Source organism: Ruegeria sp. CDSC081, assembly GCF_059610485.1.
Genome location: NZ_JBXWNS010000001.1, coordinates 450,685 through 505,125, shown reverse-complemented (window position 1 = coordinate 505,125; position 54,441 = coordinate 450,685). Strand labels below are relative to the sequence as shown.

Sequence of the window (54,441 nt, the reverse complement as noted above, 5' to 3'; positions counted from 1 at the left end):
TGTAAGTTTCGGCCTGCAATTCATCGGGCATGGTGAACATGATGACATCACACCAGGCTGCCGCTTCTGCAATGCCCATGACCGCCAGGCCTTCGGCTTCGGCTTTCCTAGCCGAAGGCGAGCCTTCGCGCAGGGCAACGACCAGATTCTTCGCGCCCGAGTCGCGCAGGTTCAGCGCGTGTGCATGACCCTGGCTGCCATAACCCAGGATGGCCACTTTTTTGTCTTTGATCAGGTTGATGTCGCAATCGCGATCGTAATAGACGCGCATGATGCTGGTCCTTTCTGTTTCGATTGCTGTGGGTTTTAAGGCGATTTTCCAAGGATAGCGATACTGTTATCCTTGAATTATCAAGGATAACTCGAGTATCTATTCTTGAAGTATAGCAATAAAGAAAAAATCATGCTTGATGATGTTGACCGCAGGCTTCTGCGTCATTTCCAGGCCGACCCGACGCTGACAACCGCTGAGCTGGCCGAGCTTTGTCGCATCAGCACAAGTGTCTGCTGGCGGCGTATCGAAAAAATGCAAGAGGCCGGGATTATTCAAGCCCAAGAGGCGATCATTGACTGGGCCGCATTGGGATATGCAGTCGAGGTTTCATTGCGGGTGACGCTGGATAAGACCCAACCGCGTGCATTCGACGAGTTCATGGGTGTCGCGCGTGAGGTTCCCGAGGTGATCGAGATTCAGACCTTTTTGGGCCGTGTGGATGTGCGCTTATCTGTGCTTGCCAAGGATATGGCACATTACCAGCAGCTGTATCGTGACCGTATCCTGACTTTACCGCATATCGCAGATATCGAGGCATTGATGCATATCGCGCGGGTCAAAAGCGACGAGGTGCTGCCGCTATGACCGAATTGGATGAGCTCGACCGCAAAATTCTGCACGCTCTGATCCAGGATGCAACGCAAAGCGCGGGTGCCTTGGGGCGTAGATTTGACCTGTCTCAGCCCGCGATGTGGCGCCGTATCCGGAGGCTTGAAACGACGGGGATCATAAAGGGGCGCCACCTGCGTTTGAATGCAGAAGCGTTGGGGTTTGGGGTGACAGTTTTTCTGGGGGTCAAGTTAGCGCGGAAAGGTCAGGTCAGCCTTGAAGATTTCGAACGTGCCGTCAGTGCGATCCCCGAGGTTCAAACCGTTGAACATGTGTTGGGCCTCTATGATTACCGTTTGCGCGTCGTGGCACGGGATCTCTCGGACTTTGAACGTGTTCTGCGCCGCCGGATAATGACTTTGCCCGGGGCCGGAGATGTCGAAGCCAATGTATTGCTGAGCGAAGAGAGGCTACCCGGGCCTATCGGCTAGGCCCGTTTCAGTACCTAGTGCGGATGTAATATCCGGGATGATGTGTCATGCGCGCAAAGGTAATTGGCTGCCCGTCTTTCCATGTCGTGCGCTCTAATTGGATCATGGACGTCCCCGAGGTTGTCCCCATGAATTCAGCCAGCCGTCCATCTGCCGAAATCGCGCAAAAGGCGACTTCAGCATCGGTGAAGGGGGCGGCGTGCAACAGCCACTCATGCGGGCCTTTGGTGTCGAGGTCAGCATGTTCCACTTCAGGAACTGCGTCGATATTGATCCAGCGCTCTTCCAGTTGAAACGGCCGGTTGTCTGCATAGTGCATGCAGACAATATGCAAAACACGCGCTTCTTGCGAGACGCTTAACTGAGAGGCAAGCCATCCGGGGCTGGAGACGATATTACGCTCGACCAGCGCATAACGATAGGTGGAGTTCTGCCCCTCGACATCCAGTCGGGTCAGGGAAAACTCCAGTTTTGCGTGTTTGCTGGGTTCTTTTTTGACCCGCGTTCCGCTTTTACGTTTTCTTTCAACGAAGCCCTGATCTGCCAGTTCCCGCAAAGCACGATTTACCGTGGCACGGGCACAATTAAATTCTTCTGCCAACTGGGTTTCTGTCGGCAGCACCGACCCCTGTGGCCAAACTCTGGTTTCTATTCGTCGTTTTACTTCGTCACGTACAAACTGAAAACTGATCCGCTTATGCGCAGTCACGAGTGAAAATACCTTTCTTCTCCAAAGTGTATGTATCTGGTCAGAAACACGTAGGGGTGTAAAGGGTTGCTGACACTGTTTGGCGTCATTAGTTGTCGATAAGGCCTTTGAGGCGTTAAAATTTTCTTAGGAAACCGGGTTCCGTTGGGTCAATTTTCAGTAGTAACTGAGAGGCAGTGAGCGAAGTTGCGAACACCCGCTCGTTTCGTGGAATTTGAAAGGAATACCAATGCCCCCGCTTTTGGACAATATTGACCCCAATGGGTTAGAGGAGTTTTCGGTCGTCTTCACCGATCGCTCGCTTAATCACATGTCGGTTCAGTTTCAGCATGTGATGCGCGACATCTCTGAGATGCTGAAAGGCGTTTACAACGCTGACGGTGTGGTCGTTATCCCGGGCGGTGGTACCTACGCTATGGAAGCAGTCGCGCGCCAGTTTGCCCGCAATGCCAATGTTCTGGTGGTCAGGAATGGCTGGTTTTCCTATCGGTGGAGCCAGATCATCGAGTCCGGTGGGTTGACGGCGTCGGCAACAGTTCTGAAGGCGCGCCAGACCGGCAACTCGGCAACGTCCCCATTTGCGCCTGCTCCGATCGAGGAAGTCATCGAAACGATCCGCGATGGGCGCCCGGATGTGGTCTTTGCGCCGCATGTCGAAACGGCGGCCGGGGTCATTCTGCCCGACGACTATATTTCGGCGATGGCAGCCGCAGCCCACGAGGTTGGGGCGCTGATGGTTCTGGATTGCATAGCTTCGGGCTGCGCCTGGGTGGATATGAAGGCGACGGGTGTGGATGTCCTGATCTCGGCCCCTCAGAAAGGGTGGAGCGCATCGCCTTGCGCGGGTCTTGTCATGCTATCCGAACAGGCTGAGGCAAGGCTGGAGGAGACGACTTCGGACAGTTTTGCCGTCGACCTGAAGAAATGGCGTCAGATCATGCAAGCCTATGAAAATGGCGGTCACGCCTATCACGCCACGATGCCAACAGATGCGCTGAAAGCCTTCCGCGACACGATGGCTGAGACTCGAGACTATGGCTTTGACAAACTGCGTGACGCCCAGTGGGCATTGGGGGACGGTGTACGGGCAATGCTGAAGGAGAAGGGCATTGTTTCTGTCGCCGCCGATGGGTTTGGTGCGCCGGGTGTGGTGGTCAGTTATACCTCGGACCCCAATATCCAGAACGGCAGCAAATTCGCCGCCTTGGGCATGCAGATCGCTGCTGGTGTACCCTTGCAATGTGATGAGCCAGACGGGTTCAGCACCTTCCGTCTGGGCCTGTTCGGTCTGGACAAGCTGTACGATGTTGACGGCACAATCGCGCGTCTAAAGCGCGTGCTGGACCAAGTTTTGTGACGATCGGGCTTTAGCGGACGCCGAGGCCCATCTGCATCAGCGTCTTGCGCACGGTCGGCAGCGAATACAGCGCGTTCAACCCCATTGCACGTATGTCCCGTAAAGGCCGCGCTTCGATCATCGAGGCGCGGTTCAGCAGGTCGATACCCTTGACCCGGGCCTCGATCTCGGTATGACGCGCTTTGTGATAGGCATCCAACATCTGCGCGTCACCCAGGCCCTCGGGACGGGCCTGTGCCAAATCCAGCAGGCATCGCAGATCACCCAAGGACATGTTCAGCCCCTGCGCACCGATGGGGGGCACGACATGGGCGGCTTCGGCCATCAGGGCCACGCGTTCGCCCGAAAGGCGCTCTGCCGATTGGCTGATGATCGGCCAGATTGTTCGGCGTGAAGCCAGTTTCAACGGACCGAACAACCCGCAGGACCGTTCGGTCATCAGCGCTTCAAAGCTTTCCGGATTGGTGTTCAACAGCTCTACCGCGCGCGGGCCACGCTCCATCCATACAATCGCGGACGAGGGCTGACCCTGCCAGTCGGGCAGGGGAACTAGCGTGAACGGGCCGCCGGACCTGTGAATCTCGGTCGAGACGTTCTGATGCGGGATCGAGTGTGTAACCGCGAAGGCCAACGCCTTTTGCCCATAGCGCGTGGTGTGCACGTTGATCCCGGCGGCCTCTCGCATGGGCGAGTTGCGACCATCTGCGGCGATCACCAGTTTACAGCGGATGCGCGTCCCGTCGCTCAGGCCAACGCGGGCTTCGGCTGTACGGGTGAACAAGCTGACCGTGCCCGTTCCGGGGCGAAAATCGACATTGGGCAGTTCAGCGAGACGGGCCACCATTTCGCGCCGCAAGAGCCAGTTTGGCAGGTTCCAACCAAAGGGCTGGTCCGAGATATCCGCGGCATTGAAGTCGCGCACCACGCGCGGCTCGGGCACATCTCCGCCTGCATCCACAATCCGCATGATCTGAAGAGGGGCGGCATGCGCGTCGAGTTTTTCCCACAGCCCGCATTGTTCCAAAAGACCGTGGGCTGGTTGCAAAAACGCGGTGGTCCGTAAATCCGATCCGTCCACGTCTCGCTGGGTCACAGGTGGGGTAGGATCAACACAGACCACATTGAATCCAGCCGCGCCAAGGGCCGCCGCTGCGGTCAAACCGGCAATTCCGCCGCCGGAAATCAGGATGTCACACTGGTCGTTCATGGAGCCCTCTTTGGTTCTGAGCCGACCCTAGAGCGGTTCCGCTGCCTGCGCCAAGTGACATCCTGTCTCGCAGGTCAGCCGCGCGAGATCAGGATGAGGATCAGGAATATCACGGGCACCATCACGACGGCGGGGATATACAAGCCCGGCAAGCCAAACAGCATCACTGAACAGCCCCACATGCTGAAGATGGCGGCAGCGGTGTAATACCAGTCGTCCCCATCTGCATCGGCCGCATCGCGCGCCATCCAACCAAACAGGGGAACAGCAAATAGCAGGCGCTGCCAGATGGGTGAGCGCGGGGGCATTTCGATTGCGGACATCTGGGTCTCCGTTCTGTTCGTCGCAGTTGGGATATAGGGGCGGTGCCCGGGTCGCAGTACGTGCAGATCGTCGCAGTGTGACAGCCTATCGCAGGCGGGCCAGAAAGGCGGTCAGGTCGTCTGTATGATGGTGGATGTGATCGGCCATGTGCGGTTCGGGTGCGACATGAACTGTGCGCATTCCCATCTCATGCGGGGCCGCCAGATTGCGCGGATCGTCTTCGAACATGGCCGCTTTTTCTGCCTCGATTCCGTCTTGCGCAAAGATGGCCTGGAATGCGGCCTTTTCGGGTTTAGGACGGTATCCCGCATGCTCGACCCCATAGATGGCATCGAACAAACCGCTGAGGCCACGCGCCGCAAGGACGCGTTCGGCATAGGGCGCGCTGCCATTGGTATAGACAATGCGGCGACCGGGCAGAGCACGAATATGTGCCGCCAGATCCACGTCCGGGTCCATATGGCTCATATCCACCTGATGCACGGCATGCAGGTAAGGGTCGGGATCCAGATCATGTTCGGCCATCAGCCCGGCCAGCGTGGTGCCATATTTGCGCCAGTAATGGGATCGCAGCCGGTCGGCTTCGGCCCGGTCGACGCCGATGGCCTGGACCACATAATCCGTCATCAGCACCTCGATCTGATCGAACAGGCGCATATGCGGCGGGTACAGGGTGTTGTCCAGATCGAACACCCATTGGGAGACATGGCTGAAGGCAGGTTTGACCATGCCTGCCGTTTAAGCCGCGCGGCGCAGGTTTTCAATGCAGTACTTGATTGTGCGCACTGCAGACGGATAGACATGTCCGAACGAGGAGAAAAACAAAAGATGCCCCAATCCAAGCAGTCCAACAGCGACGCCTACAGCCTTATTCTCGAAGCGATTGATGTGGGCATCTACAAGCCCGGTGACAGGCTGGTCGAAAGCGAGCTGGCCGAAAGGTTCGGTGTTTCGCGCACGCCAATCCGCGAGGCATTGCAGCGGTTAGAGACCCAATCCTTGCTTGAACGCGACGGGCGTTCGCTGATTGTGGCCTCATTGGACCACAATCAGATGGCAGAGCTATATGTCGTTCGCCGTGAACTTGAAGGTCTCGCTGCAAGTTTGGCCGCCAAGCACGCGACCGAGGAAGAGATCAAGGTGCTGCAGGAAATGGTTGCCGAAGATGATGCGCTGGTGGACAATCCAAACGCCCTGTCTCGGGCGAACCGGCGGTTTCACGAACAGATCCATCTGGCCTCGCACAACCGCTATTTGGTGCAACAGCTGAACCTTGTGCACCGTACAATGGCCTTGATGGCAACGACATCGCTTGCGGTTTCCGGGCGCGGTGAGATCGCGCAAAGTGAACACAAAGGCATCGTCGAGGCGATTGCCGCCCGTGACGAGCAAGCCGCGGAACGTGCGTTGAAAGAGCATATCTCGGTCGCTTTCATGACGCGTCTCAAGCAGGATGCGGTTCGTCGCGAAAGCTGACGGTCACATGTCGAAGGTTTCTTCACTGGCTTGACCGTGTTGGGTTTTGTCCCAGAAGAACGGGTTGATAGCCAATTCCCAAAGGGCTTTGTAAGCTGCCAGCACACCCAAGGGGAAATACAACGGCATTGTCGGCACCCACGGCATCAGAAACCGTCTTTCACGGGCGGCGACAGCCAGTATCCCGATGGTCACATTCGTGATCTCTGCAAATACGAACAGAGCTATCAGTATGGTCATGACCTTGCCCGGAATGACGGGATCCAGCGGGCTGGCCAATCCGAATGTGGTAAGCCAGAACAGCCACAAAACCGGGGCCAGCAGGAATTGTCCGACGGTGCCCAGAAAAAACGCCTGAAGCCCAAGGAAGCGCAGCACACCCAGCTCTTTCAGCAGATGGATCGGCGAGCGCATGTGGACAAGATATGTGACCATAAAGCCCTTGAGCCATCGTGAACGCTGTTTGACCCAAGGCCAGGCCCGAAAGTTTGCTTCTTCGAAAGTGGCGGTATCAACCATCTCGGTCCGATAACCCGCGCGGCTGAGGCGGACGCCCAGATCCGCGTCTTCGGTCACATTATGGGCATCCCAACCGCCCAGTTCCAACAGCTTTTCGCGACGAAAGAAAAATGTTGTACCACCAAGTGGAACCACCAGTCCCAACCGGGCAATGCCAGGCAGAATGACCCGAAACCAACTGTTATACTCGATGGTAAAGCAGCGAGACCGCCAGTTGGTGCGCGGGTTGTAATAGTCCAGAACGCCTTGCAAGCAGACGACGTCTTCACTGGCTTGGGTGAAATGTCCGACGATGCGTTCGATTTGATCGGGAAGAGGGGCGTCCTCGGCATCCCAAACGCCTAGAATGTCACCACGACAGAAATCCAGCGCATAGTTCATCGCGCGCGGTTTTGTCGTCAGCCCGCTTAATGCCGGTACTTCGATCGTGCGGATCCAACAGGGCAGCTCGATTTTGGCCAGGGTTGCACGGGTTACCATATCCGTTTCTTCCAAAACCAGAATGACGTCCAAAAGAGCTTTGGGATATGTCAGACGTCGCAATCGGCGGATCAGAGCGCCAGCAATCTCTCGCTCTTTGTACAAAGGGACCATGATGGAAACGCGAGGCAGTCGAAGAGGAAGCGTGGTGGCGGTCTGACTGTGGCGTTTTCCTTTGTAACACAGAAACGAGAGCAATCCCGCGAGTCGCAATGTCAGGAATAATACAAGCGACGTAACGGCCAAAACGACCAGAGCCAGCAGCCCCGGAATGGGTTGCGCCAGGAACAGTGTGGCGAGGCCAAGCACTATGGCAATCGGCCCAATACGCGAGCGCCGAGTCCAGGATCGGCAACTCTGAGCTATTGCCACACGGGTTTCAGCCTTTTCAGCAAGGCTTTCCGAGAAAATTCTAGCGATCGCGTCGTCGATCCGGTCCGCATCGGCAAGCACGGGTATGATCGTTTGCTTTTCCTTTGCCAACTGCTTGCGAACTGCGTCGAACTGATCGGGATTGGCGGTAGCGACCAGCAGAATGGGACCGATGCGCATCCAGGGAATGATGTTGTGATCCAGCCAAAAGCTGGCGGGGCGGGTTTTGCAAAGGTCCGGATTTGGTGGATGCAGATCCAGGTCCGCGATCTGCAATCCTGTTTGTTCAGACAGCGCCGTCAGAACCTCGGACCGATCTACCCAGCCTTCGCCGACCAGGATTTCGCCCAGTGCAACATTTTGTCTGGATTGCAGGTGCAGGGCTTTTTGCAACTGATGGTTCGAAAGCAGCCCGCGGTCGATCAGGCAAGCCCCCAAAGGCTTGCGCACCGTTGCAGAAATCGGCGCGGCCGATGCGAAATGCTGCAGGTTCAGTTCAACCATTCAATCAACCCAGACGTGGTAATCTGCGTCAGGGTGGAGCGATTAAGGTTAACAGGCCGTTAAGGCTGTATGATTATGCCTGTGCCTTCCGGGCGGCCATCGCATGCGAGAACCGCTCGAACAGGTAGAAGCTGTCTTGTGGACCTGGAGATGCCTCTGGGTGGTACTGTACCGAATAGACCGGTCGATCCGTCATGCGAATTCCGCAGTTTGAACCATCAAACAACGAACGATGAGTCTCAACGACACCGTCGGGAAGGGTTTGAGCGTCTACCGCAAACCCATGGTTCATCGACGTTATTTCCACCTTCCCAGTCTCGAGATCTTTTACCGGGTGGTTCGCCCCGTGGTGGCCGTGATTCATCTTGACAGTCTGACCGCCAAGGGCCAGCGCAAGCATCTGATGACCAAGGCAAATCCCGAATACGGGTAGGTCGGTGGTGTCCAATACCTCTTTGATCATCGGTACTGCGTATTCACCCGTAGCCGCTGGATCACCGGGGCCATTGGACAGGAATACGCCGTCGGGATTATGGGCCAGAACCTCAGCCGCGGTGGCCGTTGCGGGCAGCACAGTGACATCGCACCCGGTCGAGGCAAGGCATCTCAGGATATTGCGCTTTGCCCCGAAATCCAGTGCCACAACCTTGTGTACTGGGGCCTCTTGCCGTTTATAGCCATCTGGCCAGGCCCAACGCATCTCATCCCAGCGATAGCTTTGCGCACAAGTCACTTCCTTGGCCAAATCCATACCTTCAAGCCCGGCAAAGCCACGCGCAGCCGAAACCAGAGCTTGGATGTCGAAATTGCCCTCAGGATCATGGGCCAATGCCACATGAGGTGCGCCTTGCTGGCGAATTGCGCGGGTTAACCGGCGGGTATCGACACCGCCAATGGCAATACGCCCACGCTGGGCAAGCCATGATTTCAGCTCTTCAGCAGACCGCCAGCTGGACGGTTCGGTTGGGTCCCATTTGACGACCATTCCGGCCGCGACAGGATCACCGGTTTCGTCATCCTCGGGGTTCACGCCAACATTTCCGATATGAGGGAAAGTGAAGGTCACGATCTGCCCGGCATAAGAAGGATCGGTCATGATCTCTTGATAGCCAGTCATTGCGGTGTTGAAACACAGCTCGGCCACGGTCTGGCCTGTGGCGCCGAAACCGACCCCGTAGAACAGTGTTCCATCGGCCAAAGCCAGACATGCGGTGGGCTTGGACGGGGCGTTCTGGGCCATAGCGCGACTCTCCTGCAGGGTAAATCGGCGCATACCTAAGGGGGTTATGCGCTTGGGTCAAGTGTGTTCAATTTTTGGGCTATTGAGCAATATCAATGACTTAGATGTTGAGGCCCCCGGTTGTATCACGCTTTTTGTTTCGATATGGTCGGGGTTCCTTTTGTCATGGGGATGGACAAACTAAATGGATATGCGATCACGGGTGAATTCCGCCCTGAAGCAAGCAATGAAAGACAAGAACGCCGAGCGTCTGTCGACCCTACGTCTGATCAATGCAGCAATCAAGGACCGGGATATCGCGTCTCGTGCTGCGGTCAACGAGGAAGCCAAGGGTTGCGGTGATGCCGAAGTTCTTGAAATTCTAGGGAAAATGTCCAAGCAGCGTAAGGAAAGTGCGCGTGCTTACGAAGAGGGTGGACGCCTCGATCTGGCGGAGCGTGAACTGCGCGAGATAGAAGTCATAGAAGAATTCCTGCCCGAGCAACTGGACGACGATGAGGTGACGAAAGCCATCCAATCAGCGATTACGGCTACTGGTGCCGGGTCGATCCGGGATATGGGCAAGGTCATGGGCGAGCTCAAGACACGCTATACTGGCCAGATGGATTTTGGGAAAGTTGGGCCCATGGTCAAAGATCAGCTTTGTGCGGCTGCCAGCGGCTGACTGCCGTGACATGCTGAGAGTTTACTGCGCGACTGGTTCGGGCAGTTTTTCTTTGAGGTCATCGTAAAGCGCAATCCGCTCTTCCTCGGACAGGAATGCGCCGATTTCGACTTCGCGACCTTCCCCCTTGAGGGTGACGTAGTTCGGAACCGGGCCGCCGCTCTGATGGATCTCAGGGCGGGCCCAATAGCGATTACAGGCCCATTCCTGCTGCCCCCGTCGCGGGTCATGATGTATCAGATGCGCCTGTGTTCCGGTCAGCGTCAGGACTTCGAATATGCTACGGGCCCGATAGTTCGACCGTATCGCCAGCCAAAGACCCGTTACCGTCAGCAGCAGGAAGGGCAGCAACCCCCAAAGCAAGGCCGAGCCGAGCACGGCCAAAAGCGGGAGCAGCCCGAATAGAAAGACCCCAAACACAACTCGCACCGCCCAATGGCGCGGCAGTGAGTTATGCGGCCACAGGTGCAATTCAAGTTCTGAAGTGGTGGTTTGATTCCATCTGTAGGGCATGGCCGGAAGATAGCCCAAAGCGCGTCCGAGTCGACGCTGAAAATTCAGATGACGTGCCCGACGCGGGCCCACGATAGGGCATCGTCCAGCCGATCATCCCCCCAAAAGACTTCGTTCCCCACAACCAGGCTTGGGGCGCCAAAAATGCCCAGCTTGATTGCGCGTAGTGTTTCAGCCTCAAGTGCGGCGACAATGTCGGGGCTGCGCGCGCGGGACAGGATCAGTCGGGGATCCTGCTGACTGCGGTGTAGCGCTTCGGACAGGGCGGTTTCGCTACCGGCCTCTACACCTTCTTCGAACCAGATCCGATATAGAATTTGCGTAAAGTTCTTGCCCCAGCCTTCTTCCATTCCCAACAGCGCTACTTGATTTGCCAAGGCAAGGTCAGAAATGGGGTAGGGCGCAGGAAGCTGGGCGTGCATATGGTACTTAGCCGCCCGACGCTCAATGTCGCGCCACATATAGGCGGATTTGACGGGTTTCCCTGCAAAGGGGATGTTCTTCTGCTGCGACATCACTGTGCGTACATTGAACGGCCGCCATGTGACGGACGCATCGTGTTCAGAACACCAATCGTCCAGGCGCATGATCGTTAGAAAGCTGTAGGTGCTTCCGATAGAGTACCAGAAATCAAGATCGGGCATATGAACCCTCGGGGTTGCCGATTGTTTTGCCTTTACCAGAGTACCCTATTTTGACCGATCTGGCGAATTTCCGGTGGCACGCCACTTAGAAATGAAAAACCCCGCCAAGTTGGCGGGGTTTTCTGTTGGTTCAGAGGGATCAGTGCGCGTGGCCCTTGTCCCAGTCTTCTTGCTTGGGCAGCTGCTCGAACGTGTGTTCGGGCGGCGGCGAGGGCAGGGTCCATTCCAGCGTATCCGCGTATTCGTTCCACGGGTTGTTTCGGGTCTCACGTGCGCCACGGAACAAGGCGTAGAACACGATACCAAAGAACAGCAGGAACGAGGCGAAGGATACAAAGGCGCCAATCGACGAGACATAGTTCCACTGCGCGAACGCTTCGGGATAATCGATGTAGCGACGTGGCATGCCCTGACGGCCCAGGAAGTGCTGCGGGAAGAAGGTCAGGTTGGCGCCGATGAAGAACAGCCAGAAGTGAACCTTGCCCCAGAACTCTGAATACTGACGGCCTGTCATCTTGGAGAAGTAGAAGTAGATTCCGGCAAAGATCGCAAACACAGCGCCCAGCGACATCACATAGTGGAAGTGTGCAACCACATAATATGTGTCGTGATAGGCGCGGTCGATACCAGCCTGCGACAGAACCACACCAGTCACACCGCCAACGGTGAACAGGAACAGGAAGCCGAAGGCAAACAGCATCGGTGTCTTGAACTCGATCGAGCCGCCCCACATGGTTGCGATCCACGAGAAGACCTTAACGCCGGTAGGAACCGCGATGACCATCGTTGCCAGCATGAAGTAGGCTTGCTGCTGGACCGACATGCCAACTGTGTACATGTGGTGTGCCCACACGACAAAGCCCAATACACCGATCGCAATAAGTGCCCAAACCATCGGCAGGTAACCGAAGACTGGCTTGCGCGAGAAGGTCGCAATGATGTGGCTGATAAGGCCAAATCCAGGTAGGATCACGATGTACACTTCTGGGTGGCCAAAGAACCACAGGATGTGCTGATACAGGATCGGATCACCACCACCGGCCGGATCAAAGAAGGTGAAACCAAAGTTGCGGTCCATTAGCAACATGGTGATCGCGCCCGCCAAAACCGGCAGCGACAGAAGAATCAGCCACGAGGTGATGAAGATCGACCAGCTGAACAGCGGCACCTTGAACAGGGTCATGCCCGGGGCACGCATGTTCAGGAAGGTGGTGATCATGTTGATCGCGCCGAGGATCGAGGAGGCGCCCGATACGTGCACGGCAAAGATCGCAAGGTCCATGGACATGCCGCCCTCGCTCGTCGACAGCGGCGGGTACAAAACCCAGCCGACGCCCGAACCAAGCTGGTCATTACCACCGGGGCTCAGCAGCGAGGCCACGCCCAGCGAAGTACCGGCGACATAGAGCCAGAAGGACAAGTTGTTCATCCGCGGGAACGCCATGTCCGGTGCGCCAATCTGCAACGGCATGAAATAGTTGCCAAATCCGCCGAATAGGGCAGGGATGACCACGAAGAACATCATCAGAACACCGTGATAGGTGATCATCACGTTCCACAAATGCCCGTTCGGAGTACAGAGCTCGGCACCGCTGCCGAACAAGCGGAACCCTTCCATGCACATGTGCTGTACCCCGGGCTCCATCAATTCGATCCGCATGATAACAGTCATCAGAACCGAGATTAGACCGGCCAGGGCCGAGACGATCAGGTACAGAATCCCGATGTCCTTGTGGTTGGTCGACATGAACCAGCGGGTAAAGAACCCGCGCTGGTCTTCATGGTCGTGACCATGAATGGCTGCGTCTGCCATTAGGTGCCTCCTGTTGCAACTACACCGCGCTGTCGGACCTCTCCAACGCGCGGGATTCCTGCTGGTTTTAGATTGCGTGGGGGCGACCTTCAATGGTCGAGTTTGATCTGGATCAAGATTAATTGTCGCGGGTGCCGGTTGCAGGGCTTCGAAAAAGAGCACAACTTTCGGCAAATGGAGGAGACCGGATGGTTCTGAACTACGTGACGACCGAAAAGGCTCAGGCGGCCACCGGGCTACGCATGATCGTTGTCGGAGGTGTGCCAAGCCCTTGGAGCGAAGCCGCAAAGAGTATTCTTCACGTAAAACGTCTGCCTTGGCTGCCAGTTTATCTGGACCATCAGGACCGGACGCAGACCATCTGGGCGCAAACGGACAGCGCACCGGTTGTGTTCTGGAAAGATGAGGCACCGCTTTCCGAAACGGCCGATATTGTCGCCTTGGCACAACGAATCGCGCCTGAACCAGATTTGTTGCCAGCATCAATGGCGCCCGACATTCTCGCCTTCATTGACTTACTGGCGGCCCCCAATGGATTGGGCTGGCAAAGGCGGCTTCAGAAAATCCATGCTGGTATGCGAGGCCAAGAAGGTGGGTTCCATCCCAAGATTGCCGACTATCTTGGCAAGAAATACGGTTATGATACAGAAGCAGGTGAAATGGCTGCCGGTCGCGCTGATGGAATATTGAAACGCGTCAGTAGCAAGCTCGCAGAAAGTGGTGATTTTCTGTTTGGCAACACGCTCACTGCAGCAGATATCTATTGCGCTGCCTTCATGGCTTTGTTCGCACCGTTGCCGGAAGAGTTGTGTGCTATGCGGCTGAGTACCCGAAGGGTTTTCGAGCATATATCCGATCCTGTACGGGATACTCTTTCGGCAGGTTTGCTGTTGCATCGGGACAGGGTATACCGCGATTTTCTGGAAACACCTTTGTCGCTCTGATCGCATGTGCATTGCGTCTTGACCGCCAAGGTGCGGCACCGCACAAACACCTCATGAAAAACGTCCAAACGGAGGCCGAGTATGTCTGCCTATGATCCCGATAACATTTTCGCCAAGATCCTGCGTGGTGAAATCCCTGCAAACCGGGTCTATGAAGACGACGACACACTGGCCTTCATGGACATCATGCCGCGCACGGACGGGCATCTGCTGGTGATCCCGAAAACGCCTTGTCGCAACGTGCTGGATGCCAGCCCAGAACAGCTTGCTTCTGTGATCTCAACGGTTCAGAAGATGGCGCAGGCGGTGAAAGCGGCGTTTGGTGCGGATGGTGTCACCATCCAACAGTTCAACGAGGCTGCAGGTGGGCAAGAAGTGTTTCATCTGCATTTCCACGTTCTGCCGCGGCACGAAGGCGTTTCGATGCGACCGCCGGGCAATATGGGTGATTTTGACCTGATCGCTAAAAACGCCGGTAAAATCAAAGACGCGCTGGCCTGATCACCCGCTACAGGATCAGTGCGATCCAAGGCATTTGCTACGGTCGCCAAACGCGTTCAGCACTTCACATACATGGTCGTGGGTGCCGTCACAGGCGGCTGTGATGCGTTCCAGTTCGGCCTCAAGGCTGCGCAGCAATGTTATCCGGTTGCGCAGTTCAGTCAGCTGACGATCCGCGATTTCATGAACATGGTCCAGATCCGCCCCCTGCGCCCCTTCCAAAGAAAGCAACGCCTCGACATCCGGCAAAGGCAGGCCCAGATCACGCGAGTGGCGGATAAATTGGAGGCGTTTCAGAGCAGTCTCGTCATATCTGCGCTGATTGCCCGCCGTCCGATACGGTTTGGCCAACAAGCCTTTTTCCTCATAGAAACGGATCGTGGGCACCTTGACCCCGGTTTGCCGCGACAAATCTCCGATTGAGTACATTTTGTGCTTTTTGCCTCTTGAACCTCTAGTGACTAGAGGAATTACATAAGATGGCAGTTCAAAACAAGGATCTGATCTGCCATGTCACATAACCACACCCACTCTCACATTGATCCGAATGCCGGTGACCGGAGGGTGGTCGGAGCGATCGGCGTCAATATGGTATTGACGCTTGCACAAATAGTGGGGGGCATTTTGTCTGGCTCACTGGCCTTGATCGCAGATGCCTTGCATAATTTTTCAGATGCCATCGCGCTGATCATCGCGTTTTTCGCTCGTAAGATTGCGCGACGCCCGGCAGATCCACGGATGAGCTTTGGTTATGGTCGGGCAGAGGTTGTGGCCGCTCTTGTTAACTACACCACTCTTGTCGTTCTTGCCGTTTATCTGATGTACGAAGGTGTCATGCGGTTTATCGAGCCCGAACCGGTGAATGGCTGGATTGTCGTCTGGATCGCAGCGCTGGCCCTGATCGTCGATCTGATCACGGCTGCACTGACCTATTCGATGGCAAAGGACAGTATGAATATCAGGGCGGCCTTTCTGCACAATGTGGCAGATGCATTGGGCTCGTTGGCAGTGATCGTCGCCGGGACCATGGTCATCGTGTTCAACTGGACATGGGTGGATCCCGCCGTAACCATTCTGATCTCGGTCTACATCCTTTGGCATGTGAAATCTGAAATTGGCGAAACCATTCACGTCTTGATGTTGGGTGCACCATCCGACCTTGACCCAGAAGAGGTCGCTTCGATGATCGAGGCCACCGAGGGCGTTGTTTCGGTCCATCACGTTCATCTGTGGAGTATGCAGGAGCATGAACCTGCCCTGACTGCACATGTGGTTGCGACCAGCCACGCAGACGAAGATGCCAGGTGGCTTTCCACAACCATCAAGAATGCGCTGCAGGATCAGTTCGGGATCGGCCATGCAACGCTTGAAATTGAAAGTGGGGAAGAGGTTTGTGGCCATCTGGCCCGGTTTGGACATGACAAACACGAGCACTAAAAAAGAAATTGCCGTTCCGATTTGGGGTCGGAACGGCAGACTCGTAACCAAAACACTTACCTGTTTTCCCAGGGGATACCTGCGATCACCGGCTTAACACACCACTCACTCTAGAACGGTAAATCCATACTAGGCGTTAATGGGACCCAAGTATTCATATTTGTGAAATTTAACTAGATTCCGTCGGAAACCAGACGGACCAATCGGGAATTGTTTCCAAATTTTGAAACAGAGCGGATCTGACGGCAGGATTGTAGTCGGTGCCGGGCTGTTTTTCGATTCGTGATCCGAGTTATTCCGCCCCCGCGGGCCCAAAAACCTCAGCGAAGGTTTTTCTAAGCGCGTTGTCCACATCATCCATCGCGACCGGAAGACCCAGATCGACCAGAGAAGTCACGCCATGGTTCGAGATGCCGCAGGGTACGATCCCAGAGAAATGGCTCAAATCCGGTTCGACATTGATCGAGATGCCGTGAAAGCTGACCCATTTACGCAATCGCAGGCCGATCGCCGCGACTTTGTCCTCGGCTTTTTCGCCTGCTGGCGTCAGCGGCTTGTCATCCCGTTGCACCCAGACACCAACACGGCCGTCGCGGATTTGCCCGGTCACGTTGAACTCGGCCAAAGCTGCGATCACCCAATTCTCAAGCTGCTTTACAAACTTGCGCACATCCCTGCCGCGTTTGTTCAGGTCCAGCATGACATAAGCAATGCGCTGCCCCGGACCATGATAGGTGTATTCACCACCGCGTTTTGACGTATAGACTGGAAATCTGTCCGGGTCTTTCAGGTCTTCGACCTTGGCTGAAGTGCCCGCTGTGTACAGGGCAGGGTGCTCAAGTAGCCAGATACACTCATCCGCCTCACCCGCCGCGATATCGGCCACGCGCGCCTCCATAAAGGCGATGGCCTCATCATAGTCGGTCAATCCGTCAGTAATCTTCCATTCCATGTCGGCTCCTTAGCGGCTGGTTGCATGGATGGAAAGGGCCTAGGCCGCTTCGGTCAAACAGCGCTGCAGGACCTGCGCATAGGTGTCCGCCCCCTGCGCTCCGGTCAGCAGATACTTTCCGCCAAACACCATTGAGGGCACGCCGGAAATGCCACGGCTGGTCCAGTATTGCTGCTTCTCTCGAACCGGCGCGGCATGAGCACCCGATTCAAGCACCCTGCGCGCAGCATTCCGATCCAGACCGGCAGTTTCCGCGGCCTCAAGCAGAACTTCAATATTCGAAACGTCCATTTGCTTGGTGAAATAGGCCTCGAACAAGGCCAGTTTCAGTGGATGCTGGCGACCCTGAGCCTCGGCCCAGTCAAGAAGCTGATGTGCAGCAAATGTGTTTACGATGCGACTTTCTTCATCAAAGGCGAAGGTAAAGCCCAAGTCAGCCCCGATTTGCGTCAATCGATCTCGCATCGCTTGGCTTTGTTCCGTCGAGGAGCCGTATTTCTCGGCAATGTGCTCACGCAGGTTCTGACCCTCGGGCGCCATGTTTGGGTTCAATTCGAACGGATGCCAGCGCAGCTTTGCCAGGATATTTTGCTGTTTGAGCGCCAGATCCAACTGCCGGAATCCAACAATGCACCAGGGGCAAACCACATCCGAGACTATGTCGATCTGAACGATGGGGCGAGGGTCGGGCGAGGTCATGGCGGGGCTCCTGACGGGGTCATTTGGACGACAACCTGTTAAAGATAAGAGCGCCGAATGGGAATTCAAACCAACGTGATTTTTGCCTCTTCACATCTTGATCATCAAGGTCTATACGCCCCACTACCAAGTCACTAACAGTGCGGTCGTGGCGGAATTGGTAGACGCGCAGCGTTGAGGTCGCTGTGGGGTAACACCCGTGGAAGTTCGAGTCTTCTCGACCGCACCAAGTCATTGGATTTCATTCTTTTTAGGCCGAAATTCGCGACGCCTTCGGTGCGTTCTGTCGACGTGTCAAAGCCGGTCGCCAGCCGCCCGCTGTTAAGCAAGGTAAAGGCGCTGGCAGCCAGGATTCTGACCAGGTGTCAGGTTTCTTAGGTGTCCGGCGTTGCGTTACCGGGCAGGGACCTGCAGCTCAATACGGCGGAAGATCAGTGTGATAATGCCTGCAATGATCAGATAGATCAGTGCCAACAGCAGCAGCGGCTCATAGACAACAAAGGTGTCCGCCCGAATTCTTGACGACACAGCGTAGATCTCAACCACTGTTATCGTCGCCACCAGCGGGGTTGCTTTCAGCTGTAGGATCGTCTCACCGCCTAGTGTCGGCAGCACGCTGCGAATGGCCTGAGGCAGCCAGATCCTGCGGAACATGGTAAACCGAGGCATGCCAAAGGATTGCGCCGCTTCGAGTTGACCCTTCTTAACGCTGGCAAAGGCACCGCGCATGATTTCGCCCTCGTAGCCTGCGTACGACAAGGTCAGGGCCAGAACCGCATAGGGCCAAGCCTGTCGCAGATAGGGCCACAGCTCGCTGCCGCGTATCCATGGAATCTGAGGGAAAAGCGATCCAAGCCCATAGTATAGCAGCCAGATCTGCAAAAGGATGGGCGTGCCACGAATGATCGTGCAGAACACCCGCGCCGGTGCCGACAGATACCAGGGCCCAATCGCCTGAGCGAGGCCCAGCGGAACAGCCAGCAAGAACCCAAGCACACAGGTGACGGCCAACAGCCAGATGGTTCTCCACAGACCTTCAAGTGCCAGGGGCGCATAGGTTGGAATCCAATCCCAGCGCAGTGAGACGGCGCACCAGATAACGAAAGCAGCAAAAAGTGCCATCAGCACGATCCGATGCGGCTGCATGAGTGCTCGCCAGTCCATTATCGGCTTCCTCCCTTCAACGAAGGCTGCCCACGACGGGCCCATTTCTCGATACGCGCGAACACGACACCGGAACAAAGCGTGACGATCAAGTACAAGGCACCTGCAGCAAGGAAGAAGGTGAAATAGGCGCGGGTGCTGGCCGCGGCCTGACGGGTCTCCAGCGTCAATTCGCTAAAGCCGACAATGGCCAGCAGGGCCGTATCTTTAGTTGCAATGAGCCACAGATTGGCCAATCCAGGCGTGGCAAAAGACATCATCGCGGGAATTGTCACCCGCCGCATCAGCAGCAGCGAGGGCATGCCATAGGCGCGGGCGGCTTCGATCTGTCCGGTGGGAACCGCTTTGATTGCGCCCCTGAGAACCTCGGTCGCATAGGCGCCCTGAACGATGCCCAAAACCCAGATGCCGGCAACGACGCCGCTGATTTCGACGCGGTCATACCCCATTGCCTGCGCGGCCTGATTGATCAGGTCGGTCCCGACGTAATACAGGATCAGGATCAGCACCAGTTCAGGCACGGCGCGCATTACAGTCGTATATATGCCGAGCAGGTCACGTGTGACCGGCCCGCCATATAGTTTTCCATAGGCCCCGAAAAGCCCGATGATCAACCCGAAACCGAACGCTCCAAAAGCGATCTGCAACGAGTTAGAGAGGCCACGCAGAAGGTTGCCGCCCCATCCCGGAGGACTAAGGGCAAGCAACTCCATGCTTTGGGCCAAACCCAGGCTTTCGAGGATAGCTTCCACGGCGAACCTTACTCGCTATAGATGCTGGCTGTGAAATAGCGCGAGGTGATTTCGTCATGCGTGCCGTCGGCAAGAATTGCCGCGATACCTGCATTCAGCTTTTCACGCAGCGCGTCATCGCCCTTGCGGACACCCGCGCCGACGCCGCGACCTAGGATCGAGACGTCATTTTCGACCGCGCCTTTGATTTCACAGCAGGCACCGGTGTCAGATGAGACGAAATCCGCCATGGCGATGCTGTCGGCTTGGGTCGCGTCGATACGGCCGGCGAACAGATCCTGATTTGCCTCGTCCTGAGTCTGATACACCCGGATTTCTGCCGCATCCTTGAAATGCTCGTTGGCATAGGCCTGATGGATCGTGGACGCCTGAATACCGATGATCTTACCGGCCAGAGATTCTGGTGTCGGTTCAATGTCCATCGACTTGTCGGCGACGATAACGGCCGGAGTGTTGTAGTAAGGGTCGCTGAAGTCGATCGTTTTCATGCGCTCTTCGGTGATCGACATCGACGCCATCAGGGCATCAATCTGCTGACCGGTCAGCGAGGGGATGATACCGTCCCACGCAACCGGAGTGATCACACACTCAAGCTCGGCGGCGGCACAGACCGCATCAATAACCTCGATCTCCCAACCGACCCATTTGCCAGAGGCATCCAGCGATGCGAACGGCGGATAAGGCTCGGCGGCGATCCCGATCTTGACTTCATCTGCGCCAGCCGTTCCAGCCGAAAGCACAGCAGCAGCCAAAGCGGCCACGATTAGCTTTTTGTTTTTCATTGATATTCTCCCTGTTTGATATTTTGTTTGTTCAGCCGACTGATTTTAGGAATTGTTGCAGCCTTGCGGATTTTGGATTGTCGAAAAGTTCGTCGGGTGGCCCCTGTTCCTCGATCTTTCCTTCGAAAAGATACACAACATGGGTCGCAACCTCGCGCGCAAACTTCATCTCATGCGTGACCAGCAACATGGTTCGGCCCTCGGCCGCCAGATCGCGAATTACGGTCAGTACTTCACCAACAAGTTCTGGATCTAACGCGCTGGTTGGCTCGTCAAACAACATTACGCTGGGATCAACGGCAAGAGCACGCGCAATCGCAGCGCGCTGTTGCTGACCGCCTGACAGAAAGGAAGGGAAGGTATCCGCCTTGTCGCCAAGCCCGACGCGCTCCAGCAACTGGTGTGCGCGCTTGATCGCCTCGTCCCGCGGCACTTTCAGCACGTGAACGGGCACCTCGATGACATTTTCCAGCAACGTGCGGTGGGTCCAAAGGTTGAAGGCCTGAAACACCATTGCCAGTCGGGTGCGGATGCGTTCCAGCTGACGCCGGTCCTTAGGCGTGCCATCCGGGCGCATCTCAATCGGCTCGCCGTTTACGACGATTTCTCCGGAACTGGGCGTTTCAAGGAAATTGATACAGCGAAGGAACGTGGATTTCCCCGAACCACTGCCTCCGATGATGGCGACGACATCACCCTGATGGGCAGTAAGTGAAACGCCTTTGAGAACTTCGAGCGAGCCAAAAGACTTGTGCAAGTCTGTGACCCGAATGGCTTCATCCGGCGTGGTTTCTGGGTCAGCGTTCATTTTGCAGTTTCATCCCTCTCAACCGTTTTTTTACTTGCAGCTTTAGCAAATCCCTACAATTATGCAACTGTATAATTATAATTTCTGGAAAGATAGATGTCGGATCACGCAACAAAATTCAAGCGAGAACCCGCGGAGCAGCGCAAAGAGGCGTTGATCCAGGCCACGCTGTCTTTGATCGCCGAGCAAGGTTTGCAAGGTGCGACTGTTCGGGCGATTGCCGAGCGGGCCAGTGTAACTCAGGGTCTGATCCGGCACTATTTTTCTTCGAAAGAAGATTTAATTACAGCAGCTTATGACTTTCATATGCGGCGGCTGACGGATATGACGTCGGCCCCTGCAGACGGAGATTATAGCACAGCCAGATTGCGGCTGGCGACGTTTGTAACGACCGGGCTGACCCATCCGGTGGTCGATCCGGGGTCAGTGTCCCTATGGGCGGGCTTTTTGAACAAAGTTCTGGCGGACGACAAAATGCAAGCGATCCACGAACAGACATATCGGGATTTTCGTGACCGCTTGGAATCACTCATTGCAGATGCGCTGAACGAGGTAGGCATACCAGCCAGCCCGACGGAACTGCGCAGGTTGGCTATCGCATGCAACGCCGTGGTCGACGGCTTGTGGATGGAGGGCGGCGCCCTGCCATACGCCTTTGAGCCGGATGAGCTGCCCGAGATTGGGCTTGCTTCGGTTGGGGCAATTATCGGTGTTGAATTGACGGATCTTGAGCAGAGGCAGACATGAAGAAAACAGCGATTACCGAACGCCTTGCCGGCCTGGGTGGCGCCAAATGGGAAGTTTATCTCAAGGCCAAGGAACTTGTCGAGCAGGGGCAGGATATCATCGAATTGACCATTGGCGAGCCGGATGTGCCAACGCCTACCGAACTGGTGGAAAGCGCTGTGGACGCTTTGCGCGCCGGGCGTACCAACTACTCCAATGGGCGTGGTGAGGCTGGACTGCGCTCTGCACTGGCCGACCGTTATTCGGCCAGATCCGGGCGCACGATCACGGATAATCAAGTGTTGTGTTTTCCAGGCACCCAGACCTCGCTTTTTACCGTCCTGATGGGCGTGGCCGAGGCGGGTTGCGAGGTGCTGGTGGGCGATCCGATGTATGCAACCTATCAAGGTGTGGTACGCGCAAGCGGTGCGGATATTGTGCCGGTTCCATTGCGGCCGGAAAACGGTTTTCGTATTTCTGCGGATGATATCGCGGACAGGATTACCGCGAAGACCACTGCGCTTTTGTTAACCACACCGCATAATCCTACCGGGTCGATCCTGACACGCGAAGACATAGACGCAATCGGCAAGCTGGCTATCGAGCATGATCTATGGATCATTTCTGATGAGGTTTATGAAGAACTGATCTTTGACGGATCTGTGTTTACCTCACCCCTGTCGCGGTCCGAGTTGGCGGATCGGGTAATCGTCGTCTCGTCGATATCAAAATCCCATGCCGCCCCCGGATTCCGCAGCGGTTGGTGCATTGGCCCCGAGGAGTTTACCGCGCGCCTTTTGTCGCTGTCGGAAACCATGCTGTTTGGAAATCAGCCCTTCATCGCCGACATGACCGAGACGGCTATTCGCAACGGATCATCCGTGGCCGAAGGCATGGCACAACGGTACGCCCGCCGCGCCCGGATGCTGAACGACAGGCTGCCGAACGAGACACATCTGCGTGTGCATCTTCCACAGGCAGGTATGTTTGCGATGATTGATGTCTCGGCCACCGGGATGAATGGAAACGAGTACGCCTTTCATCTGCTCGAACATGGCAAAGTCGCGGTGATGCCGGGGCCGTCTTTCGGTGACACGGTTGATAACTGGGTCCGTATCGCGCTGACGGTGGACGACGCGATCTTTACCGAAGCCTGTGACCGGATCGTTGCCCACGCGACCCAACTGCAACTGGAAAACGCATGACAAGCATTGGTGAGGCGCTGGTTGATCAACTGGTCAGGCGCGATGTGGATACCGTGTTTGGCATCCCCGGCGTGCATACGGTCGAACTGTACCGCGGGCTGGCCGCATCGGGCATTCGCCATGTCACCCCACGACACGAGCAGGGGGCAGGATTCATGGCTGATGGTTATGCCAGAGTATCCGGCAAGCCCGGCGTGGCCTTTGTGATTACCGGCCCCGGTCTGACCAATACACTCACGGCGATGGGGCAGGCTCGGGCAGACAGCGTTCCGATGCTGGTTGTGTCTGGGGTCAACACGTTGTCCAGTCTTGGCAAAGGGCTTGGTCACTTGCATGAGTTACCGGATCAACGAGCGATGGCGCGAACAGTCGCTCTGTCATCGGACCGAGTTGAAAAGTCAGTTGAACTAGCAGCCGCGTTGGACCGCGCCTTCGCCCCGTTTCAATCCGGTCGCCCAGGGCCAACACATATCGAAATCCCGCTAGACGTTGCGGGGGACGAGTTTGCTGGTCCGACCGATGCTGCGAAAGGTCCCGTCGATAAGTCTCTTGATCCGGCGCTTCTTGACCGTGCTGCCAAGCTACTGGGGTTGGCAAAAGCGCCGGTCATTCTGGTCGGCGGCGGTGCGCGCAGCGCGGGCAGGTCGATCCGGCAGCTGGCCGAAGCGCTGGACGCGCCGGTTGTTCAAACCGTGAATGCGCGCGGGTTGATGTATGATCACCCGTTGAGCGTGCCTGCAAGCCCAAGCCTGAATTCAGTGCGTGCTTTGATCGAACAGTCCGACGTGGTTCTGGCTTTGGGGACTGAGCTGGGCCAGACAGACTACGATATGTACGCCACCGGCACGATGGCTGAAATGCCATCCCTGATCTGTGTGGACCTATGCCCCGATCAGCTGAAGCGCCACGCAGCGGACATCGCCATTGTTGGTGATGCGGCAATGGCAGCGGCCGAACTTGTGGATCGGTTTGCCGCATCGCCCAAGTCGGCAAACGGTGCCGCGCGCGCGGCTACTTCGCGGCAGAACGCGGTCGAAGAAATCGGGCCAGAAATGCAGGCGTTACTGGATGTGCTGAATGCCATGCGCGATGCAGTCCCTAACGCGATCATGGTGGGCGATTCTGCTTATCCGATCTATGCAGGAAACCTGTACTACGATCATGATCGGCCCGGCGGGTGGTTTAACGCCGCGACCGGGTTTGGAGCGCTTGGATATGGCATACCCGCCGCGATCGGCGCTGCATTGGCGGACCCTGACGCTCCGGTCATTTGTATCGCAGGCGACGGCGGGGCGCAGTTCAGCCTTCCTGAGCTGATGTGCGCCGTTGATGAAAAACTGCCGATCACCTTCGTGATCTGGAACAACCACGGTTATCAGGAAATCGCAACATCAATGCAGGCGGTCGGCGTGACCGTGCTGGGATGTGATCCGACCCCGCCGGATTTTGAAAGCGTCGCCCGATCTTGCGGCATGCCGTTCTGGCGCACTGGCCCCGACCGTTTGGACGTGGCCCAAGCTTTGTCGTCTGCGCAATCCCAAGATGGCCCGCGGCTTGTTGAAATCCGCGCGCCCAATCAATCACACTCTTGATGAAAAGTGAGACCGAAAATGACTGACCCGACCTATGAATTCTCTCGTGCGATCACTCGTCGCCCAGCAGCGACCATCACCGATGGTCTGCGTGCCGAAGATATCGGTACACCGGACCTAGACCGAATGCTTGCATCTCATGCGCATTATGTCGAAACCCTCAAGAAAACCGGAGCAGAGGTTATCGAACTGGCTCCCCTTGAGACGTATCCGGATGCCGTCTTTGTCGAAGATACCACACTGTGTCTTCCTCAGGGTGCGGTGATGATGCGCCCCGGTGCACCCAGCCGCATGGGTGAGGTGGCCGAGATGGAGCCGACAATCCGCGGCGTTTATGACGAGGTTCGGCAGATCGCTGGGCCCGGCCATATTGAAGGCGGGGACATTCTGGTAACGGGTCGCGAAATTTTGGTTGGCCGGTCAGATCGGACTGATGCGGCCGGTGTCGCAGAGCTGACCGAAATCGTTTCCGACTGGGGCCACACCGTACGCGAGGTTTTTACACCACCGGGCGTGCTGCACTTCAAAACGGATTGTTCGTTGCTGGATGGGGAAACCATCCTGTCCACGAAGCGGCTGGACGCATCCGGCTGCTTCGAAGGATATCGGGTTCTGCATGTGGCAGAAGGCGAAGAAGCCGCTGCAAACTCGATCCGGTTCAACCAATTTGTCCTGGCTCCGGCCGGCTTCCCGCGTACCACCGAGATGTTGCGCCAGAACGGTTATGATGTGGTCGAAATCGACAATGTGGAATGCGCCAAACTGGATGGCGGAATGTCATGTCTGTCGCTGAGATTCTGACCTGATTCACGACGATTCAGAACCGACTAACCTTGAACCAGCCAAATGCGTCCTGCTGCAACCAAAGAAAGAGTGGGCGCATTTTGGCGTGATTAAGGTTAGCCGCTTCAACCACTTGGATATTCATTCGAAATAGTATGATCCCTACCCAGTGGGTGTAGCTTTGCACCAGTTTCGCGCAGTATTTCTTTTGCACCCAAATCCCATCTCGCCCGTGCTTGCCGGGTTGTGTATGACTTGGGCAAAGAAGTTATGGCAGGAAATACATGTCTCAGGCGCTCACCGTATTCACGACGATGAAGAACGAAGGCCCCTATATGCTGGAATGGGTCGCATTCCACAAAACACTGGGAGTCGATCACTTTGTGATCTTCACCAATAGCTGTGAAGACGGCACGGATGCCATTGCCCGCAGGCTGCAGGAATTGGGTCTTGCCACACATGTCCCGAACGAGGTCAAAGAAGGGGGAAACCCGCAGCATCAGATGCTACGGCGCGCGCGGCGTCAGCCCAAAGTGAAAGAGGCCGACTGGCTGATGTGTCTGGATGTTGATGAATTCTGGAACATCCGCTGCGGTGACAACAGCTTTGCGGCGCTGATCGCAGAAACCGAACAGCGGGCCGGAAAGCCGGTGGATGCGATCTCATTCGCGTGGAAATTGTTTGGTAGTTCGGGGAATATCAGCTTTGAAGACAAACCTGTGACCGAGTCCTTTTCGATGGGGGATCAGGAATTCCCGTATCATTCCGGCCGGGCCTATGGTCTGAAAACCCTGTTTCGTAACAACGGAAAATTTACGCGGTTCGGCCCGCATCGCCCGAAAGGGGTCGAAGAAGGGAAAGAAAGCGAAATCGCTTGGTCCGATGCCGGTGGCAGGCTGTTTCCGTCCGAGAAGGTTGGGTGGCGCGCATGGCGGAAATTTGATCATTCGCTGGGGCGGATTCATCACTATTCCGTCCGGTCTTTGGATGGGTTTCTGGTAAAAAGGGATCGGGGCCGGACCAATCATATCCGCGTAGACCAAGGGCAAGCCTATTGGCAGGACATGAATGCCAACAAAGAAACAGATCACTCGATACTGCCAGCAGCGCATCGCGCGGCCCCATTGCTGGCCGAACTGAAAGCCGATGAAGAACTCGGCCGCCTGCACGCGAAGGCATGTGACTGGCATCGCGCCAAGATATCAGAGATCAAGTTGCGGCCTGACTGGGTGGATTTCCGCCTCTGGCTTGCGGAAAATCTGGTCTGATCACCATGGCAGAAGACCTTTCAAAAGAGCAGCTCAAGCCTGATCACCCCGATCGTAAGACGGGGTATGAACGGATTCTGACAGACCCTGCGCCCCCTTGGTTTGTCGAGCTGTATCCAGGTGGGGACGGGACCGGGTTTCTGCAAAAGCTGAACAGACACTCGGTTTTGTTTCACCAAAGGTCTGCGTCCCGGCTTGTGGTCAGCTTTGACAACATTGCCAATGCCAACGACCTGTCTTTTTCCCGCGAACCCTGGGGCTGGAAGTTCTTCCGTGACGAAGGCTGGTCCCATATGGGGATATTTGCGCGGACCAAAGCCTGGTACCGCGATCCCGAGATCATCTCGTATTTTCAGACCCAAGCGGATCAGGGTTTTTTTGCACAGTTTGATCAGGTTGTGTTTGCGGGCGCTTCGATGGGCGGATTTGGAGCGCTGACATTCTCGGCCCTTGTTCCCGGCGCCAATGTCATCGCTTTCAATCCGCAGACAACGCTGGATGAACGGCTGGTCCCGTGGGAAACCCGGTATCGGTTCGGGCAGGTGCAAGACTGGGATCTTCCCTTTAGCGATGCCGCGCAAACCATTGAGAATGTGGGGAAAGCCTACGTTTTCTATGATCCATTTTTTGATCTTGATCGCCAGCAGGTGACGCGATTGAAAGGCGATAATGTCGTGCTGCTGAAGACATGGTTTTCAAACCATTTCGCGGCCCCGATGCTGCGCAAATTGGATATACTGAAGCCGGTTATGCTCGAGGCGATGGACGGCACACTGGAACCCCAGGCCTATTACCGAATGATGCGGGCACGGCGGCGACTGCCTTTGTATATGCGCGGGATCGAGGCGATTGGCGGCGAACGTCACCCACAGCTTGTTACGCAAGCAAGGCAGAGGTTCCGACGGCTGCGGCGCGCAGCCTTGGCCGAAGCAGCCTCATGAAGCCCGAAAAGGGAGTCTTTATCGGACAGCGCAAAGACCGGATGGGTGCCCGGTTGCTGATGATGCTGACCTGCATCCGGTTGGCCGAGGATTTTGACACCAGCTATCGGGTCAACTGGTTTCCCAAAGGTGCGGATGCGCCAGAGCTGGACCAGCCGCAAGAATTGTTCTCACAAGAGTGGATGGATGAGCATTTCCTGAGCACCGAATCCTTTGATGCTCTAGGCGAGGATGCCTTGCCGATATGGTCGTTTCAGGGCGATGCAACTCCGGATCGGCTGTTATCCCATTTGAATTCCGGCCGCTCTGTTGTCGTCGAGGAAGGCTTTGAGGTTCTGGCCTTTCAATGGGAAGATGTCGAGCAGATCCGTCCCCGGTACCGAGAGTTCATCCATAGGATCGGGTTCACGGATGAAATCCGGAACATTATGGAAAAGGCAGATGCCAAACTAAGTGGCAAGGGGGTGTCGGCCTATCACATTCGCCGTGGCGACATCCTGAATGGCCTGCCGTGGAAGCATACGACCTGGCCGGCAAAGATCGAACCGGAAGAACTGTATGCGGCACATCTTGAAAAAAACGCAGGGTGTGCCGCGATCATGTTTTCAGATCAGCCCGAGCTTGTGGCCCGATTCCAAGTGCAGTTTCCGCACCTTATGCAAATGTCAGATATCGCGGATCTTTCCAGTCTGACCCGTGCACAACGAGACTTTCTGGAGCTCTATACCATGTCGCGCGCGGATCAGTTGATAGCGCCGTACGTTTCCGCCTTTTCCATGGCAGCGGCGCGAATTTCAGGGCAGCAGGGAAAAGTTTTTCGCGATGTTTTGAACGAAGATGAAGTCAAACGCGCCAACGAACAAGTGATCGCACGCCTGCACCGCGGTCCAGAAGAATTTCTGAATCTCTCAGAAGCCGCTCATATCTATGCCAAGGCTTCGTTTTATCTTCATGGTTTGGGCGCGGGAGATCGGGCCGAAGAGGCATTGGAACTGGTGCAGCCGTTGATGGATGCAGGTTCGGATAATGCATTCCTTCCACTTCTTCAGGCGTTGAATTACTTTTATCTGAATCGTTGGGCCGAAGCGTTAGAGATGACTGAAGCAGCCTTCGAAAACCCGCATATCTGGCCCGAAGATTTTGCTGTCGTAACTGCACTTCAAGCCGCGATATTTGGAGGGCAGAAGAAACGCTGGAAGGCTGCGCAGGTGTTCAGCAGGGCGTTTTGGACAAAACCAATGCGCCCGGATGTCATCATATTTGGCTCTCGCCTTTTGTATCGTGAACAGATTGCGCAGCGCGCAATGCCGCCAATGGATTGGGTGATGCAGAAGGCTGTTCGGAGGCCTTGGTTCAACTACAATGCGCACGTTGCGCAGAGGAAGGTACTGGGTCGCCCGCCCTGTAATTTCGACCTGATCCTATTGGATTGGGCTAGTCTGTCCGTAGATCAAAGGGCGCGCCGTCTAACCTCCAACCGATCCCGCTTGCAGACTTTGGCTGACGGGCTAGAAAGCTCAACTCAGTTGCCCGAGGATGTTCGCATTTCCCGCGAAGACCCGCGCTTTGAAGGGGTGCAATCTTTGCTGCGTTTGCATTTGGGAGATACATCTTTGGCGCAGTCTTTGGATATTGCGCGGAAAGTGGCCAAGCGCCTTCCGGATAACCCGTTATACTTAAAGCGACTGGCCGAACTGTATGAGAAAGATGGAGATTTTGTAAACGGAAGGCTGGCCATGGCAGATGCGTTGGCCTGTGATCCGGGCAACCCATTTCTGGTCTTTGCGATGGGGCAATACCTTGAAAGGAACGGGGCCGAAGAACAGGGGCAAAACCAAATTATTCAGGCTGCGGAACTGGATGACAATACAGCGGCGATTCAAGGAGAGGCCGGCAGGATATTTCTGCAACGAGGTGAAAAGCAGAATGCGCGCGTTCATCTTTCCAAGGCCCACGCGCTGTGCCCAACCCTAAAACGATATTCCAATCAGCTGAAACGTGCGGGTGGAAAATAGACGGATTTCTCTTGGTGACCGGCTTGAATACCGGTAGTTTGCGGACAAAATCTTAAACAAATCTCCGATACCACCGGGGCAATGAAAACAAGCAGGGCAGTCAGGTATGGCCGAACAGGATCCTCGATATATCAGCGTTACCCCTATGAAGAACGAAGGACCATTCGTTCTTGAATGGATCGCCCATAATCGTGCCATTGGTGTGGACCAGATTGTGGTCATGACCAATGACTGTACCGATGGTACAGATGCCTTGCTGCAGCGATTGCATGACCTTGGCATTGTCACGCATGTCGACAACAACTCGAGACGTCAGACCAGCCCGCAAAAACGCGCCTATAACGCCTTTCTGAAAATGGAAGTGGCCCGTCCACAGGATTGGGTGATCGTTATCGACGCGGATGAACATATTAACGTCAGAACCGGCGACCATACATTGCGTGCGCTGACAGGTGCCATGCCGGATGCAAAAACGATTTCAATGACTTGGCGTTTATTCGGAAACGCCGGCATTGTTCGGTACGAGGACCGTTTCCTGTCGGATCAGTTTCGCCAAGCTGCACCTGAGCGTATTTTTCGACCGCCGCAAGCTTGGGGCTTTAAGACCATGTTCCAACGCGGCCTGTGGGATGCGCTCGGTGTCCATCGACCGAAAAGACCGACCGTTGAAACGATGGAAGAATGCCATTGGTACAACGGATCCGGTCAACCGATGCCCGAAAGGTATTTTACTGCCAGTTGGCGATCGGCGCGGGATTCCGTTGGGTACGAGCATGTTCAGATCAATCACTATGCTCTGAAATCCTGTGAAAGTTATCTGGTCAAGAAAATGCGTGGTCGGGCCCATCATCTGGGGGAAAGCCTTGGGATGGAATATTGGAACATGATGAACCAAAACGCCGAAACTGAGACCTCGATCGACTCAATCCTCGATCGGAAACGGGCTTTGTATTACGAAATGCTCTCAGACGCTGAGACGGCACGCCTGCACCATATGACCTGCGATTTGCATCGCCAGCAGGTTGCCCAGTTGCGCGAACAACCTGAGATGCAAGACCTCATGCGTCAGATGACCGCCGGGTTCTCAGCCAAGGCCGAGACCTGAGGTCGCTTGGCGAATAGGAACGTTTCATGCTTTGGCTACACATAGGAATGCCCAAGACTGGGTCGACCGCGTTACAGGGGTTTGTTCGCAAAAACGGTCAAGTGATGGCTGGGGCCGGATTACACTATATGGAAACGGGCCGCAGGCGAACCGAGGGGCAGGGGCGTCTGGCCAGCAGTCATAACCTGATTGCCTTCCACATGAACCAAACCGATCAGCCGGTCACCGCCCAGCGCGAAGCGATGGCAAGGGAATATGCTGAGCATGAGGATAAGGCATGCTTGGTATCTTCTGAGATGTTGTACTCAGTCGATCTGCACAAACTGGCCGAGATTTTCGCTGAGATCCCCGCGCGTGAGATGAGGATTGCTTTCTACTGCCGTAGATATTCTGACTTTTTCGAAGCCGACTATAAACAGAGGGCAAAGAACGGCAGGCTTGCCGGGGGCGGCTCTGAATATATTCGTACCCAGCTGGACGAGATACGTGCGCATCCTGAGCGTTTCAGCTTTGCCAGTGCTGCGGCTCGGATAAGGTCAGCTTTTCCGGGCGTCTCGTTGGTGCCTATGCTGTATGAGCGCTCTGAAATGGCTAATGGCAACATTATCGATGATTTTCTGGATCGCATCGGCGTCCAACTGCCCTTGGACAGCAAGACCGAAACATCGTCCAATCCTTCGCATTCAAGAGCCGCGTGTGAGGCGTTTGGTGTGGTCACTAGGGCTATGGGACGCAAGAAAAGTCGCCAGTTGCGACGTCGGGCTGTCGATGATCCCGTGATGATGCGTAAGAATGATGTGCTTGAACCGGATGAACGTACCTGGCTGGACTCGTTTATGGCAAATGAAGATGTGAGTTTTCATCAAGAGTTCTTTCCCGACCGGACGCAGCTTTTTGCCCCTGTCAGGTTGAGTATGCATGATCAGTCGTTTCGCCGGGACACAGCCGCGGAATATCAGGCGCTGCGCCAGGCATCCGAGATCGTGTTTCGCATGGCGCTAGAGGGTTAAGCCCTTATTCGACGGTAATTTCCTGGCGCTGCCGGCCAGTGGTTTTGTCAAAGATCAGGATGCGATTGTCATCAGTCACAACCGCAAACCAGTTGTTTCCAATGGTGACCGCCTGCGCTATTGCGCCATCGGGCAACTCAACCTGATCGGGCAGGGTGGGGGTCCGGTCCGATAGCCGGATGACAATCAGTGCGAATGTCACTAGAACCCCGCCAATCATCACCGCGGTCAGCAGCATGACCATTCTCCGCAGCAGGCGAAGCTGCGGCGTTTCCTGCGGTTCTTGGGGTTCGGAAGGGACAGTCATGGGCACTCGCCAGATTGAGTTTCAAATCGCGGCCGATCCGCCGCCCCGCCTTGATAAGGCGCTTTCCCGCGATGTGCCAGCGGGGGAAAGCCTGTCGCGGACCCGATTGGGGAAGTTAATCGAAGAGGGGGCCGTGATGATCAACGGAACCGCCACCCGCGACCCCAAGGCCAAGGTGGTCGAAGGCGCAGTGGTGGCTATCACGGTGGCCGAGGCAGAAGACAGTCATATCGGGCCCGAAGATATCCCGTTGAACGTCGTATATGAAGATACTGATCTGATCGTGGTTAATAAACCGGCGGGCATGGTCGTGCATCCTGCACCGGGTTCACCGAACGGGACTTTGGTCAATGCGTTGCTACATCACTGCGGTGATGACCTGTCCGGTGTGGGCGGGGTCAAACGCCCCGGCATTGTGCACCGTATCGACAAGGAAACCAGCGGGTTGCTGGTGGTGGCCAAATCCGACGCGGCCCATCACGGGCTTGCCGCGCAGTTCGAGGCGCATAGTGTCGAACGCTATTATCGCGCCATCTGTTACGGTGTCCCGGATGCCAATGATCCCCGGTTGCGCGGTGTCAAAGGTGTCAGTTTTGAACCTGGAAATATCATGCGGGTCACGACTCAGCTGGCCCGTCACAAAACAGACCGGCAACGGCAGGCCGTGCTGTTTCACGGTGGGCGCCACGCTGTCACGCGCGCCCGTCTGGTCGAAACGTTTGGGGCCCCGCAAGGGCTGGCTCTGATCGAATGCTGGCTGGAAACAGGCCGCACGCATCAGATTCGGGTTCACATGACCCATGCCGGCCATGGTCTGGTCGGTGATCCGGTTTATGGGGGCAAGCGGAAACTCGCAGCCAAAGCCTTTAGCGCGTCTGCCGCCGAGGCCGTACGAGACTTTCCTCGTCAGGCGCTTCATGCTGCGGTTTTGGGTTTTGAGCACCCGATATCGGGTGAAAACCTTCGCTTCGAGGCTGTGTTGCCGGATGATATGGAAAATCTGATTGAACAGCTGCGCACACCGCTGACATAATAAGCAAAGTTACGTGAATAACGTTTTCTTAGGTTTCCTTTATCAAACGTTAATTTCAAACTGTTAACGGTACCTCTTGAACGGATCGGGACGACCTCCCATATCCATGTTAACGACTTAAACATTTGTCGGAGGGACAAGAAACATGGCCAATTACGCAAATCTCCCCGCGCCGACGCCGGAAGGCGGGCTGAACCGCTATATGCAGGAAATTCGGAAGTTTCCCCTGCTGGAACCAGAAGAAGAATACATGCTGGCCAAAAGCTGGGTTGAGAAGCAAGATACTGAAGCTGCACATAAAATGGTGACCTCCCATCTACGGTTGGCGGCCAAGATCGCTATGGGTTATCGCGGTTATGGGCTGCCACAGGCCGAAGTGATCTCCGAGGCCAATGTCGGTCTTATGCAGGCCGTGAAACGGTTTGACCCGGAAAAAGGGTTCCGGCTGGCGACCTATGCCATGTGGTGGATTCGCGCCTCGATTCAGGAATACATTCTGCGGTCATGGTCTTTGGTCAAACTGGGTACAACCTCGGCGCAGAAAAAGCTGTTTTTCAACTTGCGCAAAGCTAAGGCACGCATCGGTGCGCTTGAAGAGGGCGACCTGCGTCCGGAAAACGTGGCCCGGATCGCAAATGACCTTGGTGTGACCGAAGCAGAAGTGATCAGCATGAACCGCCGGATGTCCGGTGGCGACGCCTCTCTGAATGCGACCGTCGGGTCCGAGGGTGAAGGCACCATGCAATGGCAGGACTGGCTTGAGGACGAGGATGCCGATCAGGCGGGCGACTATGAGGCCCGCGATGAGCTCGACGCCCGCCGCGAGCTGTTGGTGGCTGCTCTTGAAGTTTTGAATGACCGGGAAAAAGACATTCTGACCCAACGCCGCCTGATGGATCAGGCCGTCACACTGGAAGAGCTGAGTACGCAGTACAATGTCAGTCGCGAACGCATTCGCCAGATTGAAGTCCGCGCTTTTGAGAAACTTCAGAAGAAGATGCGAGAGCTTGCCCGAGAAAAGGGGATGCTGGCCACAGCCTGACCTCTTCGTTAATTGAACGGGCCCGGTGCGACATTGGTCGTGCCGGGTTTTCTATTTGTGTTAGCGCTAATGACACTCGGACTGAGGGCGATTACAACAGACCGGATCAAAGCCATAGGGGGTGTCAATGATGCAGAATCCGGTGAATTGGGGCGTATTGGGAGCTGCGAAATTCGCGCGGCAATATATGGCCCCTGCAATCCACGCAGCTGAGGGCGCGCGTCTGGCGGGCCTTGCGACGTCCGATCCCGCCAAAGCCGAACCGTTTCAGGCCTTTTGCCCGGATTTGACGGTTTATCACAGTTATGATGCGTTGCTGAACGACCCACAGATTGAGGCCGTTTACATCCCGCTGCCCAACCATTTGCATGTCGAATGGAGCCTTAAGGCACTGGACGCCGGTAAACATGTGCTGTGTGAAAAGCCGATGGCTATGACCGTGTCCGAATTTGCCCCATTGATCAACAAACGGGATGAGACCGGATTGTTGGCGGCCGAGGCTTATATGATCGTCCAACACCCTCAATGGAAGTTTGTACGCAAGCTGATCGCCGACAAGGCGATCGGGAAATTGGCCCATGTGACGGGTGCGTTCAGCTTTGACAGCCGGGCGGATACGGCAAACATTCGCAACCGGGCTGAGACCGGCGGAGGTGGGCTGCGTGATATTGGCGTCTATGTGATTGGCAGCGCGCGCTTTGTCACCGGGCAGGAGCCGATTCAGGTCGAATCCGCCATCCGGTGGGAGGATGGGGTCGACGCTTTTACCGAGATCCGCGCTCAATTCCCGAATTTCACCTATTCCAGCTATGTCTCGATCCGAATGCATCCGCATCAAGAGATGGTGTTTCATGGCGACCGCGGCATGATCCGGCTGACTGCGCCGTTCAATCCGCGTGTGTTCGGAGAGGCGCGTGTCGAATTGCACCGCCCCGGCCTGGAAATACAGGTCACACGTTTCCCCGCGGACGATCACTATAAGCTGCAGGTCGAAGCTTTTTGTCGGTCGGTCCGTGAGGGTGCCGAATATCCGTGCCCGCTTGAGTTTTCACGCGGCACGCAGGAAGTGATTGACCGTGTGCTGGAGAATGCAGTGGCGCTGCCATGACTTGCCACGCTTCTTGAACCGCTGCAAAATCGGCTAACACCTTTACAGGAGGCATCCCGATGGCAGGTGGCTGGGCGCGCGACGGCGCAGTAAGCGAACAGATCGAGGCATCCATTTCGGATGAGCTGGCCCGAATGCAGGCCCAGAAACGGCCCGTAGGCGAAAGCCTGACCCATTGTGCCGAATGCGAAGAACCAATCCCCGAAAAGCGCCGCACAGCACTGCCTGGCGTGAAACTGTGCCTCGAGTGCCAGCAAGAACGTGACGGGGCGCACAAAATGCGCGGCGGTATCAACCGGCGCGGGTCGAAGGACAGTCAGTTGAGGTGAGTTTATTATGTTTGCTTTGAGCCCAAAGTAGAGGATGCTGCTTTTTGCTTGAATGCGCATTTGACGCAACGTTGACCAGACAGCGAAACTCATCTAGTGACGCGTTCAATCTGAGGAGTGCCCTGTCAGTGATCAAGTAATTTCCACCTTGCACGAAGCTAACTGGCTTCATTGGAAATCATTGTACAGGAGCAGCAGATGCATCCCATTATCTATGACGTCGCCGTATCGCTTGACGGGTTTATCTCTGGGTTGTCTGGAGACATTTCGAAATTCGCCCATGAAGGGCCCGTTGTCGACGACTATGCCAATCGGCTTGAAGGCTACAAGACAGCAATCATGGGCCGGAAGACCTATGAGTTTGGCTATGAATACGGACTAGAACCCGGACAGAACCCATATCCGCACATGAACACGATTGTGGTCTCAAACACGTTTCAGTTGCCTGAGAAATCCGAGGTATTGGTTCTAAAGCGGCCAGATCCAGACGATATTCGGCAGATAGCCCGAGAATCTGATGGCCCGGTATATTTGTGCGGCGGAGGAGAGTTCGCAGGATGGATGCTCGTCGAAGGATTGATCGACAGGCTGATCCTCAAGCGAGCGCCGTGTATCTTGGGAACCGGAGTTGGATTGTTTGGCAGCAATACATCGGCCTTGAGCCTGTCTCGGACCAAAACCGAAATATATGAAAACGGGTATACTCTGGATGAATTCGTAGGTTTCTGACTTCTTGAAGCGGACATTCGGACTATTTGTTCGTTTGTCCGCTTTGTCCGCGAAGCAGACATCACCGTCTCCGCTTCAGGCGGCTTCAGCCCTCCATCGCCTCCAACTCGTCAATAAAGCCCGAGATCATCGACAGGCCTTTGTCCCAGAACTTGGGATCGCTGGCATCCAGACCGAACGGGGCCAGCAGCTCTTTGTGGTGTTTTGATCCACCGGCGCGCAGCATGTCGAAATACTTGTCCTCGAACCCATCCGCGCCGCTTTCGTAGACGGAATAGAGCGCGTTCACGAGGCCATCACCAAAGGCATAGGCGTAGACGTAGAAGGGCGAGTGCACGAAATGTGGGATATAGGCCCAGAACGTCTCATACCCTTCCATGAATTCAAATGCGGGGCCGAGGCTTTCGGCCTGAACGCTCATCCACAGGGCGTTGATGTCGTCCGGGGTCAACTCGCCCTCGCGGCGGGCGGCGTGCAATTTGCATTCGAAGTCATAGAACGCGATTTGGCGCACGACCGTGTTGATCATGTCCTCGACCTTGCCAGCCAGCAGAATCTTGCGCTGCTCAGGGGTTTCGGCCTTGTCCAGCATTTTGCGGAAGGTCAGCATTTCACCAAAAACCGAAGCGGTTTCGGCCAGCGTCAGCGGGGTGGAAGACAGCATCTCACCTTGATCGGCGGCCAAAACCTGATGAACGCCATGGCCCAGCTCATGCGCCAGGGTCATCACATCGCGCGGCTTGCCCAGATAGTTCAGCATCACATAGGGGTGGACGTCAGTTACGGTGGGATGCGCAAAGGCGCCCGGCGCCTTGCCCGGTTTCACCGCGGCATCAATCCAACCCTTCGAGAAGAACGGCGCGGCGATCTCACCCATACGCGGATCAAAGGCCTCATAGGCATCCATCACGGTTTTCTCGGCGTCATCCCAGCCGACAATCTGCGTGTCTTCCATCGGCAGGGGTGCGTTGCGATCCCAGACCTGCATCACGTCCAGACCCAGCCATTTGCGTTTCAGCTCGTAATAGCGGTGGCTCAGCTTGGGGTAGGCGGCCACGACCGCCTCGCGCAGGGCCTCGACGACCTCGGGTTCGACGTCATTCGACAGATGGCGACCAGTCTGCGCGGTCGGCATATTACGCCAGCGGTCGACGATTTCCTTTTCCTTGGCCTGCGTGTTGTGAACGCGCGCGAAGGTCTTGACGTTGTCCTGAAACACGCGGGCCAATTCGCGAGAAGCCGCTTCGCGTTTGCTGCGGTCCTGCTCGGTCAGTAGGTTGAGTGTGCCTTCGATGTTCAACTCTTCTCCGTCAACATCAAAGGTCAAGCCCGCGATGGTCTCGTCGAACAGGCGTTCCCAGGCATCGCCAACAACACCCAGATCGTGCAGGAATTTTTCAAGCTCGTCAGATAGCTGATAGGGTTTCATTGCGCGGATGCGGCGGAATACGGGCTCGTAACGGGCCAGATCGGTGTTGGCGTCGAAATGCGCTTTTAGCGCGTCGTCGTCGAGGCGATTGATTTCCAGCGTGAAGAACACCAGCGGCGTGGTAAAGACAGTGATCTTTTCCTGCATGTCCGAGAGGAACTTGGCGCGCTCGGCATCGGTCGTCAGCTGATAATAGCGCAGCCCGGCAAAGGACATGATGCGCCCGGCGATCGAGTTGATCTTTTCGTTCCGCAACACGCAGGTCAGCAAGCCCAGGGCATCAAGATCCGCCAAATTGCCTTCGTAATCTGCGGCAAAGGCGGCGCATTCGGTTTCCAACCAGTCCAGGTCACGCGCAAGCTCGGCAGCGTCTTCCGAAGCATAGAGATCCGTCAGATCCCATTCCGGCAGGTTGCCAAGATTATCGGCCCCGCCGACCGCGTTTGCGTCACGTAGTGGAAAAGGAAGGTCGCGCATGGATCACCTCGAAAATCTGCTTTGGCAAACATCTAGGCGCGACCGACGAGGATCACAAGCGGACAGTCAAAGGGAAAGCGCCGGTTCCAGGGGGTGATCCGTCTATGCAGCTTTGAAATGCGCGGCGATTTGGTCAAATGCAGGGTCGCGCACCTCTGGCGGTTCCATCAGGACTTCGTGTTCACCGTCTGGAATTTCGATCAACGTGCTGTTGGGCCAGTTTGCCATGCGTGCGCGGATGGCCTTGCGGTCCACAATCTGCTCGTGGGAGCCAAGATATGTCAGGCATGGCATGGCTGGGGCAGTCTGCACCATCAACCAGTCGCATTCATCTAATGCCTCGCGCAGCCAGATCGTCGACGGTGCACCAAGGGACAGTTCGGGATACTTGGCCAGATGATCCTGCATCATTTTGTACATGGCAGGATCGCGCGTCAGGCTATTGCCTTCGAAAGGCTGTGTCAGAACATAGCTGTCCAGTGAAGTGGTCGGGGGGGTCTTTTCGCCAAACCCCAGTCGTGGGGCCCAATTTGCGGTCAACCGGCTGATGGGTTTCATAAGGGGCGTAAAGAAAATCCCCCACATCGGACCGGTAAAAACACAGGTAGCAAAACAATCGTTTTCCAAAACTGCCCGCAATCCAATGGCACCGCCCATAGAGTGGCCGATAACATGCCAGGGCCTGGGCAGATCAAGCTTTCTGGCCAGCTCTAGCGACACATCTACGTCTTGCTGATAGTCAGTGAATTTATTGATATGGCCAACCCGCGGATCGTCAAGCAACCGGTCTGCCAATCCCTGACCCCGCCAGTCGATCACCAGCACGGCAAAGCCACGCTTGACGAATTCACTCGCCGCATCTCCGTATTTTTCGATGTATTCAGTGCGACCGGGAAACAGCATGACAGTCCCGTTCGCTGTACCTTCGGGGCGCCAATGCGCCACGCGAATTCGGGTACCGTCGGCGGTGTTCAACCAATGAGCAACACCGCCAGCGGGGCCGCCAGCCACGTCTTCGAACAAAGGGGCCGACGGGTATTCCATCAGGCCAGGGCCGAGGCGAGTTTCATTGCCGCGCCCATGTCGCCGTCAATGCTCAGTTTTCCGGCCATGAAGGCGCTTGTCGGGTCCAGATCACCATTGAGAATTTGCTCGAACGTGTCCGCATCAGCGTTCAAAGTCACGTCCGTTTCTTCATCGCTGATGCGCGCGCCGCTTGCATCAACTACGATCGCGCCCAAATCCGCGATGGCAAATTTAGCCGATGCGTCGAAATCGCCGCCCGACAGTTTCTCATTCAGCACTGCTGCGGCTTTTTCCAATGAATCGCTCATGATCTTCCTCATTTTGTTAGTACGCCGTGAATGGACATCCTCGGTCGCAACGCTACACTGACACTTGTTATGAGCAATGCAATCAACAATCTCAAAGGTACCGTTGCGGCACTTTTTGTCCTAGTCATGTTTTCCTCCACTTGCCTTGCGCAGCAGGAGGATTCCCGCGACGAGGCCGAGTTGTTGCAGAACCTTGCACAGGCCACACCGGACCAGGCGACTGGAATCGACCGCCAGTTACGGGCGCTCTGGTCGCAATCTGGTTCGGCCTCCGCCGATCTGCTGCTGGAGCGTGGGCGCGAAGCACTGGATGATGGTGACACCTATGCCGCGATCGAGCATTTGACGGCCCTGACAGACCACGCGCCTGATTTCGCCGAAGGCTGGCACGCGCGGGCCTCTGCGTTTTTTGGGATCGAAAGGTTCGGGATGGCTGCCGCAGATCTGGAACATGCCCTGACGCTGAACCCGAACAACTATGAAGCCATCTACGGGCTTGGATTGATATTTGAGATTCTGGGTCAGCCCGAAAAGGCATTTGCGGCCTATTCCCATGCCTTGGCTATACATCCCCATTACGAAGAAGTAACCAATGCAGTGAATCGACTGAAAGCCCAGATCGAGGGCTCGGCCCTCTGAAAACCGGGGGCAGGGGGCAAAGGTGAGCGGGTCATCCCGAATCGTGGCCGTACTTGGCCCAACCAATACAGGCAAAACCCATTACGCAATCGAACGTATGCTGGGGTACCGCACGGGGGTGATCGGCCTGCCGCTGCGCCTGCTTGCGCGCGAGGTATACGACAAAATCGTCGCCATTCGCGGGCCGTCGGTGGTGGCGCTGATCACCGGGGAAGAACGTATCGTACCGCCGCGCGCGAAATATTGGGTCAGTACGGTCGAGGCGATGCCCGAAGGCATGGGTGCCGATTTTGTGGCTATCGACGAAATCCAACTCTGCGCCGACCCGGAACGCGGCCACGTCTTCACCGACAGGTTGCTGCGCGCGCGCGGCACCAATGAAACCCTGTTTCTGGGATCCGATACCATGCGCGGTCCCATCGCGGCACTTGTGCCCGAAGCACAATTCGTCCGGCGAGAGCGGATGTCGCAACTGGTCTATGCCGGTTCCAAGAAAATCAGCCGCATGCCACCGCGCAGCGCCATCGTCGGGTTTTCGGTCGACAACGTCTATGCCATCGCCGAGCTGCTACGCCGTCAAAAGGGTGGGGCAGCTGTGGTCATGGGGGCGCTTAGCCCGCGTACACGGAATGCACAGGTTGAGCTCTATCAGAATGGTGAGGTCGACTATTTGGTTGCCACCGATGCCATCGGGATGGGGTTGAACCTGGATGTGAACCATGTTGCGTTCTCGTCCCTGACCAAATTCGATGGCCGGCGGATGCGGCCCCTGGCCCCGAATGAGCTTGCCCAAATTGCTGGCCGCGCAGGGCGCGGAATGTCCGATGGAACCTTCGGCGTGACCGGCGAGGCGCCGCCTCTGGACGATGGTGTCGCGCAGGCCATTATGGACAGCCGCTTTGCGCCGATGAAAAAACTGAATTGGCGGAATGCCGCCTTGCAGTTTGGTTCGATTGACGCTCTGATCCACACGCTCGAGATTAGCCCGGATAGCGAACACCTGATCAAAGCCCGTCCGGCAGATGATCTGAATGTGCTTAAATCCTTGTCGCAAGTTGCCGAAATTGCGGCCCGTGCCAGTGATCCGCAATCCGTTCGTTTGTTATGGGATGTGTGCCGAATCCCCGATTTTCGCGGCATCAGCCATGCCGAACATGCCAGCCTGCTCGAAGTGATTTTTGGCCACCTGCATGAAGGTGGTTCGATCCCGGATGACTTTATGGCGCGGCAAATCCGCCGGATCGACCGAACGGATGGCGATATAGATGCACTGTCAAAAAGGTTGGCATATATTCGCACCTGGACTTACGTTGCGCAACGAAATGGTTGGGTGCGTGACGAATCCCATTGGCGTGATGAGACGCGCATTGTAGAAGACAGGCTGTCAGACGCTCTGCATGACCGTTTGACTCAGAGATTTGTGGACCGGCGCACATCCGTTTTGTTGCGCCGGCTCAAACAGAAGGAGGCCCTTTTGGCCGAAGTAAATGACAAGGGTGAAGTGACCGTCGAAGGTGAATTCGTCGGTCGTCTGGAAGGGTTCCGGTTCAGTCCGGACAAAAGCGCGCAAGGAGCCGAGGCGAAAGCCTTGAAATCGGCGTCCTTGCAAGCCCTCGCGCCGCAATTCCATCTGCGTGCCGATCGCTTCTATAATGCACCCGATACCGAAATTGATTTTACCGATCAGGGTGGCCTGATGTGGGGTGAATATGCCGTTGGCAAACTGGTTGCCGGGGCAGAGCCTCTCAAGCCGCTGGTCGAGGTTTTTGTGGACGAGGCCGCGGGCCCCGATGTTGAACAGAAAGTTCAGCGTCGCCTGCAGCATTTCATCGACCGCAAAGTGGCCGCACTGTTCGAGCCGTTGCTGAACCTGTCGCGCGATGAAGAACTCAATGGGCTGGCCAGGGGCTTTGCCTTCCGCATGGTTGAGGCGCTAGGTGTATTACCGCGCGCAGGTGTCGCGCAAGACGTCAAGGATCTGGATCAGGACGCCCGTGGCGCGCTGCGCAAACACGGTATCCGCTTTGGTCAGTTCACCATTTTCATGCCGCTGCTGCTGAAACCGGCCCCAACGCGTCTGCGTCTTGTTCTGTGGGCATTGGCAAATGGCCTGCAGGAATTTCCCGACGCGCCGCCTCCGGGTCTTGTTACTGTGCCCATCGCCAAAGGCGCACCTGACGGTTATGACACTATGTGTGGTTATCGCGATGCGGGCGAACGCTCGATCCGGATCGACATGCTGGAACGTCTGGCCGACATGCTGCGCGCTGAAGACAGCCGTGGTGGGTTTGAGGCCAAGCCTGACATGCTGTCGATCACCGGTATGACGCTGGAACAATTCGCCGACCTGATGCAGGGGCTGGGCTACAAGGCCGAACGCGCCGAGCGTGAAAAGGTTAAGCCCGCGCCGGCAGAGCTACCTGCCGCAGAGGCCACGGAAGCAGCTGCCTCCGAGGAAGTACCCGCACCAGAGGGAACCCCCGAAGAGGTCGCCGCACCCACCGAGGCGTCAGCCGAGGCCACCGAAAGCACCGAGGCAGCAGCCGAGGCCACCGCGCCGACAGCAGCAACAGATGAACCCGAGGTTGAGGTCTTCTATACCTTCACCTGGGGCCGTCAGCGTCAGGCCAACCAAGGCCCACGCCGTGAACAGCGGCAGGGGCAGGGCAAAGGTAAGCCGCGCGGTAAGCCTCAGGATGGCCGGGGCAAGCCGCAGGGCAAGAAAGGTGGCAAGCCGCAGGGTGCCAAGACCTTCTCGTCTCGTCCGCCCAGGAAAGAAAAGCCCATTGATCCCGATAACCCGTTCGCGGCCGCGCTTATGGGTTTGAAGGAAGGCAACTAAAGCCTGATGACCGAGGCCCGGCTTCGGATCGATAAATGGCTGTGGCAGGCTCGGTTCTTCAAGACCCGAAGCCTGTCCGCCAAACAGGTCAGTGGCGGCCATGTCCGCGTCAACGGAAACCGGATCCTGAAACCGGCGCAGCCTGTGGCCCCCGGTGATGTTCTGACCTTCCCTCAGGGGCGGATTGTGCGCGTTGTGCGTATCGAAAAACTGGGTGATCGGCGCGGACCGGCAACCGAGGCGCAGACACTATATACCGATTTGACCGAAAAGCAGGACACGCAGCCGCGAAATCCAGGGTTTGAGGGAAAAGGTCGTCCCACCAAGAAGGATCGGCGTGTACTTGATCTTTCTCGCAATCAAGATAGCTGAACATATCTTGAAGCTGACGCCATACTGATTTAGCTAGACGCCCAAACCGCAAACGGGAAATTCACCATGACCTATGTTGTCACTGAAAACTGCATCGCCTGCAAATACACCGACTGTGTCGAAGTGTGTCCGGTGGATTGTTTCTATGAAGGTGAGAATACACTGGTCATCCATCCCGATGAATGCATCGACTGCGGAGTATGTGAACCTGAATGTCCCGCTGATGCGATCCGTCCGGATACTGAGCCGGGCATGGATCAATGGGTCGAGTTCAATCGTAAGTTCTCCGAGCAGTGGCCGGTGATCGTGACCAAGAAAGACCCGCTGCCTGATGCAGAAGAGCGTGATGGCGAAGAGGGTAAGATGGAGAAATACTTCTCTGAGGCCCCCGGCGAAGGCGGCTAAGCGATTCGCGCTCTGAACTTGTCAGTTCAGCAGTGGGATGGCGCCTTATCTATCTGTTTCTTAACACCTTTCTTTCAAGTGGAAAGGGGCAGCCTTTCGAGTGTCTCAATTTTGTGATATACTCGGAAATTGAACGTTGATTGAGATGGGGATGACTCCGTAAGTATGCTCGCTTTGGAGTTCTGATTAGTTGAAAACACAGCAACCTGACCGGGCCGTACTGGCACGGGGTGGGTCGTTTTGTTGTCTGTCCCGCGCTCTCGTAACCAAGGAAGAACCTGTATGTCTAAGTCGAAGAAGCTTGAGTTTCGCCCCAACGACTATGTTGTTTACCCGGCCCATGGTGTCGGTCAGATCATTTCGATCGAAGAGCAGGAAGTTGCCGGATACTCGCTCGAGCTGTTCGTCATTTCCTTTGAGAAAGACAAAATGACCCTGCGCGTGCCGACCAACAAAGCGACCGAGTCTGGTCTGCGATCGCTCAGCTCGCCGGATGTCATCAGCCAGGCGATGAAAACGCTGAAGGGCAAGGCCAAGGTCAAGCGTGCCATGTGGTCCCGCCGGGCACAGGAATATGAACAAAAGATCAACTCGGGTGATCTGATCTCGATTGCCGAAGTTGTCCGCGATCTACACCGCACCGATGATCAGCGCGAACAGAGCTATTCCGAACGTCAGCTTTATGAAGCCGCGCTTGAGCGTCTGACCCGCGAAGTCGCGGCAGTATCCGGCGCAGGCGAAGTGTCTGCGGCCAGGCAGGTGGATGAGGTTCTGACCTCGCGCGCGGCAGCGGCGGCCTGAACCTGCTGAAATCAAAGTTTTAAGGCCATCCCCGCAAGGAGGTGGCCTTTTTATATTGCAGTCACCTATTGAAATCGGGGCCACTAAACCTGCGTAGCTACGGCTATAAGAAACCCTATCTCGGCCAGTTGTTGAGTAGCGCCCAGTATGTCACCGGTCTGACCCTCGATCTTGGCCTTGGCTAGCATCGCCATTGCCACCGCAGAGAAAGCGGCAATCAGCGCAGGGAAAACCACCTGCAACCCGATCATTGGCAGAGTGAGCAGCAGCGCCATGGCCCCGCCGAGTATCACCGCGGTCGATCCGGGTGCGCCCACTGAATGGCTAAGGCCCGATTGGCGGGCATTTGGAAGGACGGACATAACAACAGGCATCATAGCCCGCGAAACGATGCATGCGGCCAATATGGTGGTAAAACCCGCATTCGAAAGGATCGCGGCAATCAACGACACGCGCAGCAGTTGCGAAGAAATCAGGGCAAGGACGCCATAGGTGCCGATGTGGCTGTCCTTCATGATCTCTAGCCGCCGTTCAGGCGTGAAACCGCCCCACAGCCCGTCGGCGGTATCTGCAAGCCCATCCTCGTGCATCGCGCCGGTGGTGATGGTCAGGACAAGAACGACAAGTATGGCACACGCTATCGACGGCAGCCCCATGGCCGTTGCCATCCATCCAACGGCACAGGCCAACAGGCCGACAACAAGCCCCGCCAATGGAAAGGCCCAAACGGCACTGGCCTGACGCGAGAACACTCTGTCAGGCAGCCGCGGCACGGGCAAACGCGTCAACAGGACCAAAGCCAGCGGAATATCCCAGGCAGAAATGAGCTTGGTGTCGTTTTTTAGCACTCCTGCGCCTTTCAGGGTCTTGTCGGTTTGATCGCTTCGGTTAAACACGCAGGACCACTCTGATGCAACGAGGCTTTGGATGCTGCCCGAAATTAACAATCTGAATTCTTTCCGCGAAGCTGTCCGGCAAGCCTCCGGGCCCGATGATGCCGCTGCGCAAGGGGCGACTGACCGTAATGGGCAGCTGACCAAACCTCCGGGCGCGCTTGGTCGGTTGGAAGACCTGGCAATCTGGTATGCAGGCTGGCGCGGGGATGCCCGCCCGCAGATCACCTCGCCGCAGGTTATCGTGTTTGCCGGAAACCACGGTGTCACAGCACAGGGTGTTTCGGCCTTTCCACCGGAAGTGACCGTGCAGATGGTGTTGAACTTTGAACATGGCGGGGCGGCCATCAACCAGCTGGCCAAGGCGGCTGGGGCAACGATGGATGTCCACGCGCTGGAGCTTGAGCGACCGACCGCGGATTTCACATCAGGTCCAGCTATGTCAGAGGACGACCTGTTGCAGGCGCTGCGCACCGGGTGGATTGCGGTCAGACCAGACGCCGATCTTCTTGTTGTTGGTGAAATGGGTATCGGCAACACGACCCCCGCAGCGGCGATTGCTTGCGCCTTGTTCGGAGGTGAGGCGGGCGATTGGACTGGTCGCGGAACAGGTGTCGATGATGCGGGATTAGCAAACAAAACCCGTGTGGTGGCCGAAGGTGTTACGCTACATGGCGGTTCGGGCGATGGGCTAGAGATTCTGCGCCGTCTGGGCGGACGCGAGATCGCCGCTATGGCCGGAGCCATTGCCGCCGCACGCGCGCTGCACATTCCGGTTATTCTGGATGGCTTTATCTGCTCAGCGGCCGCCGCGTGTCTGTCTGACCTTTCAGAGAGCGCGCTGGATCACACGATCGCCGGGCACCAGAGCGCGGAAGGTGCGCATGGCGCTGTGTTGGCCAAGCTCGGTAAAGAGCCTTTGCTGAAGCTGGGGCTGCGACTAGGTGAAGGCTCTGGCGGGGCGCTGGCGATCAATATCCTCAAAAGCGCTGTTGCCTGTCATTCCGGCATGGCGACCTTTGCCGAAGCTGGCGTCTCGGACGGTTGATCTGCGCGGCCTGACCGTCAGTTGAAGGTCAGGCCGATTTTTTGTCGTTTTCTTCCGCCAATTCCAGCAGTTCGGTCTCAAGGTCTTTTTCCAGCTGCTGCGCACGCTCGATGTATTTTTTGTTCTCGGCGGTGGGCAGCCCGGGAATCCAGAGCTCTGCAAGTTCACGAACCGACATGCGATCATGGTGGTAGAAAGTCTGTTCGGCCTGCGCCGCCTCGTATTCGCTGAGACCCACATTCTCGAGCACATATCGCCCGGCCCGTAATGAGCCATCGAAAGTCTCGCGCACAATGTCGTTCGCGCCGGCTTGATACAGCTCGTACACATGGGTCCGATCCCGTGCCCGCGCGACGATGTGTAGGTCTGGGCGCTGGCGGCGCGCATAGCCGACAAGACGCGTCACCTTCTTGCGATCATCCATCGCAGCCACCAGAACAGATGCTTTTTCAAGGCCGGCCGCGCGCAACAGTTCCGGACGGGTCGGATCCCCTAGGAACCCTTTTACGCCAAAGCGACGCATCAGCTGGATGGTTTCGATGTTATGGTCAAGAACGATGGTTTTGAACCCGCTTGCCTGCACCAGACGATTGACGATCTGACCAAATCGCCCGATCCCGGCGATGATGACCGGGCCTTTCTCGTCGATCTCATCCGGTTCGGGTGCCGGTGTGCCATCCCCCATCCGGCGCGAGAGAAGATCATAAATGATGAACAAAAGCGGCGTGATCAGCATGGTCAGCGCAATGATCATCAGAAGTTTTTGTGACAGATCCCCTGGAATCACATTCTGCTGGGTCGAAAACGCCAGCAGGACAAAGCCGAACTCACCCGCTTGCGCCAGCCCCAGTGTAAACAGCCAGTGATCGCGTCCGCGCAGTTTAAAGGCGCGGCCAACCAGGAACAGAATGATCCCCTTGACCAGAATGACCAATAGGGCCAGCCCGATCAGGTCGAAGGGGTCGTCGAAGAAATAGGCGACATCGATGCCCGCGCCAACGGTGATGAAAAACAGACCAAGGAAAAGGCCTTTGAACGGCTCTAGGTCGCTCTCCATTTCATGCCGGAACTCGGAACTGGCCAGCACCACACCTGCAAGAAACGCGCCCAGAGCGGGTGACAGGCCAACCAGCGTCATCAGGAAGGAAATGCCAACCACAATCATCAACGCCAGCGCCGTATACATCTCGCGGAGGCGGGTCGCATGAATAAAGCGGAACAAGGGCCTGGTCAGGTACACTCCGGCGAGAATGACGAAACCGATCGCGGCAATGGTGACAAGCGTTACCGCCCACCCTGGCAACCCCTCGACCAATGACAAGCTATGATGCGCCGCGCCGTGGTGCCCCGTGGATATGCGGTTGATAGATCCGTCATTTGCAATCTGGGGAATGGCAGGCAGAGCCAGCAGTGGAAGCAGTGCCAGGATTGGTATGACCGCGATGTCTTGAGTCAGCAGTACTGAAAAGGTCGCCCGTCCTCCGTTCGTTTTCATCAAGCCCTTTTCCGACAGGGTCTGCAAAACAATCGCAGTTGATGACAGGGAAAGCGTCAGCCCCACTGCCAGGGCTACGGACCATGGATGATTTGCATACATGGCGACGCTGGCGATCACTGCGGTCGATAACAGCACCTGGAGGCCGCCAAGCCCCAAAAGCCTGTCCCGCATATCCCAAAGAGCGCGCGGTTCCAGTTCAAGTCCGATCAGGAACAGCATCATGACTACGCCGAATTCAGCCACATGCTGCAGGTTTTCCGTTTCCGCACCCACCAATCCGAACAACGGCCCTATGACAAGGCCCGCGGCCAGATATCCCAGTACAGAGCCCAGTCCCAGACGCGCCGAAAGCGGCACGGCGATCACAGCCGCAGCCAGATAGATCGTCGCCTGGTAAAGGAAGTTGTCCATGATCGTCCTTTCAATGCGCTCAGGTGGGCAGGGGGGCGTCGCGTTTGAGCTGATCCATAACGATTTGGCTTTGTATCCGAGCCACTGCAGGATGTGGAAGGATTACCTGATGAAGCAAGCGATTAAGCGCGGATAGATCGTCGCAATAGACATGTAGTAAATAATCGGCCTCACCTGTCATTGTCCATGCGCTGGTGATTTCGGCGCGTGTTTCGACCATACGGGCAAAGCCTTCAGATTGCTCGGGGCCGTGCGTACTCAGATGAACCTGAACAAAACCCTGCACCTGCAACCCTAACTTTAGAGGATCGAGGCGTGCGACATAGCTGGTGATATACCCTTCAGCTTCCAGCCGTTGGCGCCGACGACCAGCCTGACTGGGCGACAGGTTCAACATCTCTCCAAGTTGATGTGCTGTTAGGTGGGCGTTTTTCTGCAGCGCTGACAGCAGGCGCGTATCAGTAGAATCAAGCATGTGCGGAAAAACTCCGTGATTGGCCAATCTTGTGCGCAAATTACGCGCGCCCTTTTAAGTTATTGAAAAACTATGCGCGAAAAAAGTGCCGATTAAGACGTATTTTGAAATCAGCAAATAAATTCCTGTATTAACGGAGACGCGCCATGGGTCCTTTCCCTCACAACGCCCCGAAATCAATCATATCGGATGAAAACCCCGCCGGAACCGATGGGTTCGAGTTTGTCGAGTTTGCACATCCCGAGCCGCAAGAGCTGCGCGATCTGTTCGCAAAGATGGGATTCGCGCTGGTAGGTCACCACAAGGACAAGCCTGCGATTGAGTTGTGGCAACAGGGTGATGTGACTTACATCCTGAATGCAGATCCCGACAGCTATTCTGCCCGGTTCGTGGGCGAGCATGGCCCTTGTGCTCCGGCGATGGGATGGCGCGTCGTGGATGCGCAGAAAGCCTATGAGCACGCTGTAGCGAAAGGGGCTGAACCTTATGACGCGGCAGACAAGACACTGAATGTGCCTGCAATCAAGGGGATTGGCGGATCGTTGATCTATTTCATTGATCAATATTACGAAACATCGCCCTATAATCAGGAATTCACATGGACCGAACAGTCCAAGCCCCGGGGGGATGGGTTCTATTATCTCGATCACCTGACCCACAATGTTTACAAGGGCAATATGGACAAGTGGTTCAAGTTCTATGGTGATTTGTTCAACTTCCGTGAAATCCGTTTTTTTGACATTCAGGGCAAATTCACCGGTCTTTTTAGCCGCGCGCTGACGTCTCCATGCGGGCGTATCCGCATTCCGATCAACGAAGATCGCGGCGAAACCGGGCAGATCGTTTCCTACTTGAAGAAATACAAGGGCGAGGGCATCCAGCATATCGCTGTGGGCAGCGAGGATATCTATGCCTCGACCGATGCGATTGCCGAAAAGGGGCTGAAGTTCATGCCCGGCCCGAACGAAGCCTATTATGAGTTGTCTAAAACCCGCGTGGTCGATCATGAAGAGCCGTTGGACCGGATGATGAAGCACGGTATTCTGATTGATGGAGAGGGCGTTCTGGACGGTGGTGAGACCCGGATTCTGCTGCAAATCTTCTCGAAAACGGTCATCGGACCGATTTTCTTCGAGTTCATTCAGCGCAAAGGCGACGATGGGTTTGGCGAGGGTAACTTTAAGGCGCTGTTCGAATCCATCGAGCGAGAGCAGATTGAAAGTGGAGAAATTTCAGCAGCTTGATGCAAGAAGGTAATCCTGCGTGGTGACCCGCGCAGGCCGCCTCTTAACCACGTGGCATCTTGAGAACTACGTTTCGCCCGCGTTTCTGATAGCGCAATTCATTGTCGCTGATAGCAATGACATTGCCGCCGTCAAGCCTGTCCCCGATCTTGAGCTTTTTGTACCTGCCGCTGGGCAGCCGAACCAATGCGCGGCGATTGGATGGGCTGCCGTAAACCCCGATCAGGTTCAGTTTCCGCAGGTTGATTGCATTGTCGATTGTGGCCTGCCGTGCAACCGAAGCCGAGGATGGGATTTTGGGCGCTGTGGTTTTGGGCTGGAACGTTCCGACCTCATTGTTGAGCTGTTCAATTCCAGCTGCCGAACCCAAAGTCGCAGTACCTGCACTGGCCTGCCGGGTCAGTCCGGCCGGTCGGAGTTTGGGGCGCGGCACCCTCATTTCCGCAAGGGGCTCAGTCGATTCCGGCGGCGGCGGGGCACGCAAAAGGGATTCCGGGCGCGGTTTCGGGCGAATTCCCGACAATTCTTTCAATGTACGCCCTTGAAGCCGCTGCCGTTCAAAATTTTCGGCCAGGTTCTCGGGCCTTGGTTTCGGTCGCAATGTCGCCAGCCTGTTGTCGACCACTTCCTCAACAGGTGCCTTTTCCAGCCGGACTAAAGCCGATGGAGGGGGAGTTTTAGAAGGTGTTCCCAAATAGACAACCACCCCGTCCGGGTTCAAGACGCCTTCTTTGGTTGGTATTACCAGCCCGCGCTCATCAAGGCTGAACCTGGCCCCGGCAGCGGTTGAAAGTGGTTCGAAATCAAATGGCAGGTCGGTGTCGTATGTGTGTACTGGCGGCAATGCGATTGCATCACGCGACAGATTTGAGTCGTCTTTGGAGGCCAGATACAGCTCAATTTGCGGATCCTGCGTCGGCGCTATCAAAAGGCCCGGTGACGTGATTTCGATCTCCGGCTGTGTCGGAACTAACTGAGGTTCAGGCTCAAGCTCGATTTCGTCTACCAACGCGGGCGCAACGCTCAGCGCCTCAAGAATTGCCTGGTCGGTTGCAGACAGCTCTGGCTCTGATTCAGAGGTCGGTGCCATTTCTGGCTCTGCGGTCTCGGGCACTGTGACTTCGGCCTGTGCTGCGGGTGTCTCTGCAGGCTCGACAGGTCCAGAACTCGGTTCGAGTTGGGATATTGTTTCGTCCAGCAGGGCCAGTTCTGAATCGGCAGGGGCAGGGCTGTCTTCTCCGAAAAGACTCCATATGCCACCGGCCACCAACATCAAAGCCACCGCCGCTACAATTCGCACTGATGGCAGAGAGGTCCAGTTAGGTGCGGCCACTTTTTGGACAGGCCAAAAGCTGGTCGGAGCGGTAGAATCGGCGATCGCGTGAACAACCGGACTATCCTGCGCGGGGTCTGTAGCGATCACTTTGGGCGCGTTTGTCGTCGCAGGCGCGTCCCCAAGCGGGAAAAACGGTTCGGTCGGAAAGTCATCTGTTTCATATGCAGCGCTGAACGCGACCGGAACGAATCCGTATCCCAGCACAAACCCCCGAGCTTCCTCCAGTGTATCGCGTGGAACGACGGCGACGCATGTGGTCGCCCCGTCATCTGCCGTGACATATACCAGCTCTGTCAGGTCATAAGGGGTGGCATCGGATACAGCGTGTTGCACAGCCTGTTCGGTGTCTTCGAAGGATGATCCGGCGGTATCGACTTTGATGAATTTGACCTGATCCCTTGGGATAATGACCTTGCAGCTCAGGTCATTTTCAAGCGCAAACCCCTTGTCCCGAAGCACTTTCAACTGCTCTTCCAAGTTGGAGGCATCCAACGACACCTCACCTATGGCGAACCAGTCGCCATCGGAATTGTGGTGCAAAGAAATTCCGGTTGTAGAAATGGACAGCGCAAAAGCGGGTTTCATAATCCGGAGGAACCATAATTGTCAGTTGCAATGCAAACGATGCCTCGTCCGCAGACCGACATTAAAGCAGGATCTCGCCGAGGGAAAGAAAAAGCCTGCGTCTCCTCTTGCCCCGTGACCCGGTGCAGCCCCATGTTGAAATCAGGATAATTGGAGGGAAGATATTGAAGAAAATCGCTTTTCTGGCCGCTGTGCTGGCCATGACGTCGGTAGGGATGGTAACTGCGGAAGAACGTCGCATCATTGTTGATGCGGTAGGCATGGTGCATGCGGCCCCGGATATGGCCACCATTACCCTGGGTGTAACAAACGAAGATGCACAGGCATCAAATGCGATGCAGGCGACTTCGGACGCGGTGACCAAAATTCTGACTCGACTGGATGAGATGGGGATCGAAACCCGTGATGTGCAGACACGTGATCTGTCTTTGTCGCCGGTATGGTCTGGGCGGAACAGTTCTAGCGGAGAGCGGCCCGAGATTTCCGGCTTTGTCGCATCCAACAGCGTCGTGGTGCGTGTTCGCGATCTGTCGCAGCTGGGTACCATCATGGATGCGGTCATTGACGACGGGGCCAACAATTTCGGCGGGCTGAGTTTCGGAATTCAGGATTCTGCACCGCATGAGGCACAGGCGCGGGCCAAGGCAGTGGGTGAGGCAAGGGCAAAGGCCAACCAACTGGCACAGGCGGCCGAAGTCACGCTGGGTCCGGTTCAGATGATCCGCGAACAGGCCGGAGGATTCAATCCCATGCCGCAAATGCGTGCAATGAACATGGCAGCTGAGGGCGGCGTTCCGGTTTCCGGGGGCGAGATTTCGGTCTCGGTCAACGTGTCGATGGAATTTCTGATTTCCGACTAGGATGTGTCGCTGGTTCGGGCCATCAGGGATTGCCGCTGCTGGCCCGACTGATCAAAATTGTCCGGCGACAGCCAGGCCTCGAAAGCCGAGCGGATGCGCGGCCATTCGGTATCGAGGATTGAATACCAGGCTGTATCGCGGTTGCGCCCTTTGTAATGGGTGGCCTGCCGAAAGACGCCTTCGAAGGTAAAGCCCAGCCTTTGGGCCGCACTGCAGGACGGGGCATTCAGCGCGTCGCATTTCCATTCGTAACGGCGATACCCCAGCTCGTCGAACACGCGGCGCATCATCAGGTACATCGTCTCGGTGGATTTCGGGCTGCGCTGCAGCAGCGGTGAGAAATGGATGTGCCCAACCTCGACCACACCGGCCGCAGGTTCAATCCGCAGGAACGAGGCCATGCCAATCGGGGTGCCATCACCGTCTAGCACTGTGTGGAACATGGGATCGGCATCCATACAGGACGCGCGGGTCCAGGCGGCGAAATCTTCTTCGCTGTCGAATGGGCCATAGGGCAGATAAGTCCAGTTCCGCCCATCAGTGTCATTGGCAAACGCCCGGTACAGACCGGGCGCATGCCTGTTCACATCAAGGGGCACGACCGAGCAATAGTGACCTTCCATCGGCGTATAAGGCGGCGTCGGGCGCGGAAAATTGCCCGAAACCGGCCGGCCGATGGGCTGGCCTAGATCGTTGGTATCGTGCCCAGCCATTTGTCAGGCCGTTGCCTTGGCCAGCGCCTGATCCAGATCGGCAATCAGATCGTTGGCGTCTTCGATGCCGATGGACACCCGAACAACGCTGGGACCGGCGCCTGCGGCCTCTTGCTGTTCCGGGGTCAGCTGACGGTGGGTGGTCGAGGCCGAATGAATGATCAACGACCGCGCGTCGCCCAGGTTGGCCACATGGCTGAAGATCTCCAGCGCGTTCACCAGTTTGACACAGGCGTCATAGCCGCCCTTGACCGCAAAAGTGAATAGCGCACCGGCCCCTTTGGGGTAATGCGTCTTGACCCGGTCGTGATAGGGCGACGAGGGCAAGCCCGCATAGGTCACATATTCCACGCGGTCATCGGCCTCTAGCCAGGCTGCGATCTTTTGCGCGTTCTCTACATGACGCTCCATTCGCAGAGACAGAGTCTCGATCCCCATCAGCGTGTAATGCGCCGCCTGTGGGTTCATCGTCATGCCCAGATCACGCAGGCCGATGGCGATGCCGTGGAATGTGAAGGCCAGCGGACCGAATGTCTCGTGGAATTTCAGCCCGTGATAGGCCGGTTCCGGCTGGCTGAGCGAGGAAAATTTGTCATTCGCGGACCAGTCGAACTTGCCCGAATCCACGATACAGCCGCCAGTGACAGTGCCGTTGCCGGTCAGGTATTTGGTGGTTGAATGCACAACCAGCGTCGCGCCGTGCTCAATCGG

The 54,441-nt window shown here is 56.3% G+C and carries 57 protein-coding genes and 1 tRNA gene (2 of these 58 cut by a window edge); 31 read left to right on the top strand and 27 right to left on the bottom strand.

Annotation, left to right across the window (positions count from 1 at the left end):
* A protein-coding gene (gene ilvC, locus AC2FH9_RS02530) for a ketol-acid reductoisomerase (RefSeq protein WP_496793366.1) crosses the window boundary here: on the bottom strand, positions 1-271 show its 5' portion. 752 nt of this gene lie to the left of the window's left edge; the window shows 271 of its 1,023 coding nt (coding positions 1-271); the start codon lies at positions 269-271; the stop codon falls past the left edge of the window.
* 132 nt (positions 272-403) lie between these two features.
* Between ilvC and AC2FH9_RS02525 the strand changes: the two genes are divergently transcribed.
* Together AC2FH9_RS02525 and AC2FH9_RS02520 are read left to right on the top strand one after the other, a co-directional pair.
* Positions 404-859 carry an Lrp/AsnC family transcriptional regulator gene (locus tag AC2FH9_RS02525; protein ID WP_271946422.1) on the top strand — a complete coding sequence of 152 codons (456 nt, stop codon included), beginning with the start codon at positions 404-406 and terminating at the stop codon, positions 857-859.
* Positions 856-1,314, top strand: a complete 459-nt coding sequence (locus AC2FH9_RS02520) for an Lrp/AsnC family transcriptional regulator (RefSeq protein ID WP_496870651.1) — start codon at positions 856-858, stop codon at positions 1,312-1,314. The genes AC2FH9_RS02525 and AC2FH9_RS02520 overlap by 4 nt, the downstream gene beginning before the upstream one ends.
* A gap of 7 nt (positions 1,315-1,321) precedes the next feature.
* On the opposite strand, the gene hutC is transcribed toward AC2FH9_RS02520, so the two are convergent.
* A complete protein-coding gene (gene hutC / locus AC2FH9_RS02515; protein ID WP_142634498.1) occupies positions 1,322-2,023 on the bottom strand; it encodes a histidine utilization transcriptional repressor HutC in 702 nt (233 codons plus the stop codon).
* Between the two features lie 229 nt (positions 2,024-2,252).
* Between hutC and AC2FH9_RS02510 the strand changes: the two genes are divergently transcribed.
* Complete coding sequence (locus AC2FH9_RS02510) at positions 2,253-3,380, top strand: aminotransferase class V-fold PLP-dependent enzyme (RefSeq protein ID WP_496813126.1); 1,128 nt, start codon at positions 2,253-2,255, stop codon at positions 3,378-3,380.
* Between the two features lie 10 nt (positions 3,381-3,390).
* On the opposite strand, the gene AC2FH9_RS02505 is transcribed toward AC2FH9_RS02510, so the two are convergent.
* From AC2FH9_RS02505 to AC2FH9_RS02495, 3 genes are all read right to left on the bottom strand, one after another.
* Entirely contained in the window at positions 3,391-4,587 is a 1,197-nt protein-coding gene (locus AC2FH9_RS02505) for a UbiH/UbiF family hydroxylase (RefSeq protein ID WP_496870649.1), read from the bottom strand.
* Between the two features lie 74 nt (positions 4,588-4,661).
* Entirely contained in the window at positions 4,662-4,910 is a 249-nt protein-coding gene (locus AC2FH9_RS02500; RefSeq protein WP_271946430.1) for a hypothetical protein, read from the bottom strand.
* 85 nt (positions 4,911-4,995) lie between these two features.
* On the bottom strand, positions 4,996-5,640 hold the full coding sequence (locus AC2FH9_RS02495; protein WP_496870647.1) for a pyrimidine 5'-nucleotidase: 645 nt from the start codon (positions 5,638-5,640) through the stop codon (positions 4,996-4,998).
* 99 nt (positions 5,641-5,739) lie between these two features.
* Here AC2FH9_RS02495 and AC2FH9_RS02490 point away from each other — a divergent pair, with 99 nt between their 5' ends.
* Positions 5,740-6,387, top strand: a complete 648-nt coding sequence (locus AC2FH9_RS02490) for a GntR family transcriptional regulator (RefSeq protein ID WP_142634488.1) — start codon at positions 5,740-5,742, stop codon at positions 6,385-6,387.
* 3 nt (positions 6,388-6,390) lie between these two features.
* Here AC2FH9_RS02490 and AC2FH9_RS02485 read toward each other — a convergent pair whose 3' ends face one another.
* On the bottom strand, positions 6,391-8,262 hold the full coding sequence (locus AC2FH9_RS02485; protein ID WP_496870645.1) for a glycosyltransferase: 1,872 nt from the start codon (positions 8,260-8,262) through the stop codon (positions 6,391-6,393).
* A gap of 73 nt (positions 8,263-8,335) precedes the next feature.
* The gene (carA, locus tag AC2FH9_RS02480; protein ID WP_496822536.1) at positions 8,336-9,502 is read right to left on the bottom strand and encodes a glutamine-hydrolyzing carbamoyl-phosphate synthase small subunit; all 1,167 of its coding nucleotides are present in this window, start codon (positions 9,500-9,502) and stop codon (positions 8,336-8,338) included.
* A gap of 184 nt (positions 9,503-9,686) precedes the next feature.
* Here carA and AC2FH9_RS02475 point away from each other — a divergent pair, with 184 nt between their 5' ends.
* Positions 9,687-10,166 (top strand): GatB/YqeY domain-containing protein, encoded by a 480-nt coding sequence (locus AC2FH9_RS02475; protein ID WP_142634482.1) that lies wholly within the window; start codon positions 9,687-9,689, stop codon positions 10,164-10,166.
* 21 nt (positions 10,167-10,187) lie between these two features.
* On the opposite strand, the gene AC2FH9_RS02470 is transcribed toward AC2FH9_RS02475, so the two are convergent.
* From AC2FH9_RS02470 to ctaD, 3 genes are all read right to left on the bottom strand, one after another.
* Positions 10,188-10,679: a DUF2244 domain-containing protein gene (locus AC2FH9_RS02470; protein ID WP_496870643.1), complete on the bottom strand. Its 492-nt coding sequence runs from the start codon at positions 10,677-10,679 to the stop codon at positions 10,188-10,190.
* Positions 10,680-10,723: 44 nt separating this feature from the next.
* Positions 10,724-11,323, bottom strand: coding sequence for a 2-hydroxychromene-2-carboxylate isomerase (locus AC2FH9_RS02465; protein ID WP_142634478.1), 600 nt, complete (start codon positions 11,321-11,323; stop codon positions 10,724-10,726).
* Between the two features lie 139 nt (positions 11,324-11,462).
* Positions 11,463-13,136 (bottom strand): cytochrome c oxidase subunit I, encoded by a 1,674-nt coding sequence (gene ctaD, locus AC2FH9_RS02460; protein ID WP_142634476.1) that lies wholly within the window; start codon positions 13,134-13,136, stop codon positions 11,463-11,465.
* 188 nt (positions 13,137-13,324) lie between these two features.
* Here ctaD and AC2FH9_RS02455 point away from each other — a divergent pair, with 188 nt between their 5' ends.
* Together AC2FH9_RS02455 and AC2FH9_RS02450 are read left to right on the top strand one after the other, a co-directional pair.
* Complete coding sequence (locus AC2FH9_RS02455) at positions 13,325-14,080, top strand: glutathione S-transferase family protein (RefSeq protein WP_496870642.1); 756 nt, start codon at positions 13,325-13,327, stop codon at positions 14,078-14,080.
* Between the two features lie 81 nt (positions 14,081-14,161).
* A complete protein-coding gene (locus AC2FH9_RS02450) occupies positions 14,162-14,581 on the top strand; it encodes an HIT family protein (RefSeq protein WP_496678134.1) in 420 nt (139 codons plus the stop codon).
* A gap of 15 nt (positions 14,582-14,596) precedes the next feature.
* Here the strand turns inward: AC2FH9_RS02450 and AC2FH9_RS02445 are convergent, their stop codons facing one another.
* Positions 14,597-15,010, bottom strand: coding sequence for a MerR family transcriptional regulator (locus AC2FH9_RS02445; RefSeq protein ID WP_496870641.1), 414 nt, complete (start codon positions 15,008-15,010; stop codon positions 14,597-14,599).
* Between the two features lie 81 nt (positions 15,011-15,091).
* Between AC2FH9_RS02445 and AC2FH9_RS02440 the strand changes: the two genes are divergently transcribed.
* Positions 15,092-16,018 carry a cation diffusion facilitator family transporter gene (locus AC2FH9_RS02440; RefSeq protein WP_142634468.1) on the top strand — a complete coding sequence of 309 codons (927 nt, stop codon included), beginning with the start codon at positions 15,092-15,094 and terminating at the stop codon, positions 16,016-16,018.
* Positions 16,019-16,310: 292 nt separating this feature from the next.
* On the opposite strand, the gene lipB is transcribed toward AC2FH9_RS02440, so the two are convergent.
* Together lipB and AC2FH9_RS02430 are read right to left on the bottom strand one after the other, a co-directional pair.
* On the bottom strand, positions 16,311-16,970 hold the full coding sequence (gene lipB, locus AC2FH9_RS02435) for a lipoyl(octanoyl) transferase LipB (protein WP_496870640.1): 660 nt from the start codon (positions 16,968-16,970) through the stop codon (positions 16,311-16,313).
* 39 nt (positions 16,971-17,009) lie between these two features.
* Positions 17,010-17,669, bottom strand: coding sequence for a DsbA family oxidoreductase (locus tag AC2FH9_RS02430; RefSeq protein WP_496870639.1), 660 nt, complete (start codon positions 17,667-17,669; stop codon positions 17,010-17,012).
* Between the two features lie 142 nt (positions 17,670-17,811).
* On the opposite strand from AC2FH9_RS02430, the gene AC2FH9_RS02425 reads away from it, so the two are divergent.
* Positions 17,812-17,898 (top strand) — tRNA-Leu (locus AC2FH9_RS02425).
* Positions 17,899-18,062: 164 nt separating this feature from the next.
* Here AC2FH9_RS02425 and AC2FH9_RS02420 read toward each other — a convergent pair.
* From AC2FH9_RS02420 to AC2FH9_RS02405, 4 genes are read right to left on the bottom strand one after another with little or no spacing between them, the layout of a single operon-like run.
* Positions 18,063-18,833 (bottom strand): ABC transporter permease, encoded by a 771-nt coding sequence (locus tag AC2FH9_RS02420; protein WP_425471946.1) that lies wholly within the window; start codon positions 18,831-18,833, stop codon positions 18,063-18,065.
* Positions 18,833-19,546: an ABC transporter permease gene (locus AC2FH9_RS02415; RefSeq protein WP_496700431.1), complete on the bottom strand. Its 714-nt coding sequence runs from the start codon at positions 19,544-19,546 to the stop codon at positions 18,833-18,835. The genes AC2FH9_RS02420 and AC2FH9_RS02415 overlap by 1 nt, the downstream gene beginning before the upstream one ends.
* A 47-nt stretch (positions 19,547-19,593) precedes the next feature.
* Complete coding sequence (locus AC2FH9_RS02410) at positions 19,594-20,367, bottom strand: transporter substrate-binding domain-containing protein (protein ID WP_142634460.1); 774 nt, start codon at positions 20,365-20,367, stop codon at positions 19,594-19,596.
* 31 nt (positions 20,368-20,398) lie between these two features.
* Positions 20,399-21,175, bottom strand: a complete 777-nt coding sequence (locus tag AC2FH9_RS02405) for an ABC transporter ATP-binding protein (protein WP_142634458.1) — start codon at positions 21,173-21,175, stop codon at positions 20,399-20,401.
* A gap of 96 nt (positions 21,176-21,271) precedes the next feature.
* On the opposite strand from AC2FH9_RS02405, the gene AC2FH9_RS02400 reads away from it, so the two are divergent.
* The 9 genes from AC2FH9_RS02400 (at position 21,272) to AC2FH9_RS02360 (ending at position 31,820) form a co-directional block, all read left to right on the top strand.
* Positions 21,272-21,922: a TetR/AcrR family transcriptional regulator gene (locus tag AC2FH9_RS02400; RefSeq protein WP_496695076.1), complete on the top strand. Its 651-nt coding sequence runs from the start codon at positions 21,272-21,274 to the stop codon at positions 21,920-21,922.
* Entirely contained in the window at positions 21,919-23,106 is a 1,188-nt protein-coding gene (locus AC2FH9_RS02395) for a pyridoxal phosphate-dependent aminotransferase (protein ID WP_496695078.1), read from the top strand. Before AC2FH9_RS02400 ends, AC2FH9_RS02395 begins: the two co-directional genes overlap by 4 nt.
* Entirely contained in the window at positions 23,103-24,698 is a 1,596-nt protein-coding gene (locus AC2FH9_RS02390; protein ID WP_496870638.1) for a 5-guanidino-2-oxopentanoate decarboxylase, read from the top strand. The genes AC2FH9_RS02395 and AC2FH9_RS02390 overlap by 4 nt, the downstream gene beginning before the upstream one ends.
* Positions 24,699-24,716: 18 nt before the next feature.
* A complete protein-coding gene (locus AC2FH9_RS02385) occupies positions 24,717-25,499 on the top strand; it encodes a dimethylarginine dimethylaminohydrolase family protein (RefSeq protein ID WP_496870636.1) in 783 nt (260 codons plus the stop codon).
* A gap of 266 nt (positions 25,500-25,765) precedes the next feature.
* Complete coding sequence (locus AC2FH9_RS02380; RefSeq protein WP_496709303.1) at positions 25,766-26,749, top strand: glycosyltransferase family 2 protein; 984 nt, start codon at positions 25,766-25,768, stop codon at positions 26,747-26,749.
* A 5-nt stretch (positions 26,750-26,754) separates the two neighbouring features.
* Positions 26,755-27,690: a hypothetical protein gene (locus AC2FH9_RS02375; RefSeq protein ID WP_496690734.1), complete on the top strand. Its 936-nt coding sequence runs from the start codon at positions 26,755-26,757 to the stop codon at positions 27,688-27,690.
* A complete protein-coding gene (locus tag AC2FH9_RS02370; protein WP_496870634.1) occupies positions 27,687-29,705 on the top strand; it encodes a hypothetical protein in 2,019 nt (672 codons plus the stop codon). The genes AC2FH9_RS02375 and AC2FH9_RS02370 overlap by 4 nt, the downstream gene beginning before the upstream one ends.
* A gap of 106 nt (positions 29,706-29,811) precedes the next feature.
* The gene (locus AC2FH9_RS02365; RefSeq protein WP_496870633.1) at positions 29,812-30,810 is read left to right on the top strand and encodes a glycosyltransferase family 2 protein; all 999 of its coding nucleotides are present in this window, start codon (positions 29,812-29,814) and stop codon (positions 30,808-30,810) included.
* A gap of 26 nt (positions 30,811-30,836) precedes the next feature.
* The gene (locus tag AC2FH9_RS02360; RefSeq protein WP_496870632.1) at positions 30,837-31,820 is read left to right on the top strand and encodes a hypothetical protein; all 984 of its coding nucleotides are present in this window, start codon (positions 30,837-30,839) and stop codon (positions 31,818-31,820) included.
* A gap of 4 nt (positions 31,821-31,824) precedes the next feature.
* Here the strand turns inward: AC2FH9_RS02360 and AC2FH9_RS02355 are convergent, their stop codons facing one another.
* On the bottom strand, positions 31,825-32,127 hold the full coding sequence (locus AC2FH9_RS02355) for a DUF6476 family protein (RefSeq protein WP_496870630.1): 303 nt from the start codon (positions 32,125-32,127) through the stop codon (positions 31,825-31,827).
* On the opposite strand from AC2FH9_RS02355, the gene AC2FH9_RS02350 reads away from it, so the two are divergent.
* From AC2FH9_RS02350 to AC2FH9_RS02330, 5 genes are all read left to right on the top strand, one after another.
* Positions 32,126-33,160, top strand: a complete 1,035-nt coding sequence (locus tag AC2FH9_RS02350) for an RluA family pseudouridine synthase (RefSeq protein WP_496870628.1) — start codon at positions 32,126-32,128, stop codon at positions 33,158-33,160. The two genes, AC2FH9_RS02355 and AC2FH9_RS02350, sit on opposite strands and share 2 nt — an antisense overlap.
* A 145-nt stretch (positions 33,161-33,305) precedes the next feature.
* On the top strand, positions 33,306-34,202 hold the full coding sequence (gene rpoH, locus AC2FH9_RS02345; protein ID WP_496749109.1) for an RNA polymerase sigma factor RpoH: 897 nt from the start codon (positions 33,306-33,308) through the stop codon (positions 34,200-34,202).
* Positions 34,203-34,332: 130 nt separating this feature from the next.
* Positions 34,333-35,310: a Gfo/Idh/MocA family protein gene (locus tag AC2FH9_RS02340; protein ID WP_496870713.1), complete on the top strand. Its 978-nt coding sequence runs from the start codon at positions 34,333-34,335 to the stop codon at positions 35,308-35,310.
* A 59-nt stretch (positions 35,311-35,369) separates the two neighbouring features.
* A complete protein-coding gene (locus AC2FH9_RS02335) occupies positions 35,370-35,639 on the top strand; it encodes a DksA/TraR family C4-type zinc finger protein (protein WP_281972270.1) in 270 nt (89 codons plus the stop codon).
* A gap of 198 nt (positions 35,640-35,837) precedes the next feature.
* Positions 35,838-36,368 carry a dihydrofolate reductase family protein gene (locus AC2FH9_RS02330; RefSeq protein WP_496870626.1) on the top strand — a complete coding sequence of 177 codons (531 nt, stop codon included), beginning with the start codon at positions 35,838-35,840 and terminating at the stop codon, positions 36,366-36,368.
* An 85-nt stretch (positions 36,369-36,453) separates the two neighbouring features.
* Here the strand turns inward: AC2FH9_RS02330 and AC2FH9_RS02325 are convergent, their stop codons facing one another.
* From AC2FH9_RS02325 to AC2FH9_RS02315, 3 genes are all read right to left on the bottom strand, one after another.
* On the bottom strand, positions 36,454-38,274 hold the full coding sequence (locus AC2FH9_RS02325; protein WP_496713514.1) for a M3 family oligoendopeptidase: 1,821 nt from the start codon (positions 38,272-38,274) through the stop codon (positions 36,454-36,456).
* A gap of 102 nt (positions 38,275-38,376) precedes the next feature.
* Positions 38,377-39,318: an alpha/beta hydrolase gene (locus AC2FH9_RS02320; protein ID WP_496870624.1), complete on the bottom strand. Its 942-nt coding sequence runs from the start codon at positions 39,316-39,318 to the stop codon at positions 38,377-38,379.
* On the bottom strand, positions 39,318-39,608 hold the full coding sequence (locus AC2FH9_RS02315; protein WP_142634424.1) for an SCP2 sterol-binding domain-containing protein: 291 nt from the start codon (positions 39,606-39,608) through the stop codon (positions 39,318-39,320). Before AC2FH9_RS02315 ends, AC2FH9_RS02320 begins: the two co-directional genes overlap by 1 nt.
* A gap of 30 nt (positions 39,609-39,638) precedes the next feature.
* Between AC2FH9_RS02315 and AC2FH9_RS02310 the strand changes: the two genes are divergently transcribed.
* From AC2FH9_RS02310 to AC2FH9_RS02290, 5 genes are all read left to right on the top strand, one after another.
* Positions 39,639-40,247, top strand: a complete 609-nt coding sequence (locus AC2FH9_RS02310; protein WP_496690727.1) for a tetratricopeptide repeat protein — start codon at positions 39,639-39,641, stop codon at positions 40,245-40,247.
* 22 nt (positions 40,248-40,269) lie between these two features.
* Positions 40,270-43,089 (top strand): helicase-related protein, encoded by a 2,820-nt coding sequence (locus AC2FH9_RS02305; protein ID WP_496870622.1) that lies wholly within the window; start codon positions 40,270-40,272, stop codon positions 43,087-43,089.
* 6 nt (positions 43,090-43,095) lie between these two features.
* Complete coding sequence (locus AC2FH9_RS02300) at positions 43,096-43,461, top strand: RNA-binding S4 domain-containing protein (protein WP_496687609.1); 366 nt, start codon at positions 43,096-43,098, stop codon at positions 43,459-43,461.
* 66 nt (positions 43,462-43,527) lie between these two features.
* Positions 43,528-43,866, top strand: a complete 339-nt coding sequence (fdxA, locus tag AC2FH9_RS02295; RefSeq protein WP_085821728.1) for a ferredoxin FdxA — start codon at positions 43,528-43,530, stop codon at positions 43,864-43,866.
* 282 nt (positions 43,867-44,148) lie between these two features.
* The gene (locus AC2FH9_RS02290; RefSeq protein ID WP_142634416.1) at positions 44,149-44,667 is read left to right on the top strand and encodes a CarD family transcriptional regulator; all 519 of its coding nucleotides are present in this window, start codon (positions 44,149-44,151) and stop codon (positions 44,665-44,667) included.
* A gap of 83 nt (positions 44,668-44,750) precedes the next feature.
* On the opposite strand, the gene cobS is transcribed toward AC2FH9_RS02290, so the two are convergent.
* Positions 44,751-45,515 (bottom strand): adenosylcobinamide-GDP ribazoletransferase, encoded by a 765-nt coding sequence (gene cobS, locus AC2FH9_RS02285; RefSeq protein ID WP_496870620.1) that lies wholly within the window; start codon positions 45,513-45,515, stop codon positions 44,751-44,753.
* 79 nt (positions 45,516-45,594) lie between these two features.
* On the opposite strand from cobS, the gene cobT reads away from it, so the two are divergent.
* Entirely contained in the window at positions 45,595-46,608 is a 1,014-nt protein-coding gene (cobT, locus tag AC2FH9_RS02280; RefSeq protein ID WP_496870618.1) for a nicotinate-nucleotide--dimethylbenzimidazole phosphoribosyltransferase, read from the top strand.
* 28 nt (positions 46,609-46,636) lie between these two features.
* Here cobT and AC2FH9_RS02275 read toward each other — a convergent pair whose 3' ends face one another.
* The gene (locus AC2FH9_RS02275) at positions 46,637-48,517 is read right to left on the bottom strand and encodes a monovalent cation:proton antiporter-2 (CPA2) family protein (protein WP_142634410.1); all 1,881 of its coding nucleotides are present in this window, start codon (positions 48,515-48,517) and stop codon (positions 46,637-46,639) included.
* Positions 48,518-48,536: 19 nt separating this feature from the next.
* The gene (locus AC2FH9_RS02270) at positions 48,537-48,992 is read right to left on the bottom strand and encodes an Lrp/AsnC family transcriptional regulator (RefSeq protein ID WP_142634408.1); all 456 of its coding nucleotides are present in this window, start codon (positions 48,990-48,992) and stop codon (positions 48,537-48,539) included.
* 146 nt (positions 48,993-49,138) lie between these two features.
* On the opposite strand from AC2FH9_RS02270, the gene hppD reads away from it, so the two are divergent.
* On the top strand, positions 49,139-50,236 hold the full coding sequence (gene hppD, locus AC2FH9_RS02265; protein ID WP_281994757.1) for a 4-hydroxyphenylpyruvate dioxygenase: 1,098 nt from the start codon (positions 49,139-49,141) through the stop codon (positions 50,234-50,236).
* A gap of 43 nt (positions 50,237-50,279) precedes the next feature.
* On the opposite strand, the gene AC2FH9_RS02260 is transcribed toward hppD, so the two are convergent.
* Positions 50,280-52,157, bottom strand: coding sequence for a hypothetical protein (locus tag AC2FH9_RS02260; RefSeq protein ID WP_496870615.1), 1,878 nt, complete (start codon positions 52,155-52,157; stop codon positions 50,280-50,282).
* Between the two features lie 164 nt (positions 52,158-52,321).
* Here AC2FH9_RS02260 and AC2FH9_RS02255 point away from each other — a divergent pair, with 164 nt between their 5' ends.
* On the top strand, positions 52,322-53,017 hold the full coding sequence (locus AC2FH9_RS02255; RefSeq protein ID WP_496870614.1) for an SIMPL domain-containing protein: 696 nt from the start codon (positions 52,322-52,324) through the stop codon (positions 53,015-53,017).
* Here the strand turns inward: AC2FH9_RS02255 and AC2FH9_RS02250 are convergent.
* Together AC2FH9_RS02250 and AC2FH9_RS02245 are read right to left on the bottom strand one after the other, a co-directional pair.
* The gene (locus AC2FH9_RS02250) at positions 53,014-53,730 is read right to left on the bottom strand and encodes a GNAT family N-acetyltransferase (protein WP_496870613.1); all 717 of its coding nucleotides are present in this window, start codon (positions 53,728-53,730) and stop codon (positions 53,014-53,016) included. The two genes, AC2FH9_RS02255 and AC2FH9_RS02250, sit on opposite strands and share 4 nt — an antisense overlap.
* 3 nt (positions 53,731-53,733) lie before the next feature.
* Positions 53,734-54,441, bottom strand: the 3' portion of a protein-coding gene (locus AC2FH9_RS02245) for an O-acetylhomoserine aminocarboxypropyltransferase/cysteine synthase family protein (protein WP_496870610.1). 585 nt of this gene lie beyond the right edge of the window; 708 of the gene's 1,293 nt are visible here — the last part of the coding sequence; the start codon falls outside the window, past its right edge; the stop codon is at positions 53,734-53,736.

What these genes read in the sequence shown, in the direction of transcription:
- AC2FH9_RS02525 (WP_271946422.1), top strand. Translation starts at nt 404, where the DNA reads ATGCTTGATGATGTTGACCGCAGGCTTCTGCGTCATTTCCAGGCCGAC.
- AC2FH9_RS02340 (WP_496870713.1), top strand. Translation starts at nt 34,333, where the DNA reads ATGCAGAATCCGGTGAATTGGGGCGTATTGGGAGCTGCGAAATTCGCG.
- AC2FH9_RS02470 (WP_496870643.1), bottom strand. Translation starts at nt 10,679, where the DNA reads ATGCCCTACAGATGGAATCAAACCACCACTTCAGAACTTGAATTGCAC.
- AC2FH9_RS02465 (WP_142634478.1), bottom strand. Translation starts at nt 11,323, where the DNA reads ATGCCCGATCTTGATTTCTGGTACTCTATCGGAAGCACCTACAGCTTT.
- AC2FH9_RS02310 (WP_496690727.1), top strand. Translation starts at nt 39,639, where the DNA reads ATGGACATCCTCGGTCGCAACGCTACACTGACACTTGTTATGAGCAAT.
- AC2FH9_RS02505 (WP_496870649.1), bottom strand. Translation starts at nt 4,587, where the DNA reads ATGAACGACCAGTGTGACATCCTGATTTCCGGCGGCGGAATTGCCGGT.
- AC2FH9_RS02370 (WP_496870634.1), top strand. Translation starts at nt 27,687, where the DNA reads ATGAAGCCCGAAAAGGGAGTCTTTATCGGACAGCGCAAAGACCGGATG.
- AC2FH9_RS02290 (WP_142634416.1), top strand. Translation starts at nt 44,149, where the DNA reads ATGTCTAAGTCGAAGAAGCTTGAGTTTCGCCCCAACGACTATGTTGTT.
- AC2FH9_RS02360 (WP_496870632.1), top strand. Translation starts at nt 30,837, where the DNA reads ATGCTTTGGCTACACATAGGAATGCCCAAGACTGGGTCGACCGCGTTA.
- AC2FH9_RS02500 (WP_271946430.1), bottom strand. Translation starts at nt 4,910, where the DNA reads ATGTCCGCAATCGAAATGCCCCCGCGCTCACCCATCTGGCAGCGCCTG.
- AC2FH9_RS02510 (WP_496813126.1), top strand. Translation starts at nt 2,253, where the DNA reads ATGCCCCCGCTTTTGGACAATATTGACCCCAATGGGTTAGAGGAGTTT.
- AC2FH9_RS02415 (WP_496700431.1), bottom strand. Translation starts at nt 19,546, where the DNA reads ATGGAGTTGCTTGCCCTTAGTCCTCCGGGATGGGGCGGCAACCTTCTG.
- AC2FH9_RS02355 (WP_496870630.1), bottom strand. Translation starts at nt 32,127, where the DNA reads ATGACTGTCCCTTCCGAACCCCAAGAACCGCAGGAAACGCCGCAGCTT.
- carA (WP_496822536.1), bottom strand. Translation starts at nt 9,502, where the DNA reads ATGGCCCAGAACGCCCCGTCCAAGCCCACCGCATGTCTGGCTTTGGCC.
- AC2FH9_RS02520 (WP_496870651.1), top strand. Translation starts at nt 856, where the DNA reads ATGACCGAATTGGATGAGCTCGACCGCAAAATTCTGCACGCTCTGATC.
- AC2FH9_RS02400 (WP_496695076.1), top strand. Translation starts at nt 21,272, where the DNA reads ATGTCGGATCACGCAACAAAATTCAAGCGAGAACCCGCGGAGCAGCGC.
- AC2FH9_RS02380 (WP_496709303.1), top strand. Translation starts at nt 25,766, where the DNA reads ATGTCTCAGGCGCTCACCGTATTCACGACGATGAAGAACGAAGGCCCC.
- AC2FH9_RS02315 (WP_142634424.1), bottom strand. Translation starts at nt 39,608, where the DNA reads ATGAGCGATTCATTGGAAAAAGCCGCAGCAGTGCTGAATGAGAAACTG.
- AC2FH9_RS02445 (WP_496870641.1), bottom strand. Translation starts at nt 15,010, where the DNA reads ATGTACTCAATCGGAGATTTGTCGCGGCAAACCGGGGTCAAGGTGCCC.
- AC2FH9_RS02330 (WP_496870626.1), top strand. Translation starts at nt 35,838, where the DNA reads ATGCATCCCATTATCTATGACGTCGCCGTATCGCTTGACGGGTTTATC.
- ctaD (WP_142634476.1), bottom strand. Translation starts at nt 13,136, where the DNA reads ATGGCAGACGCAGCCATTCATGGTCACGACCATGAAGACCAGCGCGGG.
- cobT (WP_496870618.1), top strand. Translation starts at nt 45,595, where the DNA reads ATGCTGCCCGAAATTAACAATCTGAATTCTTTCCGCGAAGCTGTCCGG.
- AC2FH9_RS02385 (WP_496870636.1), top strand. Translation starts at nt 24,717, where the DNA reads ATGACTGACCCGACCTATGAATTCTCTCGTGCGATCACTCGTCGCCCA.
- AC2FH9_RS02420 (WP_425471946.1), bottom strand. Translation starts at nt 18,833, where the DNA reads ATGGACTGGCGAGCACTCATGCAGCCGCATCGGATCGTGCTGATGGCA.
- AC2FH9_RS02475 (WP_142634482.1), top strand. Translation starts at nt 9,687, where the DNA reads ATGGATATGCGATCACGGGTGAATTCCGCCCTGAAGCAAGCAATGAAA.
- AC2FH9_RS02320 (WP_496870624.1), bottom strand. Translation starts at nt 39,318, where the DNA reads ATGGAATACCCGTCGGCCCCTTTGTTCGAAGACGTGGCTGGCGGCCCC.
- AC2FH9_RS02325 (WP_496713514.1), bottom strand. Translation starts at nt 38,274, where the DNA reads ATGCGCGACCTTCCTTTTCCACTACGTGACGCAAACGCGGTCGGCGGG.
- AC2FH9_RS02250 (WP_496870613.1), bottom strand. Translation starts at nt 53,730, where the DNA reads ATGGCTGGGCACGATACCAACGATCTAGGCCAGCCCATCGGCCGGCCG.
- AC2FH9_RS02410 (WP_142634460.1), bottom strand. Translation starts at nt 20,367, where the DNA reads ATGAAAAACAAAAAGCTAATCGTGGCCGCTTTGGCTGCTGCTGTGCTT.
- hppD (WP_281994757.1), top strand. Translation starts at nt 49,139, where the DNA reads ATGGGTCCTTTCCCTCACAACGCCCCGAAATCAATCATATCGGATGAA.
- rpoH (WP_496749109.1), top strand. Translation starts at nt 33,306, where the DNA reads ATGGCCAATTACGCAAATCTCCCCGCGCCGACGCCGGAAGGCGGGCTG.
- AC2FH9_RS02405 (WP_142634458.1), bottom strand. Translation starts at nt 21,175, where the DNA reads ATGAACGCTGACCCAGAAACCACGCCGGATGAAGCCATTCGGGTCACA.
- fdxA (WP_085821728.1), top strand. Translation starts at nt 43,528, where the DNA reads ATGACCTATGTTGTCACTGAAAACTGCATCGCCTGCAAATACACCGAC.
- AC2FH9_RS02260 (WP_496870615.1), bottom strand. Translation starts at nt 52,157, where the DNA reads ATGAAACCCGCTTTTGCGCTGTCCATTTCTACAACCGGAATTTCTTTG.
- AC2FH9_RS02390 (WP_496870638.1), top strand. Translation starts at nt 23,103, where the DNA reads ATGACAAGCATTGGTGAGGCGCTGGTTGATCAACTGGTCAGGCGCGAT.
- AC2FH9_RS02375 (WP_496690734.1), top strand. Translation starts at nt 26,755, where the DNA reads ATGGCAGAAGACCTTTCAAAAGAGCAGCTCAAGCCTGATCACCCCGAT.
- AC2FH9_RS02455 (WP_496870642.1), top strand. Translation starts at nt 13,325, where the DNA reads ATGGTTCTGAACTACGTGACGACCGAAAAGGCTCAGGCGGCCACCGGG.
- AC2FH9_RS02335 (WP_281972270.1), top strand. Translation starts at nt 35,370, where the DNA reads ATGGCAGGTGGCTGGGCGCGCGACGGCGCAGTAAGCGAACAGATCGAG.
- AC2FH9_RS02450 (WP_496678134.1), top strand. Translation starts at nt 14,162, where the DNA reads ATGTCTGCCTATGATCCCGATAACATTTTCGCCAAGATCCTGCGTGGT.
- AC2FH9_RS02350 (WP_496870628.1), top strand. Translation starts at nt 32,126, where the DNA reads ATGGGCACTCGCCAGATTGAGTTTCAAATCGCGGCCGATCCGCCGCCC.
- lipB (WP_496870640.1), bottom strand. Translation starts at nt 16,970, where the DNA reads ATGGAATGGAAGATTACTGACGGATTGACCGACTATGATGAGGCCATC.
- AC2FH9_RS02490 (WP_142634488.1), top strand. Translation starts at nt 5,740, where the DNA reads ATGCCCCAATCCAAGCAGTCCAACAGCGACGCCTACAGCCTTATTCTC.
- AC2FH9_RS02300 (WP_496687609.1), top strand. Translation starts at nt 43,096, where the DNA reads ATGACCGAGGCCCGGCTTCGGATCGATAAATGGCTGTGGCAGGCTCGG.
- AC2FH9_RS02395 (WP_496695078.1), top strand. Translation starts at nt 21,919, where the DNA reads ATGAAGAAAACAGCGATTACCGAACGCCTTGCCGGCCTGGGTGGCGCC.
- AC2FH9_RS02440 (WP_142634468.1), top strand. Translation starts at nt 15,092, where the DNA reads ATGTCACATAACCACACCCACTCTCACATTGATCCGAATGCCGGTGAC.
- AC2FH9_RS02495 (WP_496870647.1), bottom strand. Translation starts at nt 5,640, where the DNA reads ATGGTCAAACCTGCCTTCAGCCATGTCTCCCAATGGGTGTTCGATCTG.
- AC2FH9_RS02275 (WP_142634410.1), bottom strand. Translation starts at nt 48,517, where the DNA reads ATGGACAACTTCCTTTACCAGGCGACGATCTATCTGGCTGCGGCTGTG.
- AC2FH9_RS02485 (WP_496870645.1), bottom strand. Translation starts at nt 8,262, where the DNA reads ATGGTTGAACTGAACCTGCAGCATTTCGCATCGGCCGCGCCGATTTCT.
- AC2FH9_RS02430 (WP_496870639.1), bottom strand. Translation starts at nt 17,669, where the DNA reads ATGACCTCGCCCGACCCTCGCCCCATCGTTCAGATCGACATAGTCTCG.
- AC2FH9_RS02270 (WP_142634408.1), bottom strand. Translation starts at nt 48,992, where the DNA reads ATGCTTGATTCTACTGATACGCGCCTGCTGTCAGCGCTGCAGAAAAAC.
- AC2FH9_RS02365 (WP_496870633.1), top strand. Translation starts at nt 29,812, where the DNA reads ATGGCCGAACAGGATCCTCGATATATCAGCGTTACCCCTATGAAGAAC.